48 protein-coding genes and 5 pseudogenes (1 of these 53 running past the window's edge) are annotated in these 57098 nt (G+C 68.1%); 20 read left to right on the top strand and 33 right to left on the bottom strand.

Annotation, left to right across the window (positions count from 1 at the left end):
• The 8 genes from IEZ15_RS35475 to IEZ15_RS35440 all read right to left on the bottom strand — a co-directional run.
• A protein-coding gene (locus IEZ15_RS35475; protein ID WP_229846330.1) for a non-ribosomal peptide synthetase crosses the window boundary here: on the bottom strand, positions 1 to 406 show its 5' portion. It extends 6332 nt beyond the left edge of the window; the window shows 406 of its 6738 coding nt (coding positions 1-406); the start codon lies at positions 404 to 406; its stop codon lies off the left edge, out of view.
• 198 nt (positions 407 to 604) lie between these two features.
• Positions 605 to 2008 (bottom strand): MFS transporter, encoded by a 1404-nt coding sequence (locus IEZ15_RS35470; protein WP_189281014.1) that lies wholly within the window; start codon positions 2006 to 2008, stop codon positions 605 to 607.
• A gap of 4 nt (positions 2009 to 2012) precedes the next feature.
• Positions 2013 to 2627, bottom strand: coding sequence for a winged helix-turn-helix domain-containing protein (locus IEZ15_RS35465; RefSeq protein WP_189281013.1), 615 nt, complete (start codon positions 2625 to 2627; stop codon positions 2013 to 2015).
• Between the two features lie 702 nt (positions 2628 to 3329).
• On the bottom strand, positions 3330 to 3782 hold the full coding sequence (locus IEZ15_RS35460) for an IS3 family transposase (protein ID WP_189281012.1): 453 nt from the start codon (positions 3780 to 3782) through the stop codon (positions 3330 to 3332).
• A 44-nt stretch (positions 3783 to 3826) separates the two neighbouring features.
• Entirely contained in the window at positions 3827 to 4108 is a 282-nt protein-coding gene (locus tag IEZ15_RS35455; protein ID WP_189281011.1) for a transposase, read from the bottom strand.
• A 35-nt stretch (positions 4109 to 4143) separates the two neighbouring features.
• On the bottom strand, positions 4144 to 5355 hold the full coding sequence (locus tag IEZ15_RS35450; protein WP_229846328.1) for an alanine racemase: 1212 nt from the start codon (positions 5353 to 5355) through the stop codon (positions 4144 to 4146).
• Positions 5356 to 5414: 59 nt separating this feature from the next.
• Positions 5415 to 6833: an amino acid permease gene (locus tag IEZ15_RS35445; RefSeq protein ID WP_189281010.1), complete on the bottom strand. Its 1419-nt coding sequence runs from the start codon at positions 6831 to 6833 to the stop codon at positions 5415 to 5417.
• A gap of 112 nt (positions 6834 to 6945) precedes the next feature.
• Positions 6946 to 7404: a RidA family protein gene (locus IEZ15_RS35440; protein WP_189281017.1), complete on the bottom strand. Its 459-nt coding sequence runs from the start codon at positions 7402 to 7404 to the stop codon at positions 6946 to 6948.
• A gap of 237 nt (positions 7405 to 7641) precedes the next feature.
• On the opposite strand from IEZ15_RS35440, the gene IEZ15_RS35435 reads away from it, so the two are divergent.
• The 3 genes from IEZ15_RS35435 (at position 7642) to IEZ15_RS35425 (ending at position 13388) form a co-directional block, all read left to right on the top strand.
• Positions 7642 to 9300: a PucR family transcriptional regulator gene (locus IEZ15_RS35435; RefSeq protein WP_189281009.1), complete on the top strand. Its 1659-nt coding sequence runs from the start codon at positions 7642 to 7644 to the stop codon at positions 9298 to 9300.
• A 695-nt stretch (positions 9301 to 9995) separates the two neighbouring features.
• The gene (locus tag IEZ15_RS35430) at positions 9996 to 12656 is read left to right on the top strand and encodes a SpoIIE family protein phosphatase (protein WP_229846327.1); all 2661 of its coding nucleotides are present in this window, start codon (positions 9996 to 9998) and stop codon (positions 12654 to 12656) included.
• A gap of 513 nt (positions 12657 to 13169) precedes the next feature.
• A complete protein-coding gene (locus tag IEZ15_RS35425; RefSeq protein ID WP_229846326.1) occupies positions 13170 to 13388 on the top strand; it encodes an AMP-binding protein in 219 nt (72 codons plus the stop codon).
• Here the strand turns inward: IEZ15_RS35425 and vph are convergent.
• Complete coding sequence (vph, locus tag IEZ15_RS35420) at positions 13379 to 14242, bottom strand: viomycin phosphotransferase (protein WP_189281006.1); 864 nt, start codon at positions 14240 to 14242, stop codon at positions 13379 to 13381. The genes IEZ15_RS35425 and vph overlap by 10 nt on opposite strands.
• An 83-nt stretch (positions 14243 to 14325) precedes the next feature.
• Here vph and IEZ15_RS47360 point away from each other — a divergent pair, with 83 nt between their 5' ends.
• Entirely contained in the window at positions 14326 to 14685 is a 360-nt protein-coding gene (locus IEZ15_RS47360) for a Rieske 2Fe-2S domain-containing protein (protein WP_373302691.1), read from the top strand.
• Entirely contained in the window at positions 14601 to 15059 is a 459-nt protein-coding gene (locus IEZ15_RS35410; protein WP_229846325.1) for a hypothetical protein, read from the top strand. Before IEZ15_RS47360 ends, IEZ15_RS35410 begins: the two co-directional genes overlap by 85 nt.
• A gap of 107 nt (positions 15060 to 15166) precedes the next feature.
• Here IEZ15_RS35410 and IEZ15_RS35405 read toward each other — a convergent pair whose 3' ends face one another.
• Positions 15167 to 15313 carry a hypothetical protein gene (locus tag IEZ15_RS35405; RefSeq protein WP_189281003.1) on the bottom strand — a complete coding sequence of 49 codons (147 nt, stop codon included), beginning with the start codon at positions 15311 to 15313 and terminating at the stop codon, positions 15167 to 15169.
• Positions 15314 to 15322: 9 nt separating this feature from the next.
• A complete protein-coding gene (polX, locus tag IEZ15_RS35400) occupies positions 15323 to 17050 on the bottom strand; it encodes a DNA polymerase/3'-5' exonuclease PolX (RefSeq protein ID WP_189281002.1) in 1728 nt (575 codons plus the stop codon).
• Between the two features lie 422 nt (positions 17051 to 17472).
• Between polX and IEZ15_RS35395 the strand changes: the two genes are divergently transcribed.
• Positions 17473 to 18615, top strand: coding sequence for a site-2 protease family protein (locus tag IEZ15_RS35395; RefSeq protein WP_189281001.1), 1143 nt, complete (start codon positions 17473 to 17475; stop codon positions 18613 to 18615).
• A gap of 277 nt (positions 18616 to 18892) precedes the next feature.
• Here the strand turns inward: IEZ15_RS35395 and IEZ15_RS35390 are convergent, their stop codons facing one another.
• The gene (locus tag IEZ15_RS35390) at positions 18893 to 19372 is read right to left on the bottom strand and encodes an Hsp20/alpha crystallin family protein (RefSeq protein WP_189281000.1); all 480 of its coding nucleotides are present in this window, start codon (positions 19370 to 19372) and stop codon (positions 18893 to 18895) included.
• Positions 19373 to 19482: 110 nt separating this feature from the next.
• Between IEZ15_RS35390 and IEZ15_RS35385 the strand changes: the two are divergent.
• A pseudogene (locus IEZ15_RS35385) lies at positions 19483 to 20076 on the top strand (dienelactone hydrolase family protein); the annotation flags it as partial.
• Between the two features lie 1119 nt (positions 20077 to 21195).
• Positions 21196 to 21534: a CBS domain-containing protein gene (locus IEZ15_RS35380; RefSeq protein ID WP_308427473.1), complete on the top strand. Its 339-nt coding sequence runs from the start codon at positions 21196 to 21198 to the stop codon at positions 21532 to 21534.
• Positions 21535 to 21808: 274 nt separating this feature from the next.
• Here IEZ15_RS35380 and IEZ15_RS35375 read toward each other — a convergent pair whose 3' ends face one another.
• Positions 21809 to 22000: a TrkA C-terminal domain-containing protein gene (locus tag IEZ15_RS35375; protein WP_229846324.1), complete on the bottom strand. Its 192-nt coding sequence runs from the start codon at positions 21998 to 22000 to the stop codon at positions 21809 to 21811.
• A 388-nt stretch (positions 22001 to 22388) separates the two neighbouring features.
• Between IEZ15_RS35375 and IEZ15_RS35370 the strand changes: the two genes are divergently transcribed.
• Entirely contained in the window at positions 22389 to 23261 is an 873-nt protein-coding gene (locus IEZ15_RS35370; RefSeq protein ID WP_189280999.1) for a CBS domain-containing protein, read from the top strand.
• On the opposite strand, the gene IEZ15_RS35365 is transcribed toward IEZ15_RS35370, so the two are convergent.
• Positions 23251 to 23505 (bottom strand): hypothetical protein, encoded by a 255-nt coding sequence (locus IEZ15_RS35365; RefSeq protein WP_189280998.1) that lies wholly within the window; start codon positions 23503 to 23505, stop codon positions 23251 to 23253. The two genes, IEZ15_RS35370 and IEZ15_RS35365, sit on opposite strands and share 11 nt — an antisense overlap.
• An 832-nt stretch (positions 23506 to 24337) precedes the next feature.
• On the opposite strand from IEZ15_RS35365, the gene IEZ15_RS35360 reads away from it, so the two are divergent.
• A complete protein-coding gene (locus IEZ15_RS35360; RefSeq protein WP_189280997.1) occupies positions 24338 to 26059 on the top strand; it encodes a sensor histidine kinase in 1722 nt (573 codons plus the stop codon).
• A gap of 18 nt (positions 26060 to 26077) precedes the next feature.
• On the opposite strand, the gene IEZ15_RS35355 is transcribed toward IEZ15_RS35360, so the two are convergent.
• The 4 genes from IEZ15_RS35355 to IEZ15_RS35345 all read right to left on the bottom strand — a co-directional run bounded on the left by IEZ15_RS35355 (position 26078) and on the right by IEZ15_RS35345 (position 28275).
• Positions 26078 to 26788, bottom strand: a complete 711-nt coding sequence (locus tag IEZ15_RS35355) for a response regulator (RefSeq protein WP_189280996.1) — start codon at positions 26786 to 26788, stop codon at positions 26078 to 26080.
• A 107-nt stretch (positions 26789 to 26895) separates the two neighbouring features.
• Positions 26896 to 27060, bottom strand: a complete 165-nt coding sequence (locus tag IEZ15_RS46870; RefSeq protein WP_308427472.1) for a hypothetical protein — start codon at positions 27058 to 27060, stop codon at positions 26896 to 26898.
• A 17-nt stretch (positions 27061 to 27077) separates the two neighbouring features.
• A complete protein-coding gene (locus IEZ15_RS46865) occupies positions 27078 to 27260 on the bottom strand; it encodes a cyclic nucleotide-binding domain-containing protein (protein WP_308427471.1) in 183 nt (60 codons plus the stop codon).
• Between the two features lie 283 nt (positions 27261 to 27543).
• The gene (locus tag IEZ15_RS35345) at positions 27544 to 28275 is read right to left on the bottom strand and encodes a helix-turn-helix domain-containing protein (RefSeq protein ID WP_189280995.1); all 732 of its coding nucleotides are present in this window, start codon (positions 28273 to 28275) and stop codon (positions 27544 to 27546) included.
• Positions 28276 to 28536: 261 nt separating this feature from the next.
• On the opposite strand from IEZ15_RS35345, the gene IEZ15_RS47710 reads away from it, so the two are divergent.
• Positions 28537 to 29148 (top strand): Rv1733c family protein, encoded by a 612-nt coding sequence (locus IEZ15_RS47710; protein WP_444545166.1) that lies wholly within the window; start codon positions 28537 to 28539, stop codon positions 29146 to 29148.
• Between the two features lie 537 nt (positions 29149 to 29685).
• On the opposite strand, the gene IEZ15_RS35335 is transcribed toward IEZ15_RS47710, so the two are convergent.
• From IEZ15_RS35335 to IEZ15_RS35320, 4 genes and pseudogenes are all read right to left on the bottom strand, one after another.
• The gene (locus tag IEZ15_RS35335; protein WP_189280993.1) at positions 29686 to 30561 is read right to left on the bottom strand and encodes a universal stress protein; all 876 of its coding nucleotides are present in this window, start codon (positions 30559 to 30561) and stop codon (positions 29686 to 29688) included.
• A 60-nt stretch (positions 30562 to 30621) separates the two neighbouring features.
• Positions 30622 to 31623 carry an Acg family FMN-binding oxidoreductase gene (locus IEZ15_RS35330; RefSeq protein WP_189280992.1) on the bottom strand — a complete coding sequence of 334 codons (1002 nt, stop codon included), beginning with the start codon at positions 31621 to 31623 and terminating at the stop codon, positions 30622 to 30624.
• Positions 31624 to 31781: 158 nt separating this feature from the next.
• On the bottom strand, positions 31782 to 32429 hold the full coding sequence (locus IEZ15_RS35325) for a CBS domain-containing protein (RefSeq protein WP_194535980.1): 648 nt from the start codon (positions 32427 to 32429) through the stop codon (positions 31782 to 31784).
• Between the two features lie 196 nt (positions 32430 to 32625).
• A pseudogene (locus IEZ15_RS35320) lies at positions 32626 to 34052 on the bottom strand (MBL fold metallo-hydrolase RNA specificity domain-containing protein).
• A gap of 180 nt (positions 34053 to 34232) precedes the next feature.
• Here IEZ15_RS35320 and IEZ15_RS35315 point away from each other — a divergent pair.
• The 5 genes and pseudogenes from IEZ15_RS35315 to IEZ15_RS46860 all read left to right on the top strand — a co-directional run bounded on the left by IEZ15_RS35315 (position 34233) and on the right by IEZ15_RS46860 (position 41170).
• Entirely contained in the window at positions 34233 to 35306 is a 1074-nt protein-coding gene (locus tag IEZ15_RS35315; RefSeq protein WP_189280990.1) for a zinc-dependent alcohol dehydrogenase family protein, read from the top strand.
• 347 nt (positions 35307 to 35653) lie between these two features.
• Positions 35654 to 37882, top strand: a pseudogene (locus tag IEZ15_RS35310) (glycoside hydrolase family 65 protein); the annotation flags it as partial.
• A gap of 114 nt (positions 37883 to 37996) precedes the next feature.
• A complete protein-coding gene (locus IEZ15_RS35305) occupies positions 37997 to 39508 on the top strand; it encodes an AAA family ATPase (RefSeq protein ID WP_229846323.1) in 1512 nt (503 codons plus the stop codon).
• A 334-nt stretch (positions 39509 to 39842) separates the two neighbouring features.
• The gene (locus tag IEZ15_RS35300) at positions 39843 to 40910 is read left to right on the top strand and encodes a PEP/pyruvate-binding domain-containing protein (protein ID WP_229846322.1); all 1068 of its coding nucleotides are present in this window, start codon (positions 39843 to 39845) and stop codon (positions 40908 to 40910) included.
• Positions 40877 to 41170 (top strand): PEP-utilizing enzyme, encoded by a 294-nt coding sequence (locus IEZ15_RS46860; RefSeq protein WP_308427474.1) that lies wholly within the window; start codon positions 40877 to 40879, stop codon positions 41168 to 41170. The genes IEZ15_RS35300 and IEZ15_RS46860 overlap by 34 nt, the downstream gene beginning before the upstream one ends.
• On the opposite strand, the gene IEZ15_RS35295 is transcribed toward IEZ15_RS46860, so the two are convergent.
• From IEZ15_RS35295 to IEZ15_RS35270, 6 genes and pseudogenes are all read right to left on the bottom strand, one after another.
• Complete coding sequence (locus IEZ15_RS35295; protein ID WP_189280988.1) at positions 41106 to 41651, bottom strand: CBS domain-containing protein; 546 nt, start codon at positions 41649 to 41651, stop codon at positions 41106 to 41108. The genes IEZ15_RS46860 and IEZ15_RS35295 overlap by 65 nt on opposite strands.
• Before the next feature lie 12 nt (positions 41652 to 41663).
• Positions 41664 to 42266 (bottom strand): CBS domain-containing protein, encoded by a 603-nt coding sequence (locus IEZ15_RS35290; protein ID WP_189280987.1) that lies wholly within the window; start codon positions 42264 to 42266, stop codon positions 41664 to 41666.
• Positions 42267 to 42387: 121 nt separating this feature from the next.
• Positions 42388 to 43053 carry a CBS domain-containing protein gene (locus IEZ15_RS35285; protein WP_308427470.1) on the bottom strand — a complete coding sequence of 222 codons (666 nt, stop codon included), beginning with the start codon at positions 43051 to 43053 and terminating at the stop codon, positions 42388 to 42390.
• Between the two features lie 55 nt (positions 43054 to 43108).
• Positions 43109 to 43978 (bottom strand): universal stress protein, encoded by an 870-nt coding sequence (locus IEZ15_RS35280; RefSeq protein ID WP_189280985.1) that lies wholly within the window; start codon positions 43976 to 43978, stop codon positions 43109 to 43111.
• A 108-nt stretch (positions 43979 to 44086) separates the two neighbouring features.
• The gene (locus tag IEZ15_RS35275; RefSeq protein WP_189280984.1) at positions 44087 to 44338 is read right to left on the bottom strand and encodes an acyl carrier protein; all 252 of its coding nucleotides are present in this window, start codon (positions 44336 to 44338) and stop codon (positions 44087 to 44089) included.
• Positions 44339 to 44351: 13 nt separating this feature from the next.
• Positions 44352 to 45536: pseudogene (locus tag IEZ15_RS35270) on the bottom strand (2-oxo acid dehydrogenase subunit E2); the annotation flags it as partial.
• Between IEZ15_RS35270 and IEZ15_RS35265 the strand changes: the two are divergent.
• From IEZ15_RS35265 to IEZ15_RS35255, 3 genes are read left to right on the top strand one after another with little or no spacing between them, the layout of a single operon-like run.
• Positions 45535 to 46437 (top strand): universal stress protein, encoded by a 903-nt coding sequence (locus tag IEZ15_RS35265; protein WP_189280983.1) that lies wholly within the window; start codon positions 45535 to 45537, stop codon positions 46435 to 46437. The pseudogene IEZ15_RS35270 and the gene IEZ15_RS35265 overlap by 2 nt on opposite strands.
• The gene (locus IEZ15_RS35260; RefSeq protein WP_189280982.1) at positions 46437 to 47294 is read left to right on the top strand and encodes a universal stress protein; all 858 of its coding nucleotides are present in this window, start codon (positions 46437 to 46439) and stop codon (positions 47292 to 47294) included. The genes IEZ15_RS35265 and IEZ15_RS35260 overlap by 1 nt, the downstream gene beginning before the upstream one ends.
• Before the next feature lie 59 nt (positions 47295 to 47353).
• Positions 47354 to 49936, top strand: coding sequence for a cation-translocating P-type ATPase (locus IEZ15_RS35255; RefSeq protein WP_229846321.1), 2583 nt, complete (start codon positions 47354 to 47356; stop codon positions 49934 to 49936).
• Positions 49937 to 50247: 311 nt separating this feature from the next.
• On the opposite strand, the gene IEZ15_RS35250 is transcribed toward IEZ15_RS35255, so the two are convergent.
• The 4 genes from IEZ15_RS35250 to IEZ15_RS35235 form a co-directional block, all read right to left on the bottom strand.
• Entirely contained in the window at positions 50248 to 52200 is a 1953-nt protein-coding gene (locus IEZ15_RS35250; protein ID WP_189280980.1) for a multicopper oxidase family protein, read from the bottom strand.
• A 326-nt stretch (positions 52201 to 52526) separates the two neighbouring features.
• Positions 52527 to 53150, bottom strand: a complete 624-nt coding sequence (locus IEZ15_RS35245) for a CBS domain-containing protein (RefSeq protein ID WP_189280979.1) — start codon at positions 53148 to 53150, stop codon at positions 52527 to 52529.
• Positions 53151 to 53194: 44 nt separating this feature from the next.
• Entirely contained in the window at positions 53195 to 53656 is a 462-nt protein-coding gene (locus tag IEZ15_RS35240) for a cyclic nucleotide-binding domain-containing protein (protein ID WP_189280978.1), read from the bottom strand.
• Positions 53657 to 53833: 177 nt separating this feature from the next.
• The gene (locus IEZ15_RS35235) at positions 53834 to 55180 is read right to left on the bottom strand and encodes a nicotinate phosphoribosyltransferase (RefSeq protein WP_189280977.1); all 1347 of its coding nucleotides are present in this window, start codon (positions 55178 to 55180) and stop codon (positions 53834 to 53836) included.
• A gap of 329 nt (positions 55181 to 55509) precedes the next feature.
• On the opposite strand from IEZ15_RS35235, the gene IEZ15_RS35230 reads away from it, so the two are divergent.
• Entirely contained in the window at positions 55510 to 56412 is a 903-nt protein-coding gene (locus tag IEZ15_RS35230) for a universal stress protein (protein WP_189281015.1), read from the top strand.
• On the opposite strand, the pseudogene IEZ15_RS35225 reads toward IEZ15_RS35230, so the two are convergent.
• Positions 56402 to 56790: pseudogene (locus tag IEZ15_RS35225) on the bottom strand (polyphosphate kinase 2 family protein); the annotation flags it as partial. The gene IEZ15_RS35230 and the pseudogene IEZ15_RS35225 sit on opposite strands and share 11 nt — an antisense overlap.
• Between the last annotated feature and the right edge of the window lie 308 nt (positions 56791 to 57098).

The raw sequence follows: 57098 nt of genomic DNA, 5'->3' as shown, positions 1-57098 counted from the left end.
GCCCGTCACGGGCGGCGGCGGGGATTGAGGCCGTGACGTCGGGATCGGACGGTGAGGCCAGGGCATCCGCGCCCTCGTCCATGTCCTCGTCGATGGACTCGAACAGCCGACGGGTCCGTCGCATGGCCTCATCGGCGAGGAACGATGCCACGGTCCGTACGGTCAAAGGCCCCTTTGCCGAAGGGGCCTGGAATTCCGAGCCGAACTCCATCGCCACCCGGCGGGCCATTTCCGCCGCCTGCTCCCCGGTGCCGCCCAGCAGGAAGAAGTCGGACTCCGCCGCCTTCACCTCGGTGCCGAGAACGGACTGCCACACGTCGGCGATACGGGCCTCGGCCGGCGAGAACTCACGCCCCGCTTCCCGGCCGGGTGCCGGTGCCGGCGGCACCATCGGATTCGTAGTCATGCGTCCACCAGTTCCTCGTCGTCGACCCGTAACGGAAGGCCCTCGGATGCTCAGCCGAATTCGATGCTCGCAGAGCGATCTTGACGAGATAACTGGTTACTTCTGCCCGCAGAACGTGGCCACTTCTGCCCGTACGCGCGGCGGCCGGGGCGGGGTGCCCCGGCCGCCGCACTCGTGCCACGCCGTTCCCGCGCCGGTTCAGGCCGTGGCCGTGACCGGGGGCTCCTCCGGCGACACGGTCTGGGCCGCCGCGCTCGCAGGGCCCGCCCCGCTGCTGTCTTCCGCAGCGTCGGTGGTGGCGCGTTCGGATGCCGTCCGCTTGCGCATTCCGGTCCATTCCCTGCTCATGCCAGGCACACCGATGGCGACCAGGTACAGCCCGCCCACGATCCACAGCGCCGTCGACGTGCCGGTCGCGGTCACCAGCCCCGCCCCCAGCAGTCCGCCGAACGGGATTCCCGCCCAGGTGACCGCCTGCGCCAGTGTCTTGACCCGGCCCAGCAGCGGTGTCGGGATCAGTTCGTACGTCACCGCACCCACGATCGGGTTGACGAAGCCGGACCCCAGGCCACCCACCGCGAGCACCGTCAGCACCAGCCACAGTGGTGCCCCCATCGCCATGGCGGCGAACCGGGGCAGGCCGCCCATGGAGAAGCCGATCAGATAGACGGTGCGCCGTGGCAGTCGCTCGGCCACCCCGGCGGCCACCAGCGCGGCGATGATCGACGTCGCGGCGAAGACACTCACCACCAGGCCGATGGCTTCCGCGCCGTTCCCCGACTCCTTCGCCCACACCGGCAACAGCACCGACATGAATGCCTGGTCGAGGAGATTTGTCACCGCCAGCATGCCCACGATGGACCGCAGCAGCTTCGCGTCCCGCAGGAAGGTGGCACCCTGGCGCAGTTGAGAGAGGTAGCCGCTGCTCTCCTCGATCGGGGTCTCGTGCGGCTCGGGCACCGGGTCGGTGAGGGTCGTCGAGACGATCAGCGCCGACACCGCGAACAGTGCGGCGGTGATCCACAGCGCGTACAGGCTGCCGAACGCGGTGACGACCACGCCCGCGAGGGCCGGCCCGACGGTCGTCGCGGTCCGCTCGACAGCGGCCGAAAGACCGGTGCCCCGCTCGATGGGTACGCGGGCGGCGCGGGTGGCCGACGGCACGAAGAGCCCCTTGGCGCCGTTGGCCGGCCCGTCGGCCGCGCCGACGACCGCGAGCAGGGCCAGCAGCAGGCCGAAGGGCAGGCCGCCCGTCAGGTAGAGCAGCGGGGCGGTGGCCATCGCGGCAGTGGACAGGAGGTCGCCCGCCACACTGATCCGCTTGGGGCCGATACGGTCGATGAGCGGGCCTGCCAGCGCCTGCGAGATCACGTACGGGACGATCTGGCAGAAGGCCACCAGACCGGTCTTGCCCACGCTGCCCGTGGTCGTCAGAACGAACCAGGGCAGGGCGATCGACAACACCCGGTTGGCCGACAGGGCCGCCGCGTTGGCCGACAGCATGCCGACCAGGCCGCGCAGGACCCTGGGGCCCGTGTCCGGCGCCGATATCCGTGAGCCGTTGTCCGCCGCCGTCCCGGCGGCTGTGTGCTGAGTGGCCATCGCTCTACTCCATGTCGGTGGGCTGGGTGACGCGCCGGTCCTCGCTGGTCGGGAACAACTGGAACTGGAAGGTGACCCGTGCCGCGTCCTGCGGCGCCTGCGCGTCGGCTGCCGCGGCGGCGGACGTACGCCGGCGGAGCAGGGCGTGGATCTCCGCCGTCAACTCCTTGGCGTCGGCGGGGGTGAGGGCAAGCGCGTAGTCACCGAAGTCCTGCGCGTCGCGCCACTCGGGCGTGAGTGAAGGGGTCGCCTCGATCGCGGCCGTCAGGGCGTCGGACCAGACCCGGCCGAGGGCCTGGAGGTAGGCGATGCCGAGTCCCTCGCTGCCGTCCAGCGCGTCGTTGTCGGGCGCGACGGTATTCGCATGCGCCGCCTGCCACCAGCGCTCACGCCGCCCGCCCGGTGAGCGTGCCTCCGTGATGAAGCCGTACTCCGCGAGCTGGCGCAGGTGGTAGCTGGTCGCCCCGGTGTTCAGATTCAGCCGGCGAGCCACCGTGGTGGCCGTGGCCGGGCCCTCTGTCCGCAGGCTGGTGAGGATCTGAACCCGTAGTGGGTGGGCGATGCCGCGCAGGTTACGGGCGGTCAGATGTACCTGGGAGGGCTGCTGCGGTAGTTCCATGAGGTTCAAGCTAGACCAACAAAGGAGTCTGTGCATAGAAAGTTGTGCACAGAAGTCTGTGTAATATTTCGGCGCGTAGCGTCTTACAACTCCTACAGTGCTGCTGGGGAGTTGGTTCTCAGTCGACGAGGCGGGCCGTACGTGTGCCCTTCCGGCATGTGTCCGTGTTGGAGCGCGTCGCAATGGCGGCTCGCCGGCGGCCCCGTGTCTGCGGGACAGCACGGCAACGGAAGCAGGCGTCACCGTTGCTCCGCCGTGAGGCCGCGCGTGGCGACCTGCCGCTTGGCCGTTGCACCCTGCTGCTGCCCCCCGTCCCAGGCGCGCGACCGAACGAGCTCGGGGGGCTGGCCGCGCTGGCCTGTGTGGCGTGCTGCGCGCTGCCCGTCGATCGCGGCGGCCGTCGTCGGTGCCGGCACCGGGCCGTGGTAGCGGCTGAGGTGTGCGCCCGCGCGGTGCTCACCGCGGCGGACGGGCGGGCGGGCATCGATTCCGCCTGGCGCGGTCGTCGACCTGATGTGCTGGCAGCCCAAGGCACTGGCGCGGCTGCCTTCTGCCTTCCAACGGCTGGAGCGTGGCATCGCCCACGTGCCGTTCATCCCGGTGATCGGAACGGCACCCGGAGCTCGCACCTCCCTGCACTTCTGTGGGAAGCGAAGGACGGCTCCACGGTCTTCACCCCGCAGGCGGTCGCCGCCACGGGGGTCACGGATCTCCTCGATCCTTCTCGGTCATGTCGCCGCACCACACCTGGTCCGGAGCATCGGCGGTGAAGTCACGGCGGACGAAGTCCGGCGCCGCGGGCCGCTTGTCGGGCCTGGTCAGCCCGCGCCGTCGGCGGATCTTCCTTCCGGCCAGGCCGAGTTCGGCCATCAGGCGGGCGACGGTGTTCACCGAGACGCGCCAGCCCGCGCGGACCAGGAGGAGCCAGATCTTCGGCGAGCCGTAGGTATCGCCGGAGCCCTCGAAGATCTGCCGGATCACCTCGGCCAGCTGTCCGCGCCGGACCTCGCGGGCCGTGGTGGGCTTGTTGCGCCACTTGTAGAACCAGGACTCCGACACTTCCAGAACTTGGCAGGTCAGACGGTGTGAGACGTGGTGTTCGGTCCTCTGGTTACCGATGAACGCGGCCAGGGCGGCCGGTTCCGTCTCGGTCACTTCACCCAGAGGAACATGCATCGTTTGAGGACATCACGCTCCATCTACAGCTCGCGTATCCGCTTGTTCTTCTCGTTCATCTCCCGGCGCAGCCGCTCCAGTTCAGTGTGCTCCGTCTCGCGCATCCGGCCATCCGGTGCCGGCTCGGCTGGCCGGTCGGACGACGCCGACCCGTTGCGCCGCCACCGCGACACCCAGCTGTGCAGCGTGCCGGAGTGCACGCCGAGCTCCTTGGCGACCTCCGGGACCGACCTGCCCGTCTCGATCACGATGCGTACAGCACCCTCACGAAACTCAGGCGTGTACGTCCGTTGCTTGGACCCCATGAATCCCAACTTCCCCTGCAATCACGGACTCCACGCTACGAGGGGAGGGTCAGTTCTTCTCGCTGACTCGCTGACTCGCTGACTCGCTGACTCGCTGACTCGCTGAGCGCTGTGTCGATCGACGATCGGCGGAAGTCGGTGTGCCAGACGTCGATCACATCACCGTGGTCGTTGGTGATGAGGTACTCGGGCCATCGGTCAAATGCCGAGCACGGGTGCGAGATCCCGAACTCGACGACATCCGTCACCTCAAGATTCCATGCGTCGGAGAGCACGGTGTGGTGGTCGTACAGCGAGCGCACACGTCCGCGGACACCGGACTTGTCCTGTCCGGCCGCCGTGCTGGCGGACAGAAGGATCGGCGTCTCGGTGTCGTAGGGAAGGTCGCGCTTTCCGGCTCCGACCACGGCGGTGCCGTCCTCGGCGGCTGACACGACGACCGCGCGCACGGCCAGGGCTGGGACGAGGCCGGGAATCGGGCTCACGCGGGCGTAGACGCCGTGATCGTGCGTGACATAGCAACCGGACCTGAGCAACCGGATTGTGCCCGGAACGTCGTCGTCCGTCGGGAGGAAGTCGACGACACGGTCAGGAAAGGCCGATCCGCCCATCGAGTACACGGGGCGGTCGGTCTCGAAGAGTCCGGCGACGTCGAGGTAGACGTCGCGGACCCGGCGGCAGTGTTCGTCCACGGCCGCAATCGTTTCGTCGGTCCTTGTGTTCGGGGCGACGCCTTCGTACCCGGCGACTCCCACGAGCCGGAGTCCGGGAGCCGCTCGGACAAGCTCCGCTGTGCGGCGGGCCTGCTCCGGGTCGCGGATACCGGTGCGGCCACCCGGGGTGCCTATGTCCAGAAGCACCTCGAGAGCGGGGCCGTGCGCGCCGAACACCCGATTCGCTGCGGCGATCCCGGCCGCGGAGTCGACGAAGCACCGGATCTTCCGTTCCGGCTCGGCGGCGAGCCAGGCCCGAAGTCGCGCCAGTCCGAATGGATCGACGACCTGGTTCGCGATGAGGACGGTGTTGTGTCCCCAGCCGAGCACGGTCGCGACCTGGTCGACGGTGGCAACGGTGACGCCGACGGCGCCGGCCGCGATCTGCCGTTCGATGACGGGAGCGGACATCGTCGTCTTGACGTGGGGAGCAAGCGCGACGTCATGGGTCTTGCACCAGTCGGCCATGACGCGGATGTTGTGATCGAGGGCGGCGGCGTCGAGACGCAGCTGGGGGTATGCGGCGGGAATCACGAATGTTCCTTGAGGTGGCTGCTCGGCAGGGCGTCAGCGCAAGTGGATGGACTCAGGGCTCACAGCGCGCTCGGCGCCCGGGCCGGGACGTGCTCCTTGCGGGCGGCGTTTCGCGACGACATTCGGTAGCCGCCGATGAGAACCGCTGCCCAGACCGGCAGGGCGTACAAGGCGATGCGCTGGCCCTCGTCGAACGCGAGGAGAATCGTCAGAGCTGCGAGGAAGGCGAGGGTGGCCCAGCACAGGGCCTTGGCGTAAGGGAGTTGGAACGTACTCGCGGGTGCCTCACCGCGTTCTACGCGACGCCGGTAGACGAGGTGGCAGGCGACGATGACACCCCAGCTCCAGATTCCTCCGAGGGTGGCGACCGACGAGATGTACGAGAACGCCTTCTCCGGGACGATCGCGTTGACCGCGACGCCGACGAGCATCAGAGTGCCGGAGGCGATGATGGCGGCCGCAGGCACGTGACCACGGCTGGTCTTCTCGAACACCTTGGGTGCGAGTCCGTCCTCGGCGAGCTTCTTGAGCAGGCGTCCGTTGCTGTACAGCCCGGCGCTGCATGCCGACAGAGCAGAGGCGAGGACCACGAAGTTCATGACGCCGGCGGCCGCGGGAAGACCAATGTGCGAGAAGCCCTTGACGAAGGGGCTCTCGTCCGCGCTGAACTGATCCCAAGGGAACAGCGACATCAGCACGATCAGGGTGCCGACGTAGAAGATCCCGATACGCCAGGGCACGGAGTTGATCGCCTTCGGTATCACGAACTCCCGGTCCTTGGTCTCGGCTGCGGTCATGCCGATGAGTTCGACGCCCTGGTAGGAGAAGACCACGATCTGGAAGGCCAGAAGGACCGCGAGCAGCCCGTGCGGGGCGATGCCTCCGTGATTCCAGAGGTTCTCGATCCCGCCTGCCTGGCCGGCTTTGCCGACGTCGAAGACCAGTGCGAAGATGCCGCCACCGATCAGGGCAAGGATGGTGACGACCTTGATCGATGCGAACCAGAATTCGGCCTCCCCGAAGAATCCGACCTTGGCCAGGTTCAATCCGACGAGTGCGAGCAGCGCGATCAGTGCCGTGAGGTATTGCGGCATCGACGGGAACCAGAACTTGACGAAGACCCCGGCTGCGGTGAGCTCGGCCATCCCGATGATGGTCCAGGTGATCCAGTAGCCCCAGCCGGTGACGAAACCGTATGCAGGGCCCAAGAACTCGCGCGCATACTCGGCGAAGCTCCCCGCGACGGGCCGGTACATCAGCAGCTCGCCGAGGGCACGCATGATGATGAAGATGAACACGCCGGTGACCGCGTAGACGCCGATCACGGCCGGCCCGGCGTAGGAGATGCCTTTCCCGGATCCAAGGAAGAGCCCGACTCCGATGGCGCCACCGATCGCGATCATGCGGATGTGCCGTTTGTTGAGTCCTTGCGCGAGGCCGTCCTCGTTCGCCCCTTCGGGGGAGCTGTCGACTGTCATGATGTGCCCTTGTTCGAGGTCAGTGTTTGGACATAGGCGTTTGGGTCGGCGAGGACAGTCGTGGCAGACCGCGCCGGGCGTCGCTCGGCCGGGTCCGGCTGGGTGCCGGGGGTCAGGCAACCTCGACGATGAGTTCGACTTCGACGGGGGCATTCAGTGGCAGTTCTGCGACGCCGACAGCCGAGCGTGCATGTGTACCGGCATCGCCGAAAACGCGCGCGAGCAGATTCGAGGCGCCGTTGACGACCTCGGGCTGGCCGGCGAAGTCGTCGGCGGAAGCAACGAACCCGGTAACCTTCACGACCCGTACGACCGAGTCGAGGCCGACGAGGGCATCGATCGCAGCAAGTGCATTTAGAGTGCAGATTTCCGCTGCCCTCGAGGCGTCCGTCACTGAAACCTGGCGGCCGACTTTTCCCGGTCGTTCGATCGATCCCCGCACCAACGGCAACTGGCCAGAGGTGTAGACCAGATCACCGGTCCGCACCGCCGGAACATAGACGCCGATCGGCGTGGACGTCGACGGCAGTTCGAACCCGAGCTCGGCGAGGCTTTTCGCCCATGACGACATGGACGACGCGGAGACAGCGCACCGCGCGTCGCTGGATGCACCGCTGGTGGATGGTGTCGCGAACATGTAAACACTGCCTGCTTTCGGGGGTGGGGCGTCGATGTGCACCAGCGTGCTGCACGTCACCACGACGTGCATCGTGAATCCGCACCAATCACGACCGAGGTGTGGTGCGGATTCACATTCACGAACGACGTACCGTTGGGTGCAGCAGGAAGCAATCGGAGGGTGTCGATCATGACCAGCCCTGGAGCCAGGCTCGATAACGTCGTGAGCAACCTCGCCGGCACCCTGCTGGAGGTTCTTGCGGGGACCGTCGGCGGAACGACGTTGATCACCGACGTCGTCGTAGACGATCCGCGGGAGCAGGTACCGGTTCGCCCCGGGGCCATGCTTCTGTGTACCGCCGCCGACGTCCGAGATCTGCCGGCCTTGCTCGATCGTGCGGTCACACGCCAGGCGCCCGCCCTCGTGGTACGTGCGCCGCTGGATCTCGAGCCGGAGCTGCGTGCTCACGTCGAACGCAGCGGTGTGGTCCTGCTCGGCCTCGCCGGCGGAGCAACGTGGGCACAGTTGGTCGTCCTGCTCCGCTCGCTGCTCTCCAGCAGTGCGAGCGGCGAGGAACTGCTGGCCGGAATGCCCGCGGAAGACTCGTTCGCCCTGGCCAACGCGATCGGATCACTGCTCGAGGCACCGATCACCATCGAAGATCGCGACTCACAGATTCTGGCGTTCTCCGATCGCCAGAACGAGGCTGATCAAACACGGATCGAGACGATTCTCGGACGTGTCGTCCCCCAGCACGCCCGCCTCGCGCAGGAACGAGCGGGCGTCTTCAAACGGCTCCACGCCAGCGAGAAACCGATCTTCATCGACACACCGCAGATCGAAGGAGCGCCAGGCCTTCCGCGCGTGGCGATAGCCGTACGAGCAGGTGACCAAGTGCTCGGCTCGATCTGGGCGGCAGTCCCTGGGCCCCTGAGCGACGAGAAGGAGCAAGTACTCGTCGATGCCGCGAAAGTTGTTGCGCTGCAGCTGCTGCGGCACCGTATCGGTGTAGACATCGACCGGCAGGTTCGCGCGGACCTCATCGCAACCGCATTGGCAGGGGCCGCCCCGGCGGCGGGCGCGATCGAGCGTCTTGGACTTGCGCACCGGACCGTGACCGTGCTCGGTCTGTCCCTTCCGAATGGGAACTCGGCCGACACTGCGGCCTCCGGGCGAACGCGGCGGCAGACCTTGGAACGGATCACCGACTCCTTCGCATTTCACCTGACGGTCGCGGCACCCGGCGCGGTCGTGGCATTGGTCGGCGACGTGTGTTATGCGATCGTGCCGGCGCCGATCCGAAAAGGAAAAGAAAACGTCACGGCCATGGCCCAGCGGGTTTCGAACGATTTCCTCGACCGTGCACGGGACAGACCTGCAGGAGTGGCGATCGGCATCGGTCGCGACGGCTCGTCATCCGATCCGGCCGACCTCGCTCGCTCGCGGCACGATGTGGACAGAACCCTACGTGTCCTGCGCCAGGAACCAGCCGGCCGAGTCGCGATGTTCGCCGACGTCCAACTCGACGCACTCTTGATGGAGATCGGTGACCAACTGAACAATGAGGGCGGACTGCTGGACGGCCCCATCGCCCGGCTGTATCACCATGATCGAGAACACGGAACCACGATGGCGGAAACCGTGGCCCAATGGCTCGACCACCTCGGCAACACCCTGAACGCATCTGCGACCATGGATGTACACCCCAACACATTCCGATACCGCCTTCGCCGAGCGGCAGAAATCGCGCAACTGAACCTGAATGATCCCGACGAACGCTTTGCGGCGATGCTCGAGTTCCGGCTCACTCGGCAACGACCGTCCGCGGAAGCCACCGCCGCCGCTTGACGCTTATCCGCGTGGGATGTCTTGTCAGCGGCGACCGCGCCCGGCCGTGTGCAGGCCGGACGACCGGCCCGCGGACGCGGGAGACCGCGCCCCGCCCGGTGGTAGCCAGCCAGGTTTTCATGTCCCCAGCCCGTCGGCGGGGGCCGACCTCTCAGCAGATCGCGAGCCGTAGAGCTCTTCCGCAGACCGAGGTCCAGTCGGACGCTGGAGACACGAACGGCTCACGGCGTGCCTCGAGCACTTCGTGGCTGCGGCGTTCGGGAACACCGGGCACCATCATGGAGGTGTCGCGCCGGCTGCGCGTCTTTGGCCGGGATCTGGCGCATCGATCAGCCTACTGGCGCACCCACGCTGGATCCGGCGACATCAGAGGTGGGTGTATGCCTCGACCTGGTTGATCACCCGAGCGGATCCACTGGAGCAGGGTGCCGATCAGGCCGCCATTCGCCTTGCGGCGTATCGGTCGCCTCCCTGTGATCGGCAACACTGGACCTATGGATGCGTTCAGAGGTTTCCGCCGATCCTCGATACCGTATTCCCGCTGGTTCGCTGGTTGGCGTGCGCGGAGGCGGCGTGAGGTTCCACGTCCGGGAACGAAGCAGCCGACTCGTCCCGCAGACGAACGGGAGATCCAGCACCGGCCGCCCAGGCGGCGCCTGCGTTTCCTGCTGAGCGCGCGGAGCGTCGCCGGGCAGGTGTTCCTTCTGCAGCTGGCGGTCGTGGTGCTGCTTGTGGCCGCGACGGTGGTGACGCTGGCGGTCCAGGCCCGGCACCAAGGGACGGAGAAGGCCCGCGCCGAGGTGCTTGCTGTCGGCGAGGCGTTCGCGAACTCCCCGGGGATCGTGCAGGCGCTGGACAGCCGCGATCCGAGCGCGGTGCTGCAACCGCTCACCGAGAGGGCCCAGAAGCGGTCCGGCGTCGACGGCATCGTGGTCATCAGCACGGACGGGATCCGGTACACCCACCCCGACCCGCATCGGATCGGGAAACACGTAGTCAAGGGCGACCCCTACCGGAAGGCGGTGAGGGGCACGGCCCTCACGGACTCCGAGGTGACTCCGCTGGGTGTTTCGGTCTTCGCGGAGGTCCCCGTCTTCCGGCCTGACGGCTCGGTCGCTGGCATCGTGTCCCCCGAGATCAAGGTCAAGAAGGTGAACGAAGCGGTGGCCGGGCAGCTTCCGGTGCTCTTTGGCGCCGCGGGCGGCGCGGTCGCCCTGGTCGCGGGCGGGTCGGCGCTGATTGGCCGGCGGCTGCTGCGCCAGACCCGCGGACTGGGCCCCGCCGAGATGACTCGCATGTACGAGCATCATGACGCGGTGCTGCATGCGGTGCGCGAGGGCGTGCTCATCGTCGGCGGTGACGGGCGGTTGCTGCTGGCCAACGACGAGGCGCGGCGGCTGCTGGAGCTGCCGGCGGACGCGGAGCAGCGCCAGATCACCGACCTCGGCCTGACCCCGGGCGCCGCCGAGCTGCTTTCCTCGGGGCGGACGGCCACCGACGAGGTCCATCTGGCTGGCGACAGGCTGCTGGCCGTCAACGTCCGGCCCGTCGAGCGCTACGGCGGCCCGGCGGGCAGCGTGGCCACGTTGCGTGACACCACCGAACTGCGCACACTCGCAGGACGGGCCGAGGTGGCCAGCGGGCGCCTGCAGTTGCTCTACGATGCGGGCGTGCGGATCGGCACCACGCTGGATGTGGTGCGCACCGCCGAGGAGCTGGCGGAGATGGTCGTCCCGCGGTTCGCCGATTTCGTCACTGTGGAGCTGCTGGATCCGGTGCTTCGTGGCGAGGAGTCGGCCGAGGCAAGCACCGAAATGCGCCGCACCGCCGTCAGCGGCATCCGTGGCGACCCGCCTCTCTACCCTGTGGGGGAGCTGATCCGCTTCGCCTCCACCAACCCCGTCGCCGCTGGGGCGGTCGGCGGCCAAGCTGTGCTGGAGTCGGACCTCGCCGACTCCGACGGCTGGCGGGCCCAGGATCCGGAGCGGGCGCGGCGGGTGCTGGAGTACGGAATCCATTCCCTGATCTCGGTGCCGCTGCAGGCCCGCGGGGTGGTGCTGGGGACGGCCAACTTCTGGCGGGCGGACGCCTCCCCTCCCTTCGGGGAGGAGGACCTTTCCCTCTCCGAGGAGCTGGTCAGACGTGCTGCGTTGTGCATCGACAACGCCCGCCGTTACACCCGCGAGCACACCCTGGCGGCCACTCTGCAGCGCAGCCTGCTGCCCCGCACCCTGCCCGAGCAGACCGCCGTCGAGGCCGCCCACCGCTACCTGCCCGCCCAGGCCGGGGCGGGCGGCGACTGGTTCGACGTCATCCCCCTGCCCGGCGCCCGGGTGGCCCTGGTGGTCGGCGACGTCGTTGGCCACGGCCTACACGCCGCCGCCACCATGGGTCGGCTGCGCACCTCCGTGTACAACTTCTCCGCCCTGGACCTGGCCCCGGACGAACTCCTGAGTCACCTGGACGAGCTGGTCGCCCACATCGACCACGACGAGGCCGATGGCCAGGGGGTCACGGGGGCCACCTGCCTGTACGCCATCTACGACCCCGTCTCCGGCCGATGCACTGTGGCCCGGTCTGGCCACCCTGGCCCCGCCCTGGTCGACCCCGACGGCACCGTCACCTTCCCGGACGTACCCGTCAGTCCCCCGCTGGGCCTGGGCGGCAGCCTGCCCTTCGAGACAGCCGAACTCACTGTGCCCGAGGGCAGTCAGCTGGTCCTCTACACCGACGGGCTGATCGAGGACCGGGACCGCGACCTCGACACCGGAATCGAGCAGCTGCGCACGGCCCTGGCCGATGCTGTGGACCGCACCCCGGAGGCCACCTGCCAGACCGTCTTCGCCACCCTGCTCCCCGAGCGCCCCCGCGACGACATCGCCTTGCTGGTGGCCCGGACCCACCTGCTGGACCCAGCCCGGGTCGCGGACTGGGAAGTGCCCTCGGACCCGGCGGCCGTCTCCCGCGTCCGTACCGACGTCACCCGCCAGATGGAGACCTGGGGCCTGGACCAGGTCGCCTCCACCACCGAGCTGATCGTCAGCGAACTGGTCACCAACGCCATCCGATACGGCACCCAGCCCATCCGGCTGCGCCTGCTACACGACCGCAACCACCTGATCTGCGAGGTCGCCGACGGCTCCAGCACCTCCCCCCACCTGCGGCGGGCGGCCACCACGGACGAGGGCGGCCGCGGGCTGTTCCTCGTCGCTCAGTTCGCCCAGCGCTGGGGCACCCGGTACGGCGCCTGCGGCAAAGTCATCTGGACCGAACAATCCCTCCACGACGCCGCAGCCGAACCCGGTGCAGGCCTCGGCGACAACCTGTTGGATCTATGGACTGACACAGAGCTGTGACGGCGGTGTATTCGGTTGCAGCGCAACTGCTGGTGCCACAGCTCTCGTGCTGCGGCCACTGATCCCGGAGCGGTTCAACCACCGTCGACTTGCTCAAGGCCTGGGCCTCGGTGCCGACCTGCGGACGCCCACCTGGCGTCCGAGATGGAACCGAGCGTGGTGCGGTCCGTCCTGCAACGTCACTTCCCAAGAACACCTGGCGGTGGGCGTACCGCCGACTCCTCGCCGACGCCTGGCTGCAGTCGATCTACGCAGGGACGAACGTGTGCTCCGTGCTGGCTGGCGGCTCACCGCCGCTGCCCGTGAGATCCGGCCGGATCCAGTGTCCCGCGCTCGGTGTCGCTCTCGCCGCGTGGGCCCCAGAGGGATGTCCTTCCGTTCTAGTGGTCGTCGCAACACCCCAGCTCAAGGGGTGCGATGGACTTCGAGATCCGGAAGAACCGGGGCGCGTGGGAGGTTCACCGGTTCGGGTATTCGCCCGCCGGGCCCGGCCGGGCTGGGGCAAGGTCGTGGATGGGCCGGCCGGGCCTACGAGCGAAGCGGTGCCTCCGCCTCCGCCGGGGCTGGCCTTCGAGACTCACCTCCGGCTCCACCGGCACCCCCAAGGCCGTGCTGGTGCCGCACGGCGCCGTCACCTCGGCAGCCGGGTCCCTGGTCCGGCTCTTCGGCATCACCCCGGCCGACCGGGTCCTGCACTGGACCTCGCTGATCTGGGACACCAGCTACCGGTAGCCGGTGAGGCCGTCCGCCAGCTCCTCCTCGTCACCGTCGCGCTGTGCGTAGAGGACCTGTTGGAGGGCGAAGGTGCCGCGGATCGCGTTGATCCGCCCGGCCGTCGAACCGTCGGCCCAGCCGCCGAGCGCCAGCACCCGGCCCAGCAGGTCCTCCCCGTAGCCGGCCCCGACGGCCGCCAGGTCCTCGGCGGGGTCGCCCAAGGTGACCTCGTCCCAGTCGATGACACCGCTCAGGCGCGGCACACCGTCCGAGATCTCCCACAGGACGTTCTCACCGCCGAGGTCGCCGTGGACCACGGCGGAAGTGAGCGAGGGAAGGCCGTCGAGCGCGGCAAGTTCGCGCGCGGCACGCTCCCGGCCGCCGTCGGACATCAGCGGGAACAGTTCGGCGCGCACTCCCGCCGCGAACTCCTGCCACTGGCCCGCGGGGGCCGCGGGAAGCGCGGCGCGCACCCTCTCGTCCTTGCCCGCGGCGGTGAGCCCGGAGAGGAGCTCGGCGTACTGCTCGGCCGCCGCCTGGGCGACCTCGGGGCGCTCGAGCGCGTCGTCCTCCAACGGCGCTCCGGGGATCCGGCTCAGCACCAGGTAGGGCGGTTCGTCCGTGCCCTGGGTGCCGCCCTGGGCGAGCGGGCGCGGAGTACGGAAGCCGAGGTCGAGCCCGGCGAGGGCGCGCAATACGGCTGCCCGCGCGGGCAGCCGTACTGCGGCAGCCTCGGTGCGGGCGAAGCACACCACGCGCTCCGAGCCGACCACTACGTGGTGGAACTGCCCCTGATGAACGGAGAGTTCGTCCTCCTTGTCGTCGGGCAGCAGGCGGATCAACAGGTCACGGTGCGTCTCAATGATTTCCATGGTGGGTGAACTCTCCACTTCTCAGGCCTTCGCAAGCTCTCGATGTATGTGCGTTGACGTGCTGAATCAGCTGAAGCAGGGATATGACAATGGATCCGGTTGAATACGAGATGCTGCGGCATATGTGGTTCCCGGTCGCCCGGGTCGCCGACCTCGGGAACGGCGTCACGAGCGGCAACATTCTCGGTGAGGAACTCGTGGTGTACGGCGACGGACGTTCCGTCACTGTGGCCGAGGGCTTCTGCCCGCACCGCGGTGTGGCACTGCGGCTGGGCCATCCTGTACCGGGGCCCCGCGGTCCCGCCGTGCGCGCAGCTGTCCGCAGGAGGTGCCAGGACGGACCACTCACTGACGAACCGTGCAGTCGGAACGTGCAGCGGCCTGCCTGCCCGCCCAGGGGCGGGCAGGCAGGGGCCTCAGCCAACTTGCTTTGGTGGTGCTGACCACCGAATCCGGTGAGTGGCTGGAGGAGCGGGTGCGGGAGAGTGCGTTGCTGGAGGAGCACGCTGAGATGGGCTCCGGGCTCACTCCGTGGGCGATCGCCCTGTTCGTGCTGACGGTCGCCGGCTGGCTGCTCGGCCGGGCCGGTCTTCGCCGGGAGCGTGAGCGCAGCGGTGCGGCCGACAGCCCCACCGAGGACGGGGTGTCCACCGTGGCTCGGCTGGCCTCTTCCGTTGCGGTGCGCGTCGCGGTGCTGGTGATCGCCCTGGTTGTGACCGTCGGCGCGGTCGTGGACGTGTATCGGATCGGTGAATCGGGTGCGATGGCGGTCTGGCATGGCAGTTTCTCAACGAGCGGATCCGGCGGCAGGGACTGATGCGGCAGCAGTCGCGCTGGTGGCAGCCCGGTCGGCCCAGATGGCGCGTCGACCGGCTGGACGTTTATCGCCTTGTGTCCGGCCGGTCTCGCGGCTCAGCCCGGGGGTTATTGGGGTTGGTTGAGTGCCTGCTGGAAGGTGGCTGCGTGCTTGGCCTCATCGGCGGCGTTGTGGCGGAAGTAGCGGGCGGCGGCGGTGTCGCCGACGGCGATGGCCTGCCTGGCGAACGGGGCCTCCCCCTGAGTGGTGGACACGTGTGTGTATCAGTCCGCCCGGTCTTTTCGCAGGAACCGGCGCAGCCGCCGCAGTGGCCACGTGTTGATCACATCTTCCGAAGTGAGCCATCCGCGTTGTGCCGCGCCGAGTCCGTAGCGTAGGTACGCGAGGTGGAGGACGGAGTGAGCATCGGTGTCGATGGCGAACTTCGCCCCGTGACACCTGGCCCGGAGGATGTCCTCGTCGCTCAGGTCGAGACGGTCGGGCTGGGCGTTGATCTCCAGTGCGGTGCCTGTGCGGGCGCAGGCGGCGAACACCTCGTCGAGGTCGGCGTCGATGCCTGGCCGTTTGCCGATCAGACGTGTGGTGGGATGACCGATGACGTTGACGTGGGGGTTCTCGCAGGCGCGTACGATCCGGCGGGTCGTCGCCTCCCGGTTGAGGTTGAAGTGGGAGTGCACCGAGGCCACGCATATGTCGAAGCCTCGGAGGAACTCGCCGGGCCAGTCCACTTCCCCGTCCGGGCCGATGTTGAGCTCGATGCCGTGCAGTAGCCGCATCCCGTGCTGTCGGCCGTTCAGTGACCGCACGAGCTCGCGCTGGGCGAGGACCTTCTCGTCGGTCATGCGCTGCATGTACAGGTTCGGTGCGTGGTCGGTGACCGCGTAGTACGCGTAGCCCCGCTCGGCGGCCGCTGCCACCATCTCCTCCAGCGGAGCGAGGCCGTCGGTGAGGTTGGTGTGGGTGTGCAGGTCACCGCGGATGTCCTGTTCGGTCACCACGTCGGGCAGCTCGCCGCGCAGGCCCGCTTCGATCTCTCCTCGGTCCTCGCGCAGCGTGGGCAGGATCCAGGGCAGGCCGAGCCTGGCGTACACCTCGTCCTCGGAGCGGGAGGCAACCCGCTTTCCGCCCTCGGTTTCGAACAGTCCGTACTCGGAGAGCTTCAGCCCCAGGTGGACGGCGATGGTCCGGGTGCGGATGTTGTGTGCCTTCGAGCCGGTGAAGTACTGCAGGCCGGCGCCCCACGATTCCGGTCGCACCACGCGCAGGTCGACCTGGATGCCCTTGACGGTACGGATCGAGGTCTTCTTCTGGCCGTGTGCGATGACCTCGGCGGTGGAGCGCAGTTCGGTGAGTGCGTCCATGAAGGGGGCAGACCGGTCGGCGGCGACGAGGATGTCGATGTCGCCGATGGTTTCCTTCATGCGGCGCAGCGATCCGGCGTACGCACAGTTTTCACAGCCGGTGATCCGGGAGAGTTCCGTGACGATGTCCTCGGCGGGCTCCATGGCGGTGCTCAGCAGGATCCGCTCTCCGGCCTGCTGCATGAGGGCGATGCCGTGAAGGATGTTCTTCTCGGTCTTCTCCCCGAAGCCCTTCAGGTCGCGCAACCTCTCCGCCTTGATGGCGTCGGCCAGCTCGCCGACCGAGGAGATGTGCAGATCCTCGTAGAGTGCCATCGCTTTCTTGGGGCCGAGGGTAGGGATGGTGATGAGCTGCCGTACCCCTGAGGGAATCCGGGCCCGCCTCTCCTCGACCACTGTGACCTTGCCGGTGCGGAAGTACTCGATGACCTTCTCGGCGATCGACCTGCCCACACTCGGGATCTCCTTCAGACCCTTGATGTCGAGGTGGGAGGCATCGGCGGGGTAGCCGCCGATCGCGCGGGCGGCCTTTTCGTAGGCGCGCGCTTTGAACGTGTCGCCTCCGGTGATGGCGATGAGGTCCGCGTACTCCTGAAGGAGTGCCTCGACCTCTTCATTGGGCCGGACCACGTCTCACAGTCTAGGAACCGACCCGTCCGACATGCCAGTTGAGGGCACCGTCCGGCGGCACTGCGATCAAAAGGAGGCGGTCGCACCTCGACGTGCCCCCCAGGCCCCTCCAGCGCGCGAAGCCGTGGGCCCGAGGGTGTACTGGAAGTCAAGAGGATCCGTGCAGCGACGTTTGAAGTGTACGCGTGACCGACGATGACGTGGTGCGCACACTGCGTATCACTCCCGATGAGTCGGCCGGATCGAGGCCCGTGACCCCCGGAGGTCGTCCCCACAGGTGGCGGTGTCACTCCGCGCCCATCCGGCACTGCGATGGGGAGGGGGGATCTGTGCGCTCACATCGTCCCGACGGTACGAGGCGGGACGGTGGTCAGAGCGGGACGGCTGTGCGTCAGGTGACGGTTTGAGCAGGGGAGAGAGCCGTGCGGGCGACGTTCGTTCTGGTGCGGATCGCCGGGGTCCGGGTCGGCGTGCACTGGAGCGTCCTGCTCATCTTCGGCATCATCGCGCTCGGCCTGTCACAGGGCCGCCTTCCGGAGACGCATCCAGGGCGTTCCTGGGCGGTGTACTGGGCCGCCGGCCTGTGCACTGCCGTGGTCTTCTTCGCCTCTCTCCTCGCACATGAGCTGGCGCACGCCGTCGTGGCCCGGCGCAACGGGGTCGAGGTGGACGACATCGTCCTGTGGCTGCTGGGCGGAGTGGCCCGGCTCAAGGGCGAGGCGTCCAGCCCCGGCGCGGAGCTGAGGATCGCCGGCGTCGGCCCGCTCGTCAGCCTCCTTCTGGGTGCGCTGTTCACACTCGGGGCCTGGCTGCTCTACCTGGCGTCCGTGTCCGGGATCGTGGTGGAGATGGTGGCGTGGCTGGCAGGCATCAACGTGCTGCTCGCGGTCTTCAACGCGGTGCCCGCCGCACCTCTCGACGGGGGCAGGCTGCTGCGCGCGTTTTTGTGGTGGCGCACGGGAGACCGGCTGCGGGCGACAGCCGGCGCGGCTGCGGCGGGGCGGGTCTTCGGGTGGCTGCTCGTGGTGTTCGGGCTGATCGCGTTCATGAGGACCGGCGCGTTCGGCGGTCTTTGGCCGGCACTGATCGGCTGGTTCCTCATCGCGGCCGCCACCGCCGAGGGACGGCAGGCCCAGCTGCGCGGCGTGCTCGCCGGTGTCCCGGTGCGGGACGCCATGACGCTCGAACCTCTCACGGTTTCCGCCGACACCACGGTCGTCGGCTTCCTCACCGGTTCGCGCTACCGCTACCGGCATTCGGCGTTCCCGGTGACCGACGACGGGGCGCCGGTCGGGCTGGTGACTCTCGACAGCGCCAGAAAGGTGCCACAGGCCGAGGCCCATGCGGTGACGGTGAGCGAGGTGATGGTGCCGCTGACGCAGACCATCGTCGTGGAGCCGGACGCGCCGCTCGCGGATCTGCTGCCGCGCATGGAACCGGGCGCCGAACACCGGGTCCTGGTCATGGATCACGGCAGGCTGGTCGGAATCGTCTCGCTCTCGGACGTCAGTCGCACGGTGACATGGCTGATGAACACCGCCCCCGGGCGGCGCGGCGGTCTCTGACCGTGGCCCGGCGCCGTCGGACGGGCCGCGGCGGGCAGAGACGTCCGCCCGAATCCGGTCACCCACTGCCGGAGACCGGGCCGGAGACCGGCGCGGGGCGTGCCGTTGCGGTCGGCGGCCATCAGCCGAAGGGTCGAACGCAGTTTCGCCCGGCTTTGTAGTACGTGTGTAGGAGTCGACACCGGGTGTCGATGCGGTGCCACCGAGTTCTTCTGGAAACGGAGGGTGCCTTTCCAGGCGGTGGGGGCTGGGAACCGCCCCCACCGCCGTGCATGCCTCAGGCCTGAGCGATCTCGACATGGTGCGGCTTGGCCGCTTGCGCCTTGGGCACGGTGACGGTCAGTACCCCGTCGGCCAGTGTCGCCGTGACCTTTTCCGCCTTGAGGTCCGTCGGCAGCAGCGCCCGGTACTCGAAATGCCCGGTGCGCCGCGTACTGTGGCGCAGGGCGCCCTCGCGCTCACATTCTTTGTACTCCCCTGTTATGGACAGTTCCCGGTCGCTGATCTCGATGTCGATGTCCTGACGCTCGATCCCGGGCAGCTCCGCCTCGACCACGTAGGCGTTGTCTGTCTCGTGCAGGTCGGCCAGAGGCGACCATGCCCCGGCGGAGGGCTCGGTGCCGACGGCTCCCAGGAAGCGGTTCATCCGCTCGAAGAGGTCATCGAACTCGGCGGCGGTCGGCTCGCCCCAGCCCAGCGAGGGGAACGGCCGTTCCAGGAGACGGCCGGGCCTGCGGTGTACGACGGGAAGACCCATCGCGGTTCACCTCCGCAAAATGACGATTCGGGTACACCTCCATGCTGCGTGCCTGCCTATCGCCTCGCGAATCGGGCAAGAACCGATGTATCGCACGAAGGCCGCCGACGGTACCCGAGGACGCCAGCGGGATCGTGGTGTTCGCGCACGGCAGTGGCAGCAGTCGGCACAGCCCGCGCAACCGGTTCGTGGCCGCCGGACTGAATCGGGCCAGGCTGGGCACCCTGCTGTTCGACCTGCTCACCGAGGAGGAAGAGATCGACCGGGCCAACGTGTTCGACACCGGACTGCTGGCCCGGCGACTGGCGGACGCCACCGGCTGGTTGCCAGGACAGCTGGAGACCGAAAGGCTCGCTGTCGGATACTTCGGCGCCAGCACCGGCGCGGCAGCCGCGTTGTGGGCAGCCGCCGAGCCAGGTGCGCGGATCGCCGCGGTCGTCTCGCGAGGCGGCAGGCCCGACCTGGCGGGGCCACGACTGCCGGCGGTGACGGCGCCCACGCTGCTGATCGTCGGGGGCCACGACCAGCTGGTGCTCGACCTCAATCGCGAGGCACAAGCTCGGTTGCGCTGCGAGAACCGGCTCGCGGTCGTCCCCGGCGCCACCCACCTCTTCGAGGAACCTGGTGCCCTGGAGAAGGTCACTGATCTGGCCCGTGACTGGTTCGCCGACCATATGGCCCCGGTTTCTCATGGGGCGGCCTGAGGCTGCGGTACATCCGTACCGCACGCTCACGCAACTCGAGCGAGTATTTCCTGGGGGCAGCCATGGTCGATGTTCCTCTCATGAAAACCATCTGACCCTCTGTCACCACACTCCGCATCTCGGGGGAACCTCACTTGCCGGACTGCTCGCCACCCGCGAGACCGTCCACGGATCCGTGGTCCTCGACGTACTCCACCAGCAAGAGCGGCCGGACGGTCACCCCGCGGCGGCAGGGAAGCCGACGCCCTCCCCGTGACGCCGGTCCGTCGCGGGAGACTGTACCCATCTTCGCCGGCGGGCCAGATCGCCCGACGCCACTGCTGCTGGCTCACACGATCGAGGCGATCGGCATCACCACCGCCGCAACTAGCATGGTGAGCGGCAGCCAACGGCCCCGCAGCATGGTCACAGGGGGCCCGGTCGGTGGTCGGCGAGACGTTTACGTGCCTCCGTGTACGCTGCCGCATCGATCTCTCCGGAGGCGAAGCGGCGGTCGAGGATCTCCTCTGGCGTTTCCCTCGGTGTCTTCCGGGGGTCCGTGGCGTCGTGGCGACCAGCCGAGTGCGGCGTCAGGCGTAGGACAGCCCACACCACAAGGCCGATCAACGCGATCCACAACAGGGGCATCAGGGCCACCCAGGCCCAGCCACCATTCCAGTACATCACCGTGGTTCACCTCCTGGCGACTCTTCCACTCTCCACGCGTACCGGTAGTACCGGGTAGTGCGCCAGTGCCCATTGGCCTTGCTCGTCGGGCCGTTCGGGCCCTCTGGTGTCCACACGGTGGCTGTGCGGTCCCTCGCCGGTCGCCCCGGACCGGGGGCCGGTCCGGCTCATCCGCATCCGCCCGGGCCGTACAGCGGCAGCCGTGACCTGGCCATCGACCTTCTCGCAGCGAGGGCTCAAGTGGTGGCTTCTCTTCGCCGGCATGCGCACGGGATACGAAGAATCCACACTGGCTTCAAGGAGGACCGATTCTGGGCGTGCCCGAACCTACGGGTTCTGTCCGTGTAGATCCTGAGGCTCGAAGGAGACGGCCATGACCATTGCACGGGAGATCATGCACGTCGGTGCAAACTGCATCCAGGGAACGAGACGCTGGAGGACGCGGCGCGCCGGATGAGTGAGCTGCACGTCGGAGCCCTGCCGGTCTGCGGGCCGGACGACAGGCTCCACGGGATCATCACCGACCGCGACATCGTGGTGAAGTGCCTCGCCAAGGGCAAGGACCCGAAGAGCATGACCGCGGGCATGCTCGAGCAGGGCAAGCCGATCAGCATTGACGCCGGGGCCGACACGGATGACGTTCTGCGGACCATGGAGGAGCACAAGATCCGGCGGCTGCCGGTCATCGAGAACCATCGCCTGGTCGGCATGATCAGCGAGGCGGACCTCGCACGTTGCCTACCGGAGGAGCAGGTGGGCCACTTCGTCGAGGCCATTTGCGCCGCGAAGTGACCACCAGTGGCGACGCCCCGGTCCCGCCCGAAGAGACGGCCCTCGGGTACGTCCCAGTGGTGAGTGTTCGGTCCCTGCCTGTACCGCTGTCGCCGTGGCACCTCACCCCGTACGAGGTGGTGAGTCGTAGCCGGCCTCAGCGGGGTATCGGACACAGGGGGGCTTCCCCCGCACCTCTGCTCGTTCGTCCGTGCACACCACCTCGATCGTTCGGCTGTGAGCCGTGGGCCCCGTCCTGGGACTGCGGCCGTTACTGGAAGGCGGCATGGATCTCCTACTCGGTTGCGGCGTGGGAGACGATGAGGAGTTCGTCGCCGGGCTGGAGTCGCATCTCCGATGCGAGGACGGTGGGTTGGCCTTCGCGGATGACGGTGGCGATGACGCTGCCAGCGGGGAATATGAACTCGGCGAGGGCGCGGCCTGTGGCGCAGGACTGCGGTGTGATGGCCGTTTCGTTCAGGGCCACGGTGTCTGTGGCACCGGTGGCTTCCTCGATGAGAGAAATGAGGGGCGTCGCGGTGGGAGACTGCGGCGTCGACGCCCCAGTGCTGGTCGGTGAGCGAGGGGAGCGACGCGGATCTCGCCGTCGACGTCGAACTTGGTCAGCCGCCGGCCGGTGAGGTAGGTGGGGAGCTGGGAGCGGACGAGTAGGACTTCGCCGCTGCCGAAAGCTCACCACGACAGTCCTCCTGTCCTTCGCCCCTCCTCCAGTTTCACCGCCTGGTGTCGGTCTGCCGTTTCTTGTCCTGTTGGGGCCGTCCGTCGGGCCGCATGGGCCAACCGGCCCTTGGCGGCGGCCCCAGCAGCGGAAGACTGGGAACGTAGGTCGGCTCGGGCAGAATGAGGAGCCCACCATGACTGAGCGCGAGAACATCGCGGCAGGGGCCGAAGCCCGCCGCGCGGTGCCGGGGAAGGCATGGAGGCCCGACGAACCACTACGGCAGGACATGCTGTTGCGCTACCTCGGCACGGTGGCCAGGGTGTCCGCCAAGCAGGCGGCGGCACGGCGCCCGACCGCTCCCGATTCGGCTCCATCCGCGCGGGTGAAGGAGTCCGCCGAGCCCGTGCCCGGTGCCGAACCCGCGCCTCTGCTGGTCCGTGACGTCATGGACGTACCTGCCGCATCGGTGCACGGCGACATGCCGTTCATGGACATCGCCCGGAGCCTGACCCGTGAACACGTCGGGTCCCTGCCGGTGGTCGACGCCGACGACCGGGTGATGGGCGTGGTGTCGGAGTCCGACCTGCTGGCGAAGGCCGCGGTCGAGGCGTCCGGTTACGAACCCGGCGCGATCGGCCGGCTGAGGGAACGGCGGCTGCACGACAAGGCCCGTGCCGAGACCGCCGAGATGCTGATGACCACTCCGGCCGTCACCGTGTTCCCCGATTCGACCGTCGCCGAAGCCACCTGGCTCGTGTCCTTGTCGCGTCTCAAGCGCCTGCCGGTGACGGACCATGAGGGCCACCTGATCGGTGTCGTGCACAGGAACACACTGCTCAACGCGCTGATACGAGATGATGCCGGGATTCGCGAGGAGATTGAGTCGAGGATCCTCGCCGAAGACTTCCCGGCTGCGCGGAACACCGTCGAGGTCACCGTGCGCAACGGAGTGGTGGACGTCAGTGGCCGGATGGCGGAAGCCGACGTCCCGCGGCTCCTCGCGGAGATCAAGAACATCGACGACGTGACCGAAGTGATCGATCACCTGAACCCTGTCACAGGGTGACGCCGGAGTCCCGACCTCCGTCGGCAGGCACGCGGTCCATGCACGCGTTGTCCAGGCTCTCGCTCGACTGGGTACCCGAGCTGTCGCCCAGCGTGATGGTGATCTCGGGAGGGATTTCGAGCGTGTTCTTGACGGCGCAGTGTGAGGTCACCGCCTGGCACGCTCCGGCGCGGGGCGGGGACACTTCCGGGATGTCCACGGAGATGGTCAGAGAACCGACCCGCGCCGGGCGCTCGGAAGCCATCGTGTAGTCGGCGGCGACGCGCAGTCCCTTCCGGGGGATGCCGTGCGGACACGGCTCCGACGACGCGGACTTCGGCCCGTAGCACCGGCAGGGCGCTGGTCTGCCGCCTGGAACGCCTGGCCGCCCTCGCCACCGAACACGCCGCTCTGCCCCTACAGGACTTCACGCAAGCCCTGGACGACCACCACCCCAGCGACGGCCACGACGACATGGCAATCCTCGCCCTACGCACCCCGCGCACCTGATCACGACGCCGGGAAGGCACACGAAGAACCGGGCGCCCACCGAGCCACGCCTGTCAGGGACTCCGCCCGAAGGACCCGGGACTGCCACCTAACGAGCGGTCAGTCTGCCTCCTCGCCAACACTCACTGCCGCGCCGCCAAGCTCCAGGAAGTGCCCTTCGTCGCCTGCGTACCTCGGCGCGCCCAGAGCGCGCCGACCCAGTTCAAACGTTCCCTTGTGCTCGTCGATGAGGTATTCCGCCCCGTGCGGATTAGTGAAGGCGCCCGTGGCCGCCCTGGGAAACAGGTAGCTGGTGAGGGGCCGCCATGCCCTCGAAGCTGTCGATGGGTGGGACGCTCAGGACGTGCCCGCCGTGGGGGCTCATGGCGCGATCTTGGAGGTCCGGAGGGGGACTGAATGAGTGGATTCTCGCCTCCAAGGGCCAGCTTCCTCTTTCCGATTCTGCGTCACCGTTCCGGGCCTCGCCGCCTGGCCCGCATAGGTGTATGGCACCCGCCCGGATTACTTCCACCAGGTGCTTCTCGGGGCCTGGCCACTAACGTGGAGGTTGGCCGGTCCCGGGATGTGCGGGGCGAGACGGAGGCACCGTGGGCGACAACGGAACTGAACGCTGCTGCGAGGAGCGCCGTCGACTGAGCACGTTGCCGGAGGACCTCCAGGGGCGCCTCGACACCGTGAAGCGCGGTCCCTCCGAGGCGGCCGTCCTGTTGGACGCCGTCATGTCAGTGGGCAGAGGGCTCGACCTGCCCCAAGTGCTGCACCGCATCGTCGAGGCTGCGGTCATTGTGGTCGATGCCGAGTACGGAGCCCTGGGAGTCATTGGTGAGGGAACCCGGCTCACGCAGTTCCTGCCGGTGGGTGTCACGGGGGAGCAGCGCGAGGCCATCGGCCCCCTGCCCGAAGGGCACGGCATCCTCGGCGAGCTGATCCGTCACCCCGAGCCGTTGCGGCTCGTCGAACTCTCCGAGCATCCGTCGTCCTACGGGTTTCCGCCGAACCATCCCCCGATGCACTCGTTCCTGGGGGTTCCGATCCGGGTCCGCGACAAGGTGTTCGGCAATCTGTACCTGACGGAGAAGCGGGGCGGCCGGGTGTTCGACGCCGAGGACGAAACCGTGCTGTCGACGCTCGCGGTGGCGGCGGGAGTGGCCATCGAGAACGCCCGTCTGTATGCGCAGACGCGCGACCGTCAACGCTGGCAGGAGGCCAACAGCGAGATCGTCGCGGGCCTCCTGAGCGGAGAGGACGACGCACACATCCTGCACATGATCGTCGATCACTCCTCGCGTATTCTCGGCGCGGATCTCGGCGTCCTGGCACTCCCCGCCGACGCCGAGGGAAAGTCCCTCCGTGTGGTACGGGCATCGGGCGTGGACGCCGAGATGCATCGCGGTCTGATCCTGCCACGTGAGGGATCGTTCGTCGGTGCGGCTCTCGACGCGGGCGAACCGATTACCAGCCTGGATGTTGCACACGACCCCAGGATCACCGAAGGCCCCCCGAGGTGGCCCGGTCTCGGCCCGGCTGTCGCGGTCCCGATGGTGACGGGGGAGCGGACCCGTGGAGTGCTGCTGCTGGCCCGGGTGCGGAACCGTCCCGCCTTCACCGATTCGGAGACCACGCCCCTGCTGGCGTTCGCCGGACAGGCCGCTCTGGCGATGGAACTCACCGAACGGCGCGAGTCCGCCGAGCAGATCGCCCTGCTGGAAGACCGGGACCGCATCGCCCGGGATCTGCACGACCTGGCCATCCAACGGCTGTTCGCCACCGGGATGACGCTGCAGAGCGTGGTCCGGCTCGTAGAACAGCCACAGGCGAGGGAGCGGTTGCTGCGCGCGGTGGACGATCTGGACGAAACCATCAAGATCATCCGGTCCACCATCTTCGGACTCCGCGCCCGTGACTCGGGACGGGCCGGCCAGGGGCTGCGCGCCCGGACGGCGACCACGGTCGAGCAGGCCGCGCGGACCCTGGGCTTCCAGCCGTCCCTGCGCATGGGAGGGCTGATCGATACGGATGTGCCGGCCGAGATCGCCGAGCAGGTGATCGCGGTCCTCGGTGAGGCACTGAGCAACGTCGCCCGCCACGCACGGGCGACGGCGGTGGACATCTCGCTGGTGGTGGGTGACGGGGCACTGAACTTGGTCGTGTCCGACAACGGTGTGGGCATGCCCAAGCACGGCGGTCCCCGAAGCGGGCTCGACAACCTCGCACGACGCGCCGAGAGACTCGGCGGCGAGATGAACGTGGGGACATCCGCGCGGGGCGGCGCCCGGCTCTGTTGGCGTGTGCCACTGCGGCTGTCCTGAGGATTTGAGGCTGCACAGTCACCTCTGATGGCGCCCGGCACCGGGCGGGGCGGATTCCGTGGCGTGCGCGGCGATGACGGCCGCCTGGATGCGGCGCTCGACACCGAGTTTGGCCAGCAGACGGGAGATGTGGTTCTTGACCGTCTTCTCCGACAGATAGAGACGCTTGCCGATCTGGCTGTTGGTCAGTCCTTCACCGATCAGTGCGAGGACGTCCTTCTCCCTCGGGGACAGCTCCGACAGCGCGTCGTCCTCCTCGGAGCCGGTGCCGGACTCCTCCTCGCGCAGGCTGTTCATCAGCCGTGCCGTGGTCGACGGGTCGAGGGTCGAGCGTCCGGAAGCCAGTGTGCGGACGGCGGTGACGAGGTCCGAGCCCTTGATCTCCTTGAGTACGTAGCCGGCCGCGCCGGCCATGATGGCGTCGAGCAGTGCTTCGTCGTCGTCGAACGAGGTGAGCATCAGGCAGGCCAGTTCCGGTATCCGCGAGCGCAGCTCACGGCAGACCGTGATCCCGTCGCCGTCCGGCAGTCGCACATCGAGAATCGCGACGTCGGGGCGGAGCGCCGGGCCGCGGGCCAGAGCGTGGTCGGCAGTGCCGGCGTCGCCGACGACTTCGATGTCGGGTTCCGCGTCGAGCAGATCCTGGACGCCGCGCCTGACGACCTCGTGGTCGTCCAGCAGGAATACACGGATCGGATTCTGCGCTGAGAACCCCGTCTCTTCGCTCATGGTGGCCCTCCTCGCTGGCGACGGGCTGCGCAGTCCCACCGCTTACCCATCGTGGGTCCGCACAGGAGAGACGTACTAGGGCCGGATGGTCCCCCGCCCCGGACCGCTCAGGCCTCAGGAGCCTCGGCCCAGGGACCGTACAGCTGCAGCAGCCTTTCCCGTGTTCCGTGCAACCGCTCCACCACGGTCTCGGCGACGTACTTGTACACCGCCCGGCCCAGGTTCGCGTCGGCCTCGCACAACGAGCGGACGGCAGCTGCATCGAATTCCACGGCCTGTCCCGCCCGGATCACGTGCGCGCCATGTGCCACACGTGTGGGGAGAACAGCCAGGACCAGCCCAGCAGATCGTCCTGCCCCAGCGTCTCGATGACCGCCGCACGACGACCGGGCACACGAATGTCGACCTCGACCTGTCCGGAGCGGATCAGCCAGAAGTGCGGCCCGTCTGCCTTCCTCGAAGAGGCGTTCATCGAGGACCAGAGGCACTTCGCAGGCCGCCTCGTTGAGCAAGCGGGCCCGGCTCTCGGGTGGGATCACATCGAGCAGACTTCTGGCCGTTGACATGGAACCTCCGTTCCTGGCCGGCGATGTATACCCGCCCGCCCACTCTGAACGATATGCGCGCTTTCGGAGGAGCGCTCGGCTGTGCTGCGTGGTGCAAAACGGAATCCACGCCGTGCCCATACGCCGCATGCCGTTAGCCGCAACCTGCAACCTCGTGTGCTGGGGCCTTGCCGTAGATCCATGGCGGCGTCACGTCGAGGGATCTCGGGGTTCACCATCAGTCGGAACAGCGTGGCTCTTGAGCACGCGAATTCGGCGCCCGGTCACGCGGGTGGGGGTGATGGTCAGCCATACATTCCGTGGGCCGCCGGCCCACGGAGTGGTATAGGCGAGTTCGTCCAGCCTGCGTGAGGCTTCGGGATCGGTGACAGTTGCTGCCCTACCGACGAGAAGTACACTCCACCCTTGGCTCAGCGCTTCGTCGATGTGATCCACTTCGAATGCCACCGGGTGGTCCGCAGCGGTGGCGGGCAGCGTGTTGTGAGCACAGCGATAAGAGATCCGGTCACCATCCACGACGTAGTTGACCGGCACGATGGCCGGCCCGTCGTCCGTTGTCACACCGATCCGGCCCACTCCGTGGGTGGACAACAGTCGGTGGCACTCCTGGGGGCCCAGTTCGAGCAACTGGGTGTGATAGCCAGCGCGGCCGATGCCAGGCGGCAGCTCCGTTGTGCTGCCGGTCAGTTCGGCCACGGTGGTCTCCAGCGCCTGGGCCAGTCGCAGCAGAAACCCGATGCCGGGTGTGGCCTGCCGCTCCTCCACGTACTGGATGTATCCGGGCGCCGATCCGGCCCGCTCGGCTACTTGCTCACGGCTGAGCCCGAGTTGCTCGCGGCGCATCACCACCCGTCGGCCCAGGTCTCCTGCCGGGGTTCTGTCCGGCTTGCTGTCCAATGAGTGGCTTTGTTCGTGTCCCATGCTGCACACATCCTCTGTGGATCCGCTCCGGTCATCAGGCCGCCACTGTTCTGCGCGCTCTTCTCTGTGTGCTCCTCTTCCACTCCATCGTGTGCCGCCGGAATGCGTGGCGCTTGGGCCAACCGGCCTGGTCTCGCGGACCCGCTCAGCCCATGCCACGGGCCGCACGGGGCGCAGAGGATGGTGGCAGGCGCTCCTGCCCACACACTTCGCGATGCACTACGGGCAAGGAACGGTGTCACAGGGGAATGAGGCCTGATCATGATTGAAGAAATGCCCCCTGGAGAAGGCCAAGGAAACGACGCACCCAGCACCAGCACCCGGAGGCTGCCGATTCGCGCCTCGGATCGCATCCAGCGCTGGGGCAGGGTGCTCTTGGTTGTGGTCTTTCTACTGGCGGCACCCCTGGCGTCGGCCGCCACAGGCCGTGCGGCGCACGATGCCGAGACTCGCCGTGCCGCCACGCTCTCCGATGCAAGGAAGGTCGAGGCACGGCTCATTTCCGACGCCGACGGCCCTGTCGCAGCTGCCATCGGGCGGACAACGGTGCGTGCTCCCGTCCGGTGGAAACAGCCCGACGGAACCGCGCGCACGGCAGTGGTCAGCGTCTGGGCGGGCAGCCCGGCCGGCACCACCGTCCCGATCTGGACCACTGCTCAAGGCGTGGCCACCAGCAGGGGACCCGCAACGCCAGGTGAGGCCGTTGCGTCTGCATGGATGACTGCAGCAGGGACCTTCGCAGCGGCGACGGGACTTTTCGTCGCAGTGTGGAAATTCTTCACGAAGCTGGTGGACCGCATCAGGTACATGGGGTGGGAGAAGGAGTGGGACGAGGTGGAGGCCGAGCTGTCCGAGCGGTTCCGGAACCGGTAGCAGATCGGCGCTCGCTGTGCCTCGGGCGCAGCCGCTCGAGGAGAGACCGTGGGCAACACTCGATCAAGTGTGACCATGACGGGACCTGCCGTCGTCGGGACCGACGGTTCCGACCACGCGATGCGGGCCGTGCGGTGGGCGGCGGGCGAGGAGTGCCTGTGGTCGGTCGCTGCGGATCGTGTGTGCCACCGCGACAAGCCACTGAAGTCTGCACCTCTCCCGGGAGAACATTCCAGGAAATCGACGGCTTCGCGGAAAGCGTGCTGGAAGAGGCTGCCGCACTCGCACGCCGAGTTTGGTCGGTTCGGACTCGCTCCGGGTTGCGCGAGTTCCCACGTTCCGGTTGTCGTCGTGCCCAGCAGTGATGACCGTGAACCGGCAGGTGCCGTCCTGGCCGCGGTACGGGACGAGCGCGAGGATCCCGTCGGCGTTCCCACTCCCTTGGCTCTCCGCTCGGCCGCGTGATGCATGCCGTCCTGCACCACGCGCTCTGCCTGGTCGTCCGCGTTCCCCGCCCCTGATCAAAAGCGCCCCTTGTCAGCGGGTGTCCGGGACGACCGCGACGGGGCAGGGTGCATAGTGCAACACCGCGTGGTTCACCGGACCGGGGCGCAGCCCGTGGCGTCCGCCGGCACGGCGCGCACCGACGACCAGAAGTTCTGCGCCCTCGGCCTCTTCGATCAGTACCTGATGCACGGGCCCCTGCAGCACGGATCGGTGGACAACGGCATCGGACTCGGTCCGCTCCAGTACTGCCAGTACGTCTTCGAGATGTTCCTCGGCTTGTTGGCGGTGTGCGGAGGCCTGCGAGCCCGCGAGGAGCGGATGATCCGCAGCTTCGTGGGCGGGGCAGCGCCAGGCGCGTACGGCGATCAGCTCGCCGTGGCGCGATGTCGCCTGCGCGAGTGCGAAACGGGCGGCTGCCGACGGTCCTGGGGCGTCGCCGATTCCGACGACGATTCGGCCCGGCTTCGGCTGAGCGTTCGGTGCGGTCGCCGGGATCACGACAACCGGGCAGTGGGACCGGCTCGCGAGTGCAAGGCTGACGGACCCCAGGAGCATCCCGGCGATCCGGCCGCGGCCGAGGGAGCCGAGGACGACCAGGGCTGCTTCATAGCTCTCGCGCTCCAGTGCATTCACCGGGTCTTCGGGCTGTATGTCGGCGACCACGTTCACCTCGGCATGGAGGCGTTGCGCACGTTCCTGTGCGGACGCGACGAGATGCTCGGCGAGGATCTGCTCGGCCGGACGCTCGGTGTCGAAGGTGGGACGCATGCCTTCGTAGCGCTCCCACAACGACGCATGGACGACGCGTAGGGGGAGACGTGAGCGTGCCGCTTCTGCCGCTGCCCAGTCCAGGGCGCGCAGGCTGCCCTCTGATCCGTCCACTCCGACGACTATCGGGAGCCGCATCGCTCCCACCGCCTCTCCTGTGCGGGTGGCTGCCTGCCTCGATGCATACGGTGCGAGTTTCTACGGTTCGATGGTCAGTACTTGATCGAGGGGGCGGCGTGGTGTACGCGGCCCGCTCGGCCCGTATCCCAGGCGGATGATCATCTGTGCGTGTCCCGTGCCGTAGACCGGGTCGCGCAGGAGCCACCGCAGGTCCGGCCATTCGAGGGGCTGGGTCGCGAAGGAGGTGGACACCTGGTGGAGCGTGGCGGTGAGCAGTACGCGTTCCAGGGCCTGTCCTGCATTCAGCCAGTCCGTGGGGTGATCGCCCGGGGTGCTCAGCAGGGCCAGTTGAGGTCGGTTCTCGAACAGGACACGGGCTCGGCCCGGGATGACCCCGGTTCCCGCGAAGTCGCGGGTGGTGGCTCGTTCGGAGGCGTCGCGGGGGCCGAAGGCGTAGTCGGGGATTCCGTCGACGGGTGCCTCGGTCTTCGTGTTCCGGGTCCAGTGCTCCTGCTCTGCCTCCCGTGCCGGGTCCCCGCGGTCGTATCCCTCGGCGTCCCGGATGAGTTCGAGCACGGTCTCCAGGTGGATCGGGGTCAGGAACGCGAAGTCCGCGCCCTCGATACGAGCCGCGTCGGCGAGGCCCGCGCGGATGTCTTCGGGGATCGTCTGTTCGTCGAACGGATAGCGGCTGGTGTGCCGGTCCCGGATCGCGGGGTGGAGAGCGGCGAGCGCTTCATCGGCGGGTTCCCGTGGAGCGTCGGGGCGGATGCCGAGACGGACGGTGGCCAGTACGGCCGGGGCCGATGGTTCGGGCAGCAGTGCGGTGACCGCGTCCAGGCCGTGGTGGGCGGCGGACACCCGCAGGTTCAGCAGAGCCGCGCCGCAGCCCACGTGCAGTGCACGGGTGTCGGGGTCGGCCTCCGGCATCGCGCGGTCGAGGTCCGCCCGGAGAGCGAGGGTGCGGCTGTGGCGTGTGTAGTGGAACTGCCAGGGCTGGGCGTTGTGCATGGACGGGGCGGCGGTGGCATCGGCGACGAGGTCGGCCAGCGTGATGTCGTCGAGCGCTCTGGTGAGCATCGTAGGCCTCCCGGGGAGTCGGGAATGGTCGATGGCTTCAGCATGAAGCGGATCGCCGCCCTGCACGTATGGGCCGTTCGTCCCTCGCTCGGATCCGGATGGTCCCTCGACAGGGCCACATCCGTTCCCTGCCCAGGCGGATGCCGGACCATCGAAGTCTAGGCGGATGCCTCGCTTTCGAGCCGGCACTCCACGCCGACCACGCCTTCCACGGACTGAGCGAGCCGGGCAGCGACAGGAATGAGGGCGGCGTCGCGGACACGACCGGTGAACGTGGCCACGCCCCAGGTGACGCTAACTTTCACGGACGAGGCGGGGAATATCCGGTTGACGACTTCGCGGCGTATTTCGGCAGCGAGTTCGTCGTCGGAGCGCAGGAAGACCTTGAGGAGATCTGCGCGGCTGACGATGCCTTTGAGGTTGCCGTCGGCGTCGACGACCGGTAGACGCTTGACGCGCTGGTAGGCCATCAGCCGGGCGGCTTGTGGGAGGGGCACGTCGGGCTTCACTGTGATGGCGGGGCTCGTCATCAGTTCCTCGGCCCGCACCGCACCGGCCTTGACGGTGTCACCCGGGCGGTACATCTGCTCGATCAGGCCAGTCCTTTGCCCGTGGAATTCCTCCTTGGGGAGCAGATCGGCTTCGGAGACGACGCCGACGACGTGGCCCTCGCCTTCGATCACGGGCACTGCGGTGACCTTCCACTGATTCATGCAGGCAGCGATTTCCTTGAATTCCGTGTCAGGAGTGACGGCGATGACGTTCTTCGTCATGACGTCGTTGACGGTGTACCGGGCGGAGGTCATTTCAGGTTCCTCGATGAGGGCGGGCGAGTGGCCGACTGCTGCCGTGGGAGTGGCGGCCATGGCGTCGAATCCGCGACGAGCGGAGACTCCAAGAAGTTCATGGTGTGCCTCCCATCCCTCACTCGCAGCCCCGCACCGGGGGGCGAGCTGCGAGAGAGCCTCGTGGTGCCAGATCGCGCAGGCCGCCCGGCGCCGGTCAGCGGACCAGGACGGCCTCTCCGGGTCTGGGCACGACCGCTGTCCAGCCCAGCTCACGGTCGATCCGGTCCCGCAGGGCATCGGACGACGACTCCTCGCCGTGGACCACATAGGTCGTGCGCGGTGCGGGGCGCCGCGCAGCCAGTCCATGATCTGGCCGACGTCGGCGTGTGCCGAGAAGTGCGGGAGGTCGGCCACCCCCGCGCGTACGGGTATGTATTCGCCGAACATCTTGAGTGTGTGGGCACCGTCGACGAGGTCGCGGGCCCTGGTGCCGGCGGCTGCGAAAAGGACGATGACGACGGCATTGCGTGCATTGGGCAGGAGCCGGTGGAGGTGGTGCAGGACCCGGCCGCCGGTAGCCATGCCAGCCGAGGAAACGATGACGGCGGGACCGGGCGTGCTGTTGATGTCGATGGACTCCTGGACGGTCCGGGCGGCCAGGAACGGGGCAGGGCTGATCGCTTGTTCGCCTCGGGCGAGAATCTCGGGCCGGATCTCGGAGGAGCGGGCACGCAGCGCGTCGCGATAGACGTCGAGCGCGGCCAGAGCCATGGGACTGTCCACATAGACGGGAACGGACCGCGGCAGGATCCCGTTGTGGCGCAGCCCGGCGAGTTCGTGGAGGACGACCTCGGTGCGGTCGATCGCGAAGGCGGGGATGACGGCGGTACCGCCGCGCGCAAGGGTACGTGTGAGTACGGCCGCGAATTCGGCCTGGGCTTTCTCGGGTTCGTGACGACGGTCGCCGTACGTCGACTCCGTCAGCAGCACGTCGGCGCCGGTGAACGGTTCCGCCGGCAGCAGCAGTGGGTGGCCGGGGCGGCCGAGGTCGCCGCTGGCGGCGAGAGTGTGGCCGTCCTCAAGGGTCAGGTGGGCCCAGGCCGAGCCGAGGATGTGTCCACCGCGGTGCAGTGTGAGCCGGGTGCCAGCCATGATCTCGACTTCGCTGCCGACCGAAACGGGGTCGAAGAACCTGACGGTGGTGTCGACGTCGGTTTCGTCATAGAGCGGTCTGGCGGGCCGGTGTTTGGACCAGCCGTGTTCGTTGGCGTGCTGGGCCGCCTCCATCTGGAGGCGCGCGCTGTCACGGAGCACGATTTCGGCGAGCCGGGCGGTGTGGGCGCTGGCCAGGATCGGTCCCCGGAAGCCGTGTCGAACCAGTCGGGGCAGATAGCCGCAGTGGTCCAGGTGGGCATGGGTGATGACCACGGCGTGGATGGATGAGGCGTCACACGGCAGCTTCGCCCAGTTGCGGCGGCGCAGGTCCGCGAAGCCTTGGAAGAGGCCGCAGTCGAGGAGGACCCGGGCATGGTCGCTCTCGATGAGGAACTTGCTGCCGGTGACGGTCCGGACGCCGCCGAGGAAGCGCAGCAGCGCGGGTCTCGACGCGGGTGCGGCCGGGTGTGATTCTGCCTCGGACATCGCCGCCCCCTTCTTCCGTGGGTGGCAGCCAGCCGTCTTCACCATCGCACCCCCGGCCCTGGGGAGGGATGGGCCCGACAGACCCCGACGGGTACCGACCGGCCCATGCGGGGTGGGCACGTGCCGGGTCAGCCTGAGGGAGAACCTCACCGGAGGAGACACAGGAAGAGGGGCGACGTCGTGAAGGCACTCGTTTTCCGGGGCCCGGGGCGTACCGCATGGCAGGACGTTCCGGACCCCGCGGTCAAGGACGCTGCCGACGCCATCATCCGCGTCGACGTCGTCACCATCTGCGGTACCGACCTGCACATCATCAAGGGCGACGTACCCGAGGCGACTCCGGGCCGGGTGCTGGGGCACGAAGCCGTCGGCACCGTGGTCGAGGCCGGGGCCGACGTCCGCACGGTCTGTCCCGGTGACCGTGTCCTGATCTCGTGCATATCCGCGTGCGGCCGTTGCCGCTTCTGCCGTGAGGGCCACTACGGACAGTGCCGTGGCGGTGGCGGCTGGACGCTCGGCCACACCATCGACGGCACCCAGGCCGAATACGTCCGGGTGCCCTTCGCCGACCTGTCCGTCCACCCCCTGCCGGCTTCTGTCGACAGCCGTGACGGCATACTGCTCGCCGACATCTTCCCGACCGCCTACGAGGTCGGTGTGCTGAACGGCGGCGTCCGGCCCGGCGACACCGTCGTCGTGGTAGGCGCCGGCCCCATCGGACTCGCCGCCATCGCCGGCGCGGGTCTCTACAGCCCCGGACGTGTCATCGCCGTCGACCTCGCCGAATCCCGGCTGGCCGCCGCGCGCTCCCTGGGCGCGGATGCGACAGCCAGCGCGGCCGAGGAACCCGAACAACTCGTCGAGGACCTCACCGAGGGTCTCGGTGCCGACGTCGTCATCGAAGCCGTCGGCGTGCCCGAGGCCTTCGAGATGTGCACCCGCATGGTCCGGCCCGGAGGCCGCGTCGCGAACATCGGCGTCCACGGCAAGCCGACGACGCTGCACCTCGAAGACCTGTGGGCCAAGAACGTCACCATCACCACGGGGCTGGTCGACACGTACTCCACGCCCATGCTGCTGCGCATGATGGCCGCCGGGCGGCTGCCTTCGTCCCCGCTGATCACCCACCGCTTCGAGCTGGGACAGATGGAGGAGGCCTATGACGTGTTCTCCCGTGCCGCGGACACCGGTGCGCTCAAGGTGGTGCTGGGAGGATCGCAGCACAGCGAGATCATCGCTCCGGCACAGCCGTAAGCCCAAGGGGGCGTGAAGCCCATGAGCAGGACCGGTCCCGGACCCACCGCCATCGAGGTGTCCGCCGGGCCTGTCGATCTGGTGCCGATGCTTGTGATGCTGTTCTTGCCTGAAGTACACGCCGCGGGGTCCGTGATCGACCCACTCGTGGGCTCGCCGTGGACGAAGGGCGATTGTCGCCGGGGAAGAAAAGCATGCGTGTTCATGGAAACGCTGGGCACCAACCCCTTCGACGCGTTGGTCGTCGACGATGCTCATGCCGGCGCGGAAACACGGCTTCGCCGCCCTGCGGGCTCGCTTGTCGACGGCGGGTCCCCGGCCCCCGACGCTGAACCGCACCGGTGTGGCTCTCCTCGGACGTCGCAGGAGAGCGGGTCGGTAACGAGGAAATGGTCAATCTGCCCGACTGGTCGCGCCTGCGCTACCGCTGCCTGCCGGACGACGGACCGGCAGGGGAGTGGCTCACACCCGATGACCCGAGTCTGCGGCGCTACAGCGTCTCTCTCGATCTGAGGGGCGGCATTCTCACTCGTCGCTTGTTCTTCCAGGACGGCCTCGGCCGCCGAATCGGTGTCACCCACACGAGGCTCGTCCACATGGGTGACCCGTACCTCGCCGCCCAGCGGACCACGTTCCGTGGGTACGGCTGGAGCGGGGCCATCGAGGTCGAGTCCATCATCGACGGCAACGTCACCAACGCCGGTGTCGAGCGATACCGCGGTCTGAACGGACGCCATCTCACCGGCCACTGTGCCGGAGTCGAAGCGGACGGCGTGGCCTGGCTGTCCTGCCGGACCCGCTCGTCCCGCATCCGGATCGCCATCGCAGCCAGAACGTCGCCGAGGCCCCTCGTCGCAGTGGGGGCGGGTTGCACGGAGGCCGGAACGGTCCAGAGACTCAGGCTGCCGGTCTCCCGCGGGCATTCTGCCACCGTCGTGAAATGCGCCGCGTTGTACACATCCCAGGACCGCCCGCTGAGCGAGCCCCTCCCGCTTGCCGTCGAGCGTGTATCACACGCGGCGGCGTTCGCGACACAGCTCGCTTCCCACCGCGTCGCTTGGGAACGTCTGTGGAGCCAGGGTGAACTGAAGGTGCCTGGCGAATCGGGCCGTATCCTTCGGCTCCATCTCTTCCACGTCCTACAGACGCTTTCCCCGCACACGGCCGAGCTGGACGTCGGAGTGCCTGCCAGAGGCCTGCACGGTGAGGCGTACCGAGGGCATGTCTTCTGGGACGAGTTGTTCGTGCTGCCCTACATCACCCTGCACTTCCCGGAAGTGGCGCGGAGCCTTCTCATGTACAGGTACCGACGCCTGCCCGCTGCCCGTACCGCAGCCCGGCGGGCGGGCCTTCGAGGAGCGATGTTCCCCTGGCAGAGCGGTGGTTCAGGCACTGAGGAGACGCAAACGCTGCATCTCAACCCCCGATCGGGCCACTGGTTGCCCGACCACTCGCACTTGCAGCACCACGTCGGATCGGCCATCGCCTGGAACGTGTGGCGGTACGGGCACAGCACCGGCGACACCGGGTTCGTCCAAGGCCCAGGAGCAGAGCTGTTGCTCGACATCGCCGGCTACTGGGACGCCGTGGCCACATACGACACCGATCGCGACCGCTACCGCATCCGCGGCGTGGTCGGCCCCGACGAGTACCACGACGCCTACCCCGAGGCCGCTGCTCCCGGGATCGACGACAACGCGTACACCAACGTGACTGCCGCCTGGACGCTCGCACGCGCACTTGAGCTGTTCGACGGGCTGCCTGCGGCCCGGCGGCGGGAGCTGGCTGAGCAACTCGGCCTGGACGACGAGACCCTGAATCGCTGGGAGGACATCTCCCGCCGGGTGTACGTGCCGTTCCACGGCGGTGTCATCAGCCAGTTCGAGGGCTATGGCGAACTGGCAGCACTGGACTGGGACGCCTACTGCTCCCGCTATTGCGACATCCGCCGCCTCGACCGGATCCTGGAGTCCGAGGGGGACACGGTCAACCGCTATCAGGCATCCAAGCAGGCCGACGCACTCATGCTCGGCTATCTCTTCCGCCCAACCGAGCTGCAGAAACTCTTCGACCGTCTCGAATACCGGCTCGATGACGAAGTGTGGCGTACGACCGTCAACTACTACCTGAATCGCACCAGTCACGGATCGACCCTCAGTAACCTGGTGCATGGCTGGGTCCTCGCTCGCGAGAAAGGTCCGGACGCCTGGCGGTACTGCGAGGAAGCTCTGCTCAGCGACGTGACGGACATTCAGGGCGGCACCACCGGGGAAGGTATCCACCTCGGTGCCATGGCCGGCACCCTTGATCTCATCGAAAGGGGCGTCGCGGGTCTGGAAGCAGGCCCGGACGGACTCCACATCGACCCCATCGCGCTCCGGGAGGTGCCTCGCTGCTCGTTCACTTTCTGTTACCGCGGGCACCGAGACATCCGCGTGCAGCTCCTTCCGGGCCGGGTGGGGATTCGCGTGCCCGACTCGCGACTCATTGCCCCTCTGCCGGTGTGTCTGCCCGGCGAGCGGCTGGTGACCGTGGCCGCGGGGGAGCAACGTTGGTTCCGTCTGCCGCTGTGGTGACCCCTTGCGGATTCCGTGCGGTCCGTCGTGACGACGATGGTCGGCACAGCGCGCGCCTGATGGCCGCGAGCCCGAGAATGGAGTAGCCGCCAGCTGGTTCCGGAGGTGCATGGCGTGAATGCCGTACACGGACAGCAACGAACCTCGATCGTGGACCCTGAACGCTCGGCCAAGCCCGATCGCCTCTTCGACAGGGAGGACGAATGGGCAGCCTTGGTGTCATTCTCGACCGATCCGCGTCCGGGAACGGGCTTGGGCGTCGTCATGGGGCGGCCCCGCCAGGGCAAGACGCTGCTGCTGGAGTCGGTGGCACGAGCCACGGGAGGGTTCTATTTCTGCGGACAGGAAGCCACCGAAGCCGAGTCCTTGCGCAGGGTGGGCGAGGAGTATGCGCGATACCGGCAGGTCGCACAGCCCAGCCACTGGCGTGATTGGAAGGAAGGAATCGATGCCTTGCTGGCGCTGGGTGACGCCAGGCCACTGCCCGTCATCATCGACTCGTTCCCTGACCTCGTTGCGGCGAGCCCAGCCTTGCCGTCCGTCATCCACGGTGCCCTCCGGCACCTCGACCGAGCGCCCCTGGAGAGCCGTGCGCGATTGCTGCTCGGTGGTGAGACGGCACCGGTCATGACCCGGCTGTTCGCACAGTCTTCGCCGTTGCACGCCCTCGCCGCTCTGAAGCTCGACATCCAGCCCCTGAACTTCCGCAGGGCGGCGCAGCTGTGGGGCATCGACGACCCGAGGCTCGCCTTCCTCGTCTACACGGTCGTAGGCGGGACGCCCGCCTACCGGTACGACTACGTGGGCGACGACGTTCCCGTCGATCGTGACGACTTCGATGCCTGGGTCTGCCGTACCGTCCTGAATCCGTGCACGCCGCTGTTCCACGAGGCTCGCCACCTCCTTGACGAGGAGATCGGGCCCTGGAGTCACGGGGCTTGTCACTCCGTGCTCGCCGCCCTGGCCAAAGGCTGCACGACCCACGGCGAAATAGCCACCTTCCTGGGACAGCAACTCACTGGTGCCTTGCGCGCACTTGTCCTCCTCCGTGACCACGGTGTGCTCCAATCGCAGGCGGACGGACTGCAGCCGGGGATCACGCGTCATAGCATCGCGGACTCGCTCCTCGCGTTCGAGTACGCCGTGGCGCGGCCGCGCAGGGCCGCGCTTGAGCAGAGCGAGGCCGAGACGGTGTGGGAAGACGCGCGAACGGATTTCAACTCTCTCGTCGCCGAACCCCGGTTCGCCCAGGTTTGCAGGGAGTGGGCGGCCTGTTTCGCCGACCCGGCCACCGTCGGTGCCGAACATGTCACGGCGTCGTACGGCTCCCTCAGCGACCCGTCGGCTACGGCCGGACTCGATGCCGAGGTCGTGGTCCGCCGACGGGACGGACACATGAGCGGCCCCCTTCTGTCGGTGGGACTCGCACGATGGCATACCGGCATTGACATCCACCATCTGCAACGCCTGCGGCGCATCCTGGACGGACTCGGCTCCCGTGAGGATGTCAGCCGCGTCCACCTGGCTCTCTACGGTGCTTCGGGGTTCAGCCCCGAGTTGCATGCGGCGCATGCGCGTGGCGAGGTCATGCTGGTTGATCTTGAGCGCCTGTACCGGGGCGCATAGCGGACGCCGCCTTGCGATGACTTCGCACTTTGGTGATCACCCTGCCGGGTCGGCCCCGGCCATGGGCCGATCGGTCCCTCCCCGGTACGGCCCACTCGGCCCCGTGCTCCCGACCCCCTCGGTGCTGCGGCGATGACCCCCCGGGGAACGATCGTGGAAGCCGGACGCTTTCTCCGGCCCCGCCTCCCGAAGAGGTGACAACGATGCAGCGCATTCGGATCCGGATACCGCCGAGGCGGCCGCACAAGCCCGCGCAGCCGGATCTGCGTACCCCCTCCGGTCGGCCGATGCCCTACTGAAGCCCGCGGCCACCGCACACAAGGCGGAGGACATCATGGCAACCACTCGACGCGTCGTACCGTTCGCAGAGCTCGGCCGGCAGGATGTCGGCCGGGTCGGTGGCAAGAATGCCTCTCTGGGAGAGATGACCGCACATCTGGCAGCCGCAGGCGTGCGGGTGCCTCCTGGTTTCGCGACGACGGCGGACGCGTACAGGGAGTTGCTCGACAGCCACGGGCTGCGTGTGCGGATCGAGGAGCAGATTGTGCGCTTGCACGACGGGGCCGTGCTGGACGAGGTGGGGGCGGCGATCCGGTCGTTGATCATGGCCGAGCCGCTACCGGCCGGGCTGCGGACCGAGCTCGTCTCCGCGTACGAGCAGCTCGCGAGCGACCAGGGGAGAGAGGATCCCGAGGTAGCCGTGCGAAGCAGTGCCACTGCGGAGGACCTGCCCCAGGCGAGTTTCGCCGGCCAGCAGGAGACATACCTGAATGTGCGCGGGCCTGCCCAGCTGTTGCAGTCCTGTCACCGCTGTTTTGCCTCGCTGTTCACCGACCGCGCGATCGACTACCGGGAGCGGATGGGCTTCGACCACCTCGCGGTAGCTCTCTCCGTAGGCATCCAGGTCATGGTCCGATCGGACCTCGCCGGCGCCGGAGTGATCTTCACTCTCGACCCTGAGAGCGGTTTCCCCGAGGTCATCGTGGTCAGCGCGGCGTGGGGCCTGGGCGAGACCGTCGTCAGTGGCCAGGTCGACCCCGACGAGCACACGGTTTTCAAGCCGAGCCTGAAGGACCCGGCACTGGATCCCGTGATCGACGTACGGATCGGAGCGAAGCGGAAGAAGGCGGTCTATGGAGAGCACGGACTCACCCGGACCGTCGACACGACCGGCGAGGAACGCTCGCAACGTGTCCTGATGGACACGGAGGTCCGGCTGTTGGCCGAATGGGCGATGACCGTCGAGGAGCACTACGGATACCCCATGGACCTGGAATGGGCCAAGGACGGCCTGACCGGAGAGCTGGCGGTTGTCCAGGCCCGCCCCGAAACCGTGCAGTCCCGCCGCCGTACGACGACGTTGCGTCGCTGCCGCCTGACCGCCGCTCGGGGCAGAGCCTGATCGAGGGCACAGCGGTCGGCGAGGCCATCGGTTCCGGCCCGGCCATCGTCCTCGACTCGCCTGGTGATCTCGACCGCTTCCCGGCCGGCGGGGTCCTCGTCACCGGCATCACCGACCCCGACTGGGAACCGGTCATGAAGCGGGCCTCCGCGATCGTCACCGACCATGGAGGCCGGACCTCGCACGCTGCCATCGTCAGCCGCGAACTCGGCGTCCCCGCCGTCGTCGGCACAGGCTGTGCCGTCCCACGGTGCCGCTGAGGGTCACGAGACCGTCGGCAACTTCGACGGTCAGAGACGACGGGCTGAGCCGGAGCGTGTGGGTCAGGACCTCTTCGAGGATCTCCTCCTGGATTGCATGGTCCCTGCGCAGGAAGAGTTGCAGGAGGTCGCTGCGGCTCAGGACTGCGATCAGTCGGCCATCGTTGTCGACGACTGGGAGTCGCTTGACCTTGTGCTTCTCCATGACGCGGGCGGCGCGGACGACGCTCCACTCGGGTGCCGCAGTGATGGCCGGGTGGCTCATGAGACCGACGGCGGTGTTCGCGCCGCTCCTGGCGTTGCGCCTGCGGAGCAGGTCGGCTTCGGAGACTACGCCCACGGCACATCCCTTCTCGTTCACGACGGGCACGGCGGTGACGCCGAATTCGTCGAGGAGCCGGGCGATCTCCTTGAGCGTGGTGCCGCGTTGGACGCTGACGGCCGTGGGCGTCATCAGGTCGGCGACGCTGCGATGCCTCATTGTCCGTCTCCTTCAGGCGGGGACTTCGGCGTCGAGCCGGGCCGTCACGTCCACGACTCCCGGCACCGTGCGCGCGATACGGATCAGCACATCGTTGAGCGATGGGTCGGGGATGGAGCCGTGCAGGTGGGCGATGCCGTCGGACACGTGGACGTGCACGGTCGCCGAACCGGCCGGGATGAGCCGAGCCGTGATCAACTCGCGTAGTTCCTCGGCGATGTCCTTGTCCGGGCGGAGGTAGATCTTCAGCAGATCACCTCGGCTGACCAAGCCGACCAGGCGGCCGTCGTCGTCAACGACCGGCAGCCGCTTGAGATGGCCGCGGGCCATCAGCCGGGCGGCACCCGCGATGCTTGCGTCCGGGGCCACCGTCACGGCGGGCACGGTCATCAGCTGACCGGCGGAGACGGCGCGGGCCTCATCCGCACCTTGCGCCTTGAGCAGAAGGTCCGCTTCGGAGACCATGCCCACGACCCGTCCCTCGTCAGACAGTACGGGCAGAGCGCTGATCCGCCAGCGCCGCATGGTCTCGACGATTTCCTTGAAGGGCGCTCTGCGGTTGACCGAAATGACGGCGTGCGTCATCACGTCGTCGACGGTGCGCAGATGTTTCATGGTTCCTCCAAGAACAAGGGTCCGTGTATGTCCGAGCGTCGACATGGTTCTGCGCCGGCGGTAGGACCGTCCGGGCCCTGTCCGGGACCGGACGGTCCTTCCCGTCCCATGGCGTGAGTGCTCAGCGGTCGCCCGTGTCGCGCGCTGGATCGAGGCCGGGAGCCAGGTCGTCCACGGCGTATTCGAGGGACTGGTCGACGCTGACGACACCGTCGACGGATAGGCATAGGTGTTCGATAATCGAAATGGATGAGTGCTCCTCGACCCCGCCACTCAGCGTGACAATTCCTTCCTGCACGGCCACTGTCACGCCCCCGGGCGTCATCCGGAGAGTCCGGCCCAGTACCTCGTCGATGATTTCATCGCGTATGGCATCGTCGTGGCGGAGCATGGGGCGCAGCAAGTCGGAGCGGCTGACGATGCCCACAAGCGTTCCGGTTTCATCGATGACCGGAAGGCGTTTGACGCCCTGTTCGTGCAGGAAGCGAGCGGTCTCGACGATGCCCCACTCCGGCCGGGCTGTCAGTACGGGGGTGGACATCAGATCGCCGGCCGTGCGGGCGTCCATGGTGTGGCGGTCCACGGATGCCGCCTTGCGCAACTGGTCACGGCCTTCCGTGTCCGGCAGTCCGGTTTGCCTGCGGAGCAGATCGGCTTCGGAAATGATGCCGATGGGGTGGTGGCGTGTGTCCACGACGGGCAGGGCCGAGACATTGTTGTAGTCGAGGCTCCAGGCGACCGACTTGAGCGACGCTTCGGGGCTGGCCGTGGCCACGGCCCGGGTCATGACTTCGGAGACAGTGCGATGCATCATGGTCCGATTTCCCTTTCGTTCAGGGCCGTCAGGCGTGGGCGCTGACGGCCATGGGGGCGGAGGCGTGATGCAGGACGGCATGAGTCACCGGCCCGAGGTGTGCACCCAGAGGAGAGCGGCGCAGGTGCCGGCCTCCGACGACGAGGTCCGCACCCGCCGCGGCCTGGACGAGTCGGCGGCTCGCGGATCCCTTGAAGGCCTTCTGGGTGACGCTCACCGAGGGGAATCTATGGCGCCAGGGCAGCAGCAGCTCGTCCAGCATCCGTGCGACACTCCGATCGACTTCCCGTTCGCCGTCGGAGTCGATGAAGGGCAGCCCCCGGTAGGCGGGAGGAACCTTCCAGCCGTGAATCACCCGCAAGGCGCAATCGCGACGTATGGCCTCTTCGAAGGCGAAGGCGAGAACATTGTCGGGTGCCTCGTGGATGTCGACACCCACGATCATCTCGTCGTACCGGGTTGGCTCGGCGTCCCCCGGCTCATCCGCCACCCGTACGAGGACCACCGGCGTTTCGGTGGCTACGAGGGTCGCCATGCCCACCGAGCCGACGAGGTACGCCACCAGACTGCCCAGGCCGCGGGAACCGAGGACGAGCAGGCCGGCGTCAGCCGCTTCGACGGCCAGCGCTGCGGCCGGCCTGCCGGAGAGATGCCGGGTGGTTTTCTCCAGATGCGGGTACTGCCGGCGTACGTCCTCCAGGGCCTCGGCGAGCGCCTCATCAGCCCATCGGTCGGCCGTCTCGCGGCCCAGCCGCGGAACGGCGGGGCCGCCGGGCCAGTCGATGACGTGGACGAGCTTCAGCGGCACCTCCCGCAAGGACGCCTCCCGAGCGCCCCAAACGGCGGCCGCCCGGCTCTCGGGGGAGCCGTCGACGCCGACTGTCACAAGACGCTTCATGGCGGGAACCTCCTGCGCCGCAGGTCTGCGCTCTGCTCTCAGCCTGGGCCTGCCGGGCGGGGACCGAGGAGGTGCCATGCGGCCCCTTGTGGGGCCGACCGGTCCCGTCTACGCCGTGGACGTGCGTGAGGCAACGTAGTCCGCGCAGCCGTTCAAGGTGTTCAGCAAGGGATAGTCCGTCTCCGGAAGGGGGAGAGTCGTACGCCCGCTCAGTGCCTCGACGAAATTGAGGAAGTCCAGCGAATCCATCTCCAGACCGTTCCGGAAGTTCTCGTCGGGTGAGAGCGCGGCGAGATCGGCGCCGGGCACCACGTCTGTCAGGACCTGCTTGATCAACTCGAAAGCCTCGTCGCGGTTCACAGTCCTCCGGTCGTTGGAGCAGTCGGTTGAGCGCCGTCAGGAAGCGCGCGCCGGTCGCACCGTCACTTGCGCGGTGATCGGCGGAGAGCGTGGCTGTCACGGTCGGGTGCACAGTGAGCATCCCGTCCACGGCCACAGGACGCTCGACGACACACCCCAGTCCGACGAGCGCGACCTGCGGTGGGTAGATCACCCCGAACACAGTCTCCACGCCCTGGTCGCCGAGGTTCGTCACCGTAAGCGTGGGGTCGGCGGTCTCCGAGGCACGCAGGCGCCCGACGCGGGCCCGTGAGACCAGGTCCTTGAGGGCCTCCATCAACTCCGGCAGGGGCAGGGCGTCGGCGTTCACCAGCGCCGGTGCCGCCAGTCCGCCACCTCGCAGGGACACGGCGATGCCGAGCCGGATACCACCGGCCGGGACGAAGGCACCGTCCTTCCAGTAGCCGTTCAGCTCGGGCACCTGCCGAGCGGCCAGTGCGACGGACTTCAGCAGCAAAGCCGCAGGCACGAGCCGTTCCCTCACGGGTCTGTTCGCATTGCGATTGAGCATCCACGTCGTGGCGGCCGCGAGATCGATCGTCGTGGACAGGTAGTAGTGGGGAATGTCGCGGTTGGCGCGTGTCATCAGCGCAGAGATCGCCGAACGCGGGGTCGTTCCCCCCCCACGGTGAGGGTATCGGTCCTGGACCTCATTGATGGGCGAACCGGGACCGCGGCCGACGTGGGCATGAGCGGCGGCCCTGGCGCTGGTGAGCGGGGTTCGTGTGCACGGTGCGCCGACGAGCAGTACGTGCTCCAAGCGCGGCAGGCGGTGCCTGTTCTCCTCCACCTTGCGCCGGTACAGCTCCTCCGTGGTGACAAGAACCCGGCGTCGCCCAGTTCCAGTCGCTGGCGCACGGGCTCGGGGCCGAACGCGGAGAACAGCGGGCACAGCACGCGGGCGCTGCGCAGCGCGCCCAGCACCGTCGCGTAGAGCTCCGGGCAACGGCCCAGTAGCGTGAACACCATCTCCTGCCGGGCCACCCCCATGGCCCGGTCGGACCCAGATCGGGCGTCCGGGCACCCGTGCACGGCAGGATTCTCCCGACACAGGGTCCACTGGCCCCTTGGGAGGTCCTGAGCGGCCCTCTCCTCGCAAGGGCTCGTGGTGCCAGTGTGAGAGTTGACTCGTCAGTGGCCCTCGGTGAGGAGGAACCATGAACGGCACCGTCGGCAGCCCGGAACCGGGATCCGTCATCGTCGGCGTCGACGGCTCCGACCCGGCCCGCCGGGCAGCGCTGTGGGCAGCGGCCGAGGCCGCGCGTCGTGACAGTCCGTTGCGCATCGTCTACGCGGCAGGCACGGACGGCCGGGTCCTCCATCTCTCGGCGGAGAGCATCGAGCGCGTCCGCGGCGCGGGCAGCGAACTGCTGCGGGAAACCGCCGCTGCCGTCGAAGAACGGTATTCCGGTCTGCACGTCACGACGGAGTTCAGCCGCAGCGCACCCGTCCCCAGCCTGCACCGGACGGCCGGGCTGCGCGGCATTGTCGTGGTGGGCAACCGCGGTCTCGGCGGGTTCAAGAACCTCATGCTCGGATCCGTCGGCCTGAAGGTCGCCGCAGGCGCCACGACGCCCGTCGTCGTGGTCAGGGGCACCGACAACGGCGCCGAGACCGGAGTGGTGCTCGCCGCGGTCCGTGACGACCACGACGCCGAATGCGCCCGGTACGCGGCGCGCGAAGCCGAGATCCGTAAGGGGTCGCTGCGGCTGCTGCACGTGTGGAACATTCTCGAATCCGCCGGAGTCGCCGTGACCATGCTCGACGATGTCGAAGCGATCGCCGGAGAACACGTCCACCACCTGATGGCCGTAACGGACCGGATCCGCGCCGAATTCCCGGACCTGAACGTGCAGGCGGACGCTGAGAAGAGCCTGACCGTCGCCGGGGTCCTGGTGGAGGCATCGCGCCACGCGGATCTGCTGGTGATGGGCGGACGGCGATCGCCCGGTTTCATCGGCCCCACCCTCGGGCGGGCGACGCACAGCCTGCTGCACCACGCGCACTGCCCCGTGCTGCTCATTCCGCGGCACGGTTCCGGGCGTGGGAGTGAGTCGTGATGGGCACCGGCGAACGCCGTGAACTCGTCATCGGTATCGACCCGGCCAGGAACTGGCACCTGGCATTGGCCTGGGCGGCGGACGAGGCGCATCGTCGAGGGCTGGAACTCCGGCTCGTCGTGGCCGTACCCCCATCGCACGACCGGCATCACGGCGATGACAGCCCAGGCAGAAAGGCCATGCGCCAAACAGGGGTGGAGGCTCTTCGGGAAGGCGCCGACTGGGCCCGCGCGCGCCATCCGCAACTGCAGCCGACCACCGATCTGCTCGACGGATTCCCGGCTGCCGTGATGGGCGGGCTGTCCGCGCGGGCACGGATGGTCGTTCTCGGGTCCCGGCATCTGAGCCGTACGGCGGAGTACTTCAGCGCGGGCTCCCTCGTCGTCCCCGTCACGGCCCAGGCGCGCTGTCCCGTGGTGGTCGTGGGCGACGCGGAGCACATCACTCAGGAACCCACCTATCTGGTCGTGGGAATCGACGGCAGCGAGTCCTCGAAGGCGGCGCTGACGCTGGCGTTCGAGGAGGCCGACCTCCGCGGAGCCGCGCTCCGTGCCGTCTCGGTCTGGCAGCCACCCGTAGTCATGTTCCAGGACGAGGAGGTTGCCGTGCAGGCTCAGCGGCGCATGCTCTGCGAGACCACGGCGGGATGGTCGGCGAAGTACCCGGACGTGCACCTGACGCACGAGGTGCCGACCGGACATCCGGTGGAGGAGCTGGCCGGGGCGTCCGAACACGCTCTGGCCGTCGTCCTGGGCCGCCGTGGCCGGGGCGGCTACACGGGCATGCGGCTCGGCTCCGTCGTCCACGGACTGCTGCACCGGGCACACTGCCCGGTCATCACAGTTCCCCTTGTGTGAACTCCGCGGTGACGACCACCCCGGCAGGGGAGAGGGAGCCCGGACAGGAGCTCTGCGGGTTGGCTGGGCCGGAGGCCGAGCGGCGTCTGGCCGAGCACGGCCGCAACGAGGTGGCGGAGGCGCGCAGCGCGCCTTTGCACAGCCGCGTTCTTGCGCAGCTTCGCGATCCTCTGATCATGGTGCTGCTGGGTGCGGCAGTGCTGACGATCGTGATCGGTGACCACCCGGATGCGGCGGTCATCGGTCTGGTGATCGTCTTCAACACAACGGTGGGAGTCGCGCAGGAGATCCGTGCCGACCACGCCGTGGCGGCCTTGTCGGCCTTGTCGGCACCGAGCGCCCGCGTGCTGCGTGACGGCACCGCGCGGGAGGTTGCCGCAGCTGTTGTGGTGCCCGGCGACGTATTGCTGCTCGGCGAGGGCGACATCGTTGCTGCCGACGCCGGGCTCATCGAAGCATCCGCTCTTCTCATCGACGAGTCCATGCTCACCGGGGAATCGGTTCCCGTGCACAACGACGCCAGGTCGCTGCTGGGCGCAGGGACTGTCGTGCTGCGCGGACGGGGCGTCGCGACGGTCACGGCCACCGGCGCCGCCAGCACGCTCGGCCGTATCGCCGCACTGCTTGACGGCACGCGCGAGCCGACACCACTGCAGCACCGTCTGGCCTCCCTGGGCCGCATCCTGGCCGCCACCACCCTGGGACTGTGCCTGGTGGTCTTTGCTCTCGGACTCGCACGCGGCTTGCCGGCCGGGACCATGGCCGTGACGGCGATCAGCCTGGCCGTCGCGGCGGTCCCGGAGTCCTTGCCGGCCGTCGTGACCCTCGCGTTGGCACTGGGTGCCCGTCGCATGGCGGCCCGGCACGCACTCGTACGCAGGCTCCCCGCCGTGGAGACGCTCGGCTCCGTGACTGTTCTGGCCACAGACAAGACGGGCACCCTCACTGAAGGTCGCATGGTCGTCCAGCACGTATGGACCCCGTCGGTCGCAGCGGACATCTTCGGAGTGGGATACGAACCACAGGGCGACGTCCAGGTCGACGGCAGGCAGCCGACACCCGCCGAGCTCGGCCCTGTCAGGGAGTTGCTGACCGTGGCGTCGTTGTGCAACGACGCCACTCTGCGGCCACCTCAGGGCTGCGCCGCCGATGAGGACCGGTGGACTGCGATCGGCGACCCCATGGAAGCCGCGCTCCTGGCAGCCGCGGCCAAAGTGGGCTGTGCGGATCAGGCGGGGACCAGGAGGCTGTACCCCAGGATGTGGGAAGCGCCGTTCGACAGCCTGCGCAAGCGCATGACCACGGTGCACCGAATGGCTTCGGGCGATCTGCTGGTGTGCTTGAAAGGGGCGCCGGAAGTGGTGCTCGACGCGACAGTGCTCGCCGACCGAAAGGACGTACTGATGGGCGCGCGACAGCAGGCGGCGATCCTTGCTTCCCGTGGCTTCAGGGTCCTCGCAGTCGCGTCCACCGAATGTCGGAACGAACCGAGCAGCGTGGCCACGGTTGAGACGGGCCTGCGACTGCTGGGCCTCGTCGCCATCAGCGATCCCCCGAAATCCGCGGCGGCCACCACACTCGCTGCCTGCCGCGCAGCGGGGATCACGCCAGTCCTCATCACGGGCGACCACCCGGCTACCGCCCGTGCCGTGGCCGCGCGGGTGGGACTCGTTGGCTCGGAGAGCGATGACGAGAAAGTGATCAGCGGCCCCGATCTGGTATCGGGGCGCATTGCCGACCTCACCATGGCGCGGGTGTTCGCCCGAACGGACCCACAGCAGAAACTGGACATCGTCGATGCTTGGCGCGCCCGAGGGGCGGTCACGGCGATGACTGGCGACGGAGTCAATGACGGCCCGGCTCTGCGCCGAGCCGACATCGGCGTGGCGATGGGCAAGCGGGGAACGGAGGTCGCACGACAGGCGGCCGACCTCGTCCTGACCGACGACAACCTGTCGACCGTGGTCGCGGCCGTGGAAGAAGGCCGGCGCGTCTACGACAACATCCGGCGCTTCCTGGTCTACGGCCTGGCCGGCGGTACCGCAGAGATCCTCGTCATGCTGGCCGGCCCCTTTCTCGGGCTTCCACTGCCGCTCAGGGCCGGTCAGATCCTGTGGATCAATCTGCTGACCCACGGTCTGACGGGTGTGGCCATGGGCGCCGAGCCGGCGGCCCCGGACGCCATGCGCAGGCCACCGAGGCCGTCCGGCCAGCACATCCTCGGCGCCGGAGCCTGGCAGCGTCTCCTCGTGCTGGCCGCGGTCGTCACCGCGGTCTGTCTCGCCGCAGGTGTTGTCGCACGCGCCTGGGACCTTCCGTGGCAGAGCGTCTTGTTCCTGTCGCTGCTCGGCGCGCAGCTCGGCGTTGTCCTGGGCCTGCGGACGCTCCTGTTGACCCGGCAGAACATCTTCCTCCCCCTGGCTGTGCTCGCGTCCGCCCTGCTGGCGGTGGCGGCGTTGTACGTTCCGCCGCTGCGGTCGGTCCTGGAGACCGAGCCGCTCGGTTGGTCCGGGGCCGCTCTTGCGACGGCTGCCCTCATGAGCGGCTACCTGGCCGCTCGGATCACACGAAACGCATTCCGGCAAAAGAAGGCCGCGAAGACGAAGCCACGAAACGGTGCGAGTCCGTCAAGAACCGCCTGAGGAGACACCCCGTGCGCTCGGTTGCCGCTGGCCTGGCCTCCGCCGCAGTCAATAGCGCGGGCCGGGCGAGAGCGGACACCGACGTCTGGCCCACCAGCGGGCGTCAACCAGCCCGCGCTCGCACAGACAGGCCAGGTGCTCGAACCTCCGCCATCCTCGCTTCGCCGACCGTGAGCTGCCGCACGATCGCCAGCCGGGCCGGGTCACCAGCGACCGGAACAAGGTGGCGGCCGGTGCCGGCCGCCACACCGGCTGACTGAATCGGTCACCGTCACATAGCGATGGCAGCGTGGAGCGAGGTGCCTTGGTGATCAGCGAGGGCCGACACGGTATGGCCGCATCATCTCGTTGTCCTCGTGTTCCAGCATGTGGCAGTGCCACACGTACTGTCCCGCCCGGTCGAAGGTGGCCTTGACCCGGGTGATGGCGTGCGGATAGGCGATCACCGTGTCCTTGAAACCGCTCTCCCCGGGCTCTGGAGGTCTTGCGCTGTGCCCGGTGCTCTGCCGGTCGACGACCTGGAACTGAACCTCGTGGATGTGGATCGGGTGGGCATCTTTGGTGGAGTTGTGTATTTCCCAGATCTCGGTCGCCCCGAGTGCCGGGTTCTCCGTGATGGGGTCGCCCCATCCCATGGGGGTCGGGTTTCCGTGCCGGTCCACGGTGCCGAGCATCACCATGCGGGGACCCACGCCCCGCAGGACCGCGGAGTTCTGCTCCTGCAGGGAGACCTGCCGCGTGTGGCTCGCTGGACCCAGAGGTTCGAACGGCGGAAGGGTGAGGTGAGCAGGGGGCACGGTTCTGTCAGACGTAGTGAGCGGTCGTGCCACCGTGAATTTCATGACCTGTCCGGTGGTCCCGGGGGCCGCCGGCCGGAAGTCTGTGCCTGCTCTCCCGCCCCTGAACGGCTCGTCGGGGCCCTCGTTGATGAGGTACAGATCAGTTCCGACCGGGATCGAGGTGAAGTCGACGACGACGTCGGCGCGTTCGGCGGGGGCGGTGAGCAGTTGGTCGCGCTGCACGGGTGCGGGCAGGAAGCCTCCCTCCGAACCGATCTGCCAGAAGGGCAGCACCGGGTCTGCGGGACGAGGGGCCATCGGGTCTGTGACGATCTTCAGGATCAGGAAGCGTGCGTTGCAGCCGTTGAGGAACCTCAGGCGGTATCGGCGCGGCTCGACGGAGAGAGCAGGCCAGGTACGGCCGTTGGTCACCATCGTGTTGCCGAAGAACTCCGGGTTCCAGATGGGGGAGATGTCGCTGCCGGGTATGTAGGGCCCGGTGAAGTGGTCGAAAGATGCGCGGCTCGCCGGGTAGAACAGGCTGCCGTCGGTGGAGAACGACCGGTCCTGGATGACGACCGGGATCTCGTAGTAGTGCTTTCCCGGGGGGTCACCGAGTTTCGGCGCCGGCCCCGGAAGCACACCGTCCGGGAGGTCAGAGGGTCCGCCGCGCAGGAGGTAGAAACCCGCCAGCCCCGCGTAGACGTTCAGCCGAGTGACCCCCAGGGCATGGTCATGGAACCAGGAGGTGGCGGCACGCTCCTGGTTGGCGTACTGGAATACGGCGGTTCCGGGCTCCCAGACTGCATCGAACTGATTCTCGAATATCGTCTTGAACCGTTCATAGAAGGAACCCACCCGTGCGTATCCGTCGGGGATGTCGGAAGCATGCGGCAGATACCACGCCTCGGGGTAGCCGTCGCTCTCCTGCGTGTTGTGCCCCCCGTGCAGGTGGGTCACGATCGGCACGGGCCCGGTATAGGGGCCGGGTGTCGAGGTGAAGGCTGGCCGTGCGTCACGCCGTGAAATGCCGCCTTCGGGGTTGGCCCAGTGCAGTGTGGGGTCTACCGGCAGCAGGTGCGGCAGATGATTGCCGTGGCGTTCGAGCAACTGGTTCACCCACGTGACCCGAATGGCCCGGCCGTAGGTCGCTTCGACGGTGCATGACGGGTAGGCGAAGCTTCCCGGATGCCGGATCGACCCGTATCCCCACACCGTCGTGGCCGGCATACCGGCTGGCAGGATCTGCTGCCGCAACTGCCGAACACCGATCGTGTAGTGGTCCACGCGTCCTGCCTCGTCCCTCTCGGCCCAGGGCATGACCGGCGGGACGGCGAGCTCGGTGACGTACTTGTCGATGAGCGTCGGGTCCAGGACGCGGTTGGGGATCCCCGGCCAGACCCGTGCGGAGGTAGACGCGGTGGGGATGAAGAGGCAGGTTCCGCCGACGAGGCCGGCCTTGATGAATTGTCGCCTTGTGGCCATCTGACGTCCTCCTGGATACGGCCCCCCGGCGGATGCAGTCCCAGAAACCGTTCCAGTGTTTCCGACACGACGAAGACGAGCCACTCGGAACGTCGCGGGCCGAGATCTTCGTGCAGGCGCAGCGTTTCAGCTTGCCCGGCTCTCCACTTCGTGGCGACGCATGGCTTACGACGGTGGCGACAGCCGGCTTGATCAAAGAGACTGGTACGGCCCGACCGGGTTTCAGCAGCAGCGCAGTCACGACACTGCCCCCGCAGCGCAGAGGTCGAGTGCCCGCACGGCGGAGCCGGGCCGGCTGCTGTGGGACGCACTGCCTGGAGGGAACTTCAGCCAAGTTCCATGCGCACGTCCACGACGCCTTCGACCGCGCGAATGGCCCGAGCCAGCAGTGGCACCAGGGCACGGTCCTGAAGGGGGCTTTGCAGGGTGACGACACCATCCAGCACAGAGAATTCCACCCGGTCCGGGGGAGAGAGTTCGGCGACAACAGCGGACCGGATCTCCTCGTCGATCTCCTCGTCCGGGCGCAGAAACACCTTCAACAGGTCGCTGCGGCTCACGACGCCCTCCAGCATGCCGAGATCGTTCACGACGGGCAGTCGTTTCACTCGCTTGCGCGCCATGATGCGGGCGGCCTCGGCGAGAGTGGCATCGGGGTGGACGGTGACGGCCGGACTCGACATCAGCTCCTCGGCCAGCACCGCGTCGGCTTTGGACGCCTCCTTCAGTTGGCCGGGCAGTGTCGGGGCGTCCTGCCGGAACTCCTCCTTCGGCAGCAGGTCCGCCTCGGAGACGACCCCGACGACGCGGCCCTCGCCTTCGAGGACCGGCACGGCGCTGACTTTCCACTGGTGCATCAGCTCGACGATCTCCTTGTACGAGGCCTCGCGGCCGATGGCCACGGCCGTGTGGGTCATGACGTCGCTGACGGTGTACCGGGATGCAGCCATGGGGTGCTCCGTAAGTTGTTGGGTGGCCCGGGCGGGCGGCGTGCTCACACAAACCCGCCGCTGCCATGAGGGGCGTAGAGATCAAGCAGACGGATCCGAGTGGCCTGCAACCGGTGGGCGAGAACCTGCCCGACCCAATGGCCGATGGCCGAACCGAAGGCGGGATCCGCGTCCATCATCATCCGTACGGTCGCCGCGTCGAACTCATGGGTACGGACAGGCGTCATCGCCTCTGCTCCGAGGTGCCAGACGTAGGGCTCGAACAACCAGGCCCAGCCCACCAGTTCGCCGGAGCCGAGGCTCTCGATCGCTGCCGGGGAACTGCCCGGTACGCGGATGTCCAGCGTGACGGTGCCCGAGCGCAGGATCCAGAAGCGGTCTGCGTGGTCCCCTTCTTGGAAGAGGCGGACTCCCTCCGCGAAATTGACCTCCTGCCCGATCCCCATCAGGCGGGCACGGTACTGGGCAGGCAGGGCTGCGGTGATGCGAGTCGGAGAAACGCTCATCGGTGGCCTCCTCTGTAGCCTCCGATTTCAGCATCGCCGGACGGCCGGTTCACGGAAATGGGTCCACCGGCCCCTGCCGCGGTCCCGTCCGGCCCTGGGCGGGCAAGCTCTGCGATCTCGGAGCACTTGACGGCTCTGTCGGCCGATTCGCTCCTTGCGCCCGATCGCGAGTTCGGATCAGACGGCTTCGTGAGCGCCACCCAGTAGATTCTTCTCGATGTATCGGCGGACATCTGCGGTGAGTGAGCTGAGGCGTCGTGAGAGTTCCGCTTTTGGCACGGTGGGCGCCCTTATGGTGCGGGCCCCGGGCGGCAGTGCGGCGAGGTCGGTCATGAACCTTTGCCGGGCTGTGTCCAGCTCTGCACGTTCTGAAACGCGTCGTCCCTCCCGCATGACCGACTCCAGCAGAGGGACGCCATCCGGCGGCGGCCGCTCGTCGACGAGGGCTATCAGATCCGCGTATCCCGGCCTTCGGAACACCTGCTTGCGTCCGGGCGCCGTCACCTTGGCCGAGGACAGTTTCATCACGGGCCGGCTGTCGTACTCGACCAACTTGTATGCGGAATCCAGGTAGGGGGCATCTGCACAGACGCCGATCCGGGTGCCGACCGCGTACGTATCGATGGGCGCTTCGGAGCGGACCAGGCTGTCAACGGCGAACTCGTCGAGACCACCGCTCGCCACAATCCGTGTCTTCCGGAGGCCGGCAGCATCGAGGATGGTCCGTGCCTGCACGGCCAGGGCTCCGAGGTCACCGCTGTCCAGCCGGATGGCGCACCCCGGGCCGAGTCCCAGATCGCGCAGTACACGCGCTGCTGTCGCCACGCCTCGCACGGTGTCGTAGGTGTCCACGAGAAATGTCACCGGGCCCGGATGAGACCGGGCGAAGGCCCGGAACGCGTCCTCCTCGGTACCGAACGCTTCGATGTACGAGTGGGCCATCGTGCCGACAGCTGTCAGGCCCTCGGAGTGAGCTGCCGCCACATTGCTGGTTCCGGCGAAGCCGACCATTGCACCCAGCCGGGCGGCCTGGTGTCCGGCTTCGATGCCATGAGTGCGGCGCAGGGAGAAGTCCACGACCGGGTGTCCGTCCGCGGCCAGGACACACCGGGCACATTTGGAGGCGACGGAGGTCTGATGGTTGAGCTGGTTGAGTACGTAGGTTTCAACGAGCTGGGCCTGCGGGAGGGGTGCAGTGATTTCCAGCAGGGGTTCTCCGGCCAGCACGACGCGCCCTTCGGGTACTGCCCGGACCTCGCCTCTGAATTCCAGGCCGAGCAGCGGTGCCAGATCCTCGGGCCGTCGTCCCAGCACGGAGGCGAAGACTTCCACGTCATCTGCGTCCACACGATAGGCGGAGAGGAAATCGAGGACCGAATCCAGCCCGGCACAGACAAGGAAACCTCGGTCCGGCGGCAGAATGCGCACGAACAGACTGAACGTCGCCGAACGTGTCATGCCCTCGTTCAGATACGACTGAGCCATCGTGACCTCGTAGAGGTCGGTGCTCGTTGCATTCGACATCGACGGCACCTTCCTCCCCGTCGCGTCATCCCTTCCGGGACTTCCGCCCGGCCGCCGCGCGCTCGCGCCGCACCACCCCGCACTCCTCCCTCCACTATCGGCCTCCTGCGTCTTGTGGGCCAGCCGGACGCGGGGCGGCAACCAGCACCGCCGAGTCTCTTCTGCCGCTGCCGAAGAGCACGTCGTGCGTGCGGACCGGCCGGACCACGGAGGGGGGCCGAACGTTCCGTATCCGGGCCGAACCGGTCCTCACGAATGGCCCGCTCCAGTGCAACTGTGAGGACAGGTGCTTCTCCCCCCAGTAGGCGAATGAAAGGGCGGTGGGGATGATGAAGCTGCCCCTGGTCTCGGGTGTGGACGGATCGGAGACCAGCCTGCGGGCAGTCGACTGGGCTGTCGATGAGGCGGCTCTTCATGGGCTGCCGCTGCGGCTGGTGTACGCGTCCAGGTGGGAGCGGTACGAGGGCGCCGCGCCGACGCTCAGCCGGGGCCGCCCTGCGGAGCAGGCGCTCGCCGACAGCATCGTCGAAATTGCCGCTGAGCGTGCCCGCCGCCGTCATCCGGACGTCGACGTCTCGGTCGAGGTGACGCCCGAGGACGCGGTGATCGCCCTTTTGTATGAGGGACGCAATGCCCAGGCACTGATCATCGGGGAGCGAGGCCGTGGCGGGCTCACCGGACTTCTGCTCGGCTCGGTCAGCCTGGCCGTGGCTGCCCGGGCCCCTTGTCCCGTCATCGTCGTGCGCGGTGACAGGGCCGGAATCGAAGGCGCGCACGGGCGGATCCTCGTGTGTATCGGGGAACCGGACAGGGGAGGGGCGGCGGTCCGGTTCGCCTTCCACGAGGCCGGGGCAAGGGGCTGCAACCTGGATGCCGTGCATGCCTGGCGCTGTCCCTCGCACAACCGAGCCGACCCCCGGCGTACTGCCAGTGAGCACCTGTACCACAAGGAACGTGCGGCGACCCTGATCGACGAGGCGGTGGCCGAGTCCGTACGCGATCACCCGACGGTCCGGCTGCACTCGGCGGCGGTCGAGGGAACGGCCGCAAAAGTGCTGGTCCAGCGTTCGGCCGCTGCAGACCTGATCGTTGTCGGAGCGCATCGCCGCCGCAGCCACCTCGGACTCCAACTCGGCCGAGTTGCCCATACCCTGCTCCACCACGCCGACTGTCCGGTGGCTGTCGTACCTCTGGCGGCCCGATCGTGCGAGACCCCTCGCCTCACTTCCTGAGTTGCGACGTGTGGTCGGGGACGTACGTCTGAAGGTCTCTCGGCGGTCGTTGGTACCTGGTGGCGGAGGCCGCGGAGGCAGTTCGATCACCGGCGGAGCGACTGCCTCGTACGGCACGCTCGACAGGAGATGCGCGATCATGTTCAGCCGGGCCCGGCGCTTGTCGTCGCTCTCGACGACATATCAGGGAGCCTCCGAGATGTCGGTATGGACGAACATCTCGTCCTTCGCCCGTGAATAGGTCTCCCAGCGGGTGATCGATTCCAGGTCCACCGGGGAGAGTTTCCACCGGCGGGTGGGATCCTGCAGCCGGCGTCGGAACCGCTCCTCCTGCACCGCGTCACTCACCGAGAACCAGTATTTGCGCAACAGAATGCCATGCGACCTCTTAGTACTCCAGCCGGACTTCTTCATTCGTGCTGGTCAGCGGCTTGGGTGTGGGGAGTGTAGTGGGCTGGAATGGGGGTGGGGCGGTCTTTGCCGGGTCGTCCCACGAACGTGTGGCCGCGCTGCTTGTAGTGGCAGTGGCGGGCGCGTGCTTGGTGGCGGCGACGCCAGTGGGACCACGTCATCGCGTGGTCGCGGTCCGGAGCACGGCGGTGGGGTCCAACTGCCAGCAGACGTCGAATCTCGGCCGGTGTGAGGTCCACGAGGTCGGGTGTGTCCCGCTCACTGCCCCCTTTTCT

Origin of the sequence: Streptomyces atratus (assembly GCF_014648655.1) — a bacterium.
Lineage (GTDB): Bacteria > Actinomycetota > Actinomycetes > Streptomycetales > Streptomycetaceae > Streptomyces > Streptomyces atratus.
The sequence above is the reverse complement of the archived record's forward strand: the minus strand, read 5'-3'. Positions and strand labels throughout refer to the sequence as shown.

What these genes read in the sequence shown, in the direction of transcription:
- IEZ15_RS35470 (WP_189281014.1), bottom strand. Translation starts at nt 2,008, where the DNA reads ATGGCCACTCAGCACACAGCCGCCGGGACGGCGGCGGACAACGGCTCA.
- IEZ15_RS35465 (WP_189281013.1), bottom strand. Translation starts at nt 2,627, where the DNA reads ATGGAACTACCGCAGCAGCCCTCCCAGGTACATCTGACCGCCCGTAAC.
- IEZ15_RS35455 (WP_189281011.1), bottom strand. Translation starts at nt 4,108, where the DNA reads ATGGGGTCCAAGCAACGGACGTACACGCCTGAGTTTCGTGAGGGTGCT.
- IEZ15_RS35445 (WP_189281010.1), bottom strand. Translation starts at nt 6,833, where the DNA reads ATGACAGTCGACAGCTCCCCCGAAGGGGCGAACGAGGACGGCCTCGCG.
- IEZ15_RS35440 (WP_189281017.1), bottom strand. Translation starts at nt 7,404, where the DNA reads ATGTCGTCATGGGCGAAAAGCCTCGCCGAGCTCGGGTTCGAACTGCCG.
- IEZ15_RS35435 (WP_189281009.1), top strand. Translation starts at nt 7,642, where the DNA reads ATGACCAGCCCTGGAGCCAGGCTCGATAACGTCGTGAGCAACCTCGCC.
- IEZ15_RS35425 (WP_229846326.1), top strand. Translation starts at nt 13,170, where the DNA reads ATGGGCCGGCCGGGCCTACGAGCGAAGCGGTGCCTCCGCCTCCGCCGG.
- vph (WP_189281006.1), bottom strand. Translation starts at nt 14,242, where the DNA reads ATGGAAATCATTGAGACGCACCGTGACCTGTTGATCCGCCTGCTGCCC.
- IEZ15_RS47360 (WP_373302691.1), top strand. Translation starts at nt 14,326, where the DNA reads ATGACAATGGATCCGGTTGAATACGAGATGCTGCGGCATATGTGGTTC.
- IEZ15_RS35390 (WP_189281000.1), bottom strand. Translation starts at nt 19,372, where the DNA reads ATGGGTCTTCCCGTCGTACACCGCAGGCCCGGCCGTCTCCTGGAACGG.
- IEZ15_RS35380 (WP_308427473.1), top strand. Translation starts at nt 21,196, where the DNA reads ATGAGTGAGCTGCACGTCGGAGCCCTGCCGGTCTGCGGGCCGGACGAC.
- IEZ15_RS35370 (WP_189280999.1), top strand. Translation starts at nt 22,389, where the DNA reads ATGACTGAGCGCGAGAACATCGCGGCAGGGGCCGAAGCCCGCCGCGCG.
- IEZ15_RS35365 (WP_189280998.1), bottom strand. Translation starts at nt 23,505, where the DNA reads ATGGCTTCCGAGCGCCCGGCGCGGGTCGGTTCTCTGACCATCTCCGTG.
- IEZ15_RS35355 (WP_189280996.1), bottom strand. Translation starts at nt 26,788, where the DNA reads ATGAGCGAAGAGACGGGGTTCTCAGCGCAGAATCCGATCCGTGTATTC.
- IEZ15_RS46865 (WP_308427471.1), bottom strand. Translation starts at nt 27,260, where the DNA reads ATGAACGCCTCTTCGAGGAAGGCAGACGGGCCGCACTTCTGGCTGATC.
- IEZ15_RS35345 (WP_189280995.1), bottom strand. Translation starts at nt 28,275, where the DNA reads ATGGGACACGAACAAAGCCACTCATTGGACAGCAAGCCGGACAGAACC.
- IEZ15_RS47710 (WP_444545166.1), top strand. Translation starts at nt 28,537, where the DNA reads ATGATTGAAGAAATGCCCCCTGGAGAAGGCCAAGGAAACGACGCACCC.
- IEZ15_RS35335 (WP_189280993.1), bottom strand. Translation starts at nt 30,561, where the DNA reads ATGCGGCTCCCGATAGTCGTCGGAGTGGACGGATCAGAGGGCAGCCTG.
- IEZ15_RS35330 (WP_189280992.1), bottom strand. Translation starts at nt 31,623, where the DNA reads ATGCTCACCAGAGCGCTCGACGACATCACGCTGGCCGACCTCGTCGCC.
- IEZ15_RS35325 (WP_194535980.1), bottom strand. Translation starts at nt 32,429, where the DNA reads ATGACCTCCGCCCGGTACACCGTCAACGACGTCATGACGAAGAACGTC.
- IEZ15_RS35300 (WP_229846322.1), top strand. Translation starts at nt 39,843, where the DNA reads ATGGCAACCACTCGACGCGTCGTACCGTTCGCAGAGCTCGGCCGGCAG.
- IEZ15_RS35295 (WP_189280988.1), bottom strand. Translation starts at nt 41,651, where the DNA reads ATGAGGCATCGCAGCGTCGCCGACCTGATGACGCCCACGGCCGTCAGC.
- IEZ15_RS35290 (WP_189280987.1), bottom strand. Translation starts at nt 42,266, where the DNA reads ATGAAACATCTGCGCACCGTCGACGACGTGATGACGCACGCCGTCATT.
- IEZ15_RS35285 (WP_308427470.1), bottom strand. Translation starts at nt 43,053, where the DNA reads ATGACCCGGGCCGTGGCCACGGCCAGCCCCGAAGCGTCGCTCAAGTCG.
- IEZ15_RS35280 (WP_189280985.1), bottom strand. Translation starts at nt 43,978, where the DNA reads ATGAAGCGTCTTGTGACAGTCGGCGTCGACGGCTCCCCCGAGAGCCGG.
- IEZ15_RS35265 (WP_189280983.1), top strand. Translation starts at nt 45,535, where the DNA reads ATGAACGGCACCGTCGGCAGCCCGGAACCGGGATCCGTCATCGTCGGC.
- IEZ15_RS35260 (WP_189280982.1), top strand. Translation starts at nt 46,437, where the DNA reads ATGGGCACCGGCGAACGCCGTGAACTCGTCATCGGTATCGACCCGGCC.
- IEZ15_RS35250 (WP_189280980.1), bottom strand. Translation starts at nt 52,200, where the DNA reads ATGGCCACAAGGCGACAATTCATCAAGGCCGGCCTCGTCGGCGGAACC.
- IEZ15_RS35245 (WP_189280979.1), bottom strand. Translation starts at nt 53,150, where the DNA reads ATGGCTGCATCCCGGTACACCGTCAGCGACGTCATGACCCACACGGCC.
- IEZ15_RS35240 (WP_189280978.1), bottom strand. Translation starts at nt 53,656, where the DNA reads ATGAGCGTTTCTCCGACTCGCATCACCGCAGCCCTGCCTGCCCAGTAC.
- IEZ15_RS35235 (WP_189280977.1), bottom strand. Translation starts at nt 55,180, where the DNA reads ATGTCGAATGCAACGAGCACCGACCTCTACGAGGTCACGATGGCTCAG.
- IEZ15_RS35230 (WP_189281015.1), top strand. Translation starts at nt 55,510, where the DNA reads ATGAAGCTGCCCCTGGTCTCGGGTGTGGACGGATCGGAGACCAGCCTG.